The following is a 56446-nucleotide window of genomic DNA, read 5'->3' as shown; positions in this document are numbered from 1 at the left end:
CTCGAAGTTGAACAAGTAGACCGCCTCGGCGGGATCGTTGGCGGCAATGCCGACCAGCGACTGGTCGGCGGCGCGTTTGAGGAAGTCGTCGCCGAAGCGTCCTATCTGCGAGGGCGGGTAGCGCCAGCCGTTGACGTGGCGGGCCCAGTCACCGCTAAGGATCTGCCGCCTGAGCAGGGGCACGCCGATGGCAGCGGCCCGGATCAGGCTCTGTTTGACCGAGTCGGGCTGTGCTTCGACGTCGAGGTCGGGGCCTATGCCGATCTGGGCAAACTGCTGGAGCAGGACGTCGTGGTGGGCCGGCGGAGGATTCTCGGCGAGCATCGCGTTCAGGGTCTTCCACGGGCCCAGGGGATCCTTCGTTGCCGGGATCGGGGTCAGCACGTCCCGGCTTTCGGGAACCGCCGCGTCCGGTTCGCCGAACAGGCTGAGCGGGGTGAGGCGGAACTGTTCCTGGCATTCCCGTACCCGCGGCACGTCGTGCGGGCCGTTGACGAGGGTGCGGCCCAGGACGAGGATCCAGGGGCTGGGAGCCGGCTTCAGCCGCCGTACCCCGGAGGGAAGCTCTCCCTGCCAGCGCGGGCCGACGAGTGCGAAGCTGCCCCCGCCGGAGCCGGTGGTGCGTTGACCGACGTAGTCGAAGTTGTCGGACGTGATTCCGACCAGCTCGAAGGTGAAGTACCGATCGCCCATGTCCGGATGGGAGAGGATGACCGGCTCCTCGCCCAGGTTCACCCAGGCCGCCGAGTACAAGGTGTCGTTGCTGGGGCAGCCCCCGTCGCGGTAGGTCGCGTCGATGAGTTGCTCGGCGTGCCAGAAATGGTTGACAGGCGCATAGGGGATCGTCGACGGGTTCCGTGGTTGTGTCACCCAGTCGTGGCGCAGCTGGGCGTTGTAGATGTACGGGAAGCCGTAGACGAACGCCTGCTCACCGAGCGTGTAGGCGTACTCGCCGCGCCAGTCGTCCACGCGCCCGGTCAGGATCGGCTTCACCGCCTGACCGAGCAGGGGCACTGCTTCGGGCAGATGGCGTGCGCGATCGATCGTCGACCGTGGGTGCAGTGCCGCACGCCCGGTCGCCCGCGCCACCGTGACGGCTGCGCCGCCCACGTCCTTGGAGATCCGGCGCCAGGCAGGACCCCGCGATGATTCGGCCATATCGACACCACTCCGCTCGACATGGAGGCTTTCGACTGGTCCGATGACGCGTCCGCGTGAGACCGTCCTCGCGACCATCCTCCCTCCTCGTCCCTGTCGACGCAGCCGGAAAGGGCGGGGCCGCCAGGATCAGCACTTCCCCCGCCCAAGGGGAACTCTTCCGGCGACGCTGCCGCACGATCTACTGCTTCGATGCCAGCAGCGACCGGCGCACCTTCGCAGCATCGCTGGCGGACTCGGTGGCCCTGGCATACGAGGAACTGGGCGTGGTCATCGACCTTGACAAGCTGCTCGTCATCGGGCGCACGACCCTGGACCCGCGAACTCCCTGGTGGATCAAGCGTTATGCAGCCGAGCACGAGCTGTTTCCGTACGACGCCACCGGCGATCAGTTCTTCGACGGGGACAAGTTCAAAGCCTGCACCGCGCTCGGCTACCACGTGGGGGAAGCGGTGGTGGAGGCCAAGCAGAGTAAGGAGCGCCTGGACGCCGCCACCGCCCTCGCCGCCGGGAAAGTCTGATCACGGTGGAGCCCAGCCAGGTTCCGTCCGGGCGATCACGTGCGGAGCCAGATGGCGAGGGCGGCTGCGGTGACGGTACCGAGGTAGAGGTATCCGCGTTTGTCGTACCGGGTGGCGACGGCTCTGGCGTGCTTGAGCTTGTTGATGGCCCGTTCGACGGTGTTGCGTTTCTTGTGCCGCTCCTCGGCGAAGCCCGGTGGCCGTCCTCCGCGTGAGCCCTTGCGCAGGCGGGGCGCCCGGCTGTCGGTCTGGCTGACGGAGTTCAGCAAGGCCCCGGTGAAGCCGCCGAGCCCGCGGCTGCCCACCACCGGAAGCGTCATGTCGTCCTCGGCGGCAGCCTTCAGCAGGGCCCGGGCCGCGGTGCCCTCCTCCCCACGAGTGGTGATCTCACCGGGCGGCTCGGAACCCACGGCCTTCTCGATGCTCCCGTTCGACCCGCAGGAGCCTCGACGGCTTCGGCACACGAGGCCTCCCTCCGGCCGAGTACGCCGAGGATGCCGTCCGTGCCGTCATCTCGGCGGTGTCCCTGCACCTTCCCCCGGGGCAGCTGGAGCACGTCTTCGACCCGCTCCGGCACGATCTGCGGGCGCTCGTCACGCCCGAGGCACGGGAGCCCGGCAGTGGAGCGGGGAGCGGCGGGCGCCCGCGCCACGGGCCGATCGTGCTCTGGCCGGCGGCATCGGCCGGCCCCACGTCACCACCGACGACGCCGCCGTCCAACGCGCCCTCGAACTGGAGGCCGATGCCCTGCTGCTCGCCAAGCAACAGAGTGCACGCCGTCTACGACCACGACCAGCGCACCCACCCGACGCCGTCCGCTGCACCAGCCTCGGCCCCCGGGAGGCCCTGCCTCGGGGCGTCTGGATGATGGATGCCACCGCCCGGGTCCTCGCTGCCGAACACCACCTGGCCATGCACGTCTTCGACGCCGCCGCGACCGGCGCGAGGCGCGCGATCTGCCAGGGCTGCGACATCGGCACCCGCACCTCCTGCGGCGATGCGGCCGGGCACCTCCCGCCAGCATGAAGCGGCGGTCTTGGGGGCCCGGTAGCCCCGGCGGCAGGCCCGGGCCGGACGGTCCGGATCAGCGGCCGGTCCCGGCTACCGCCGCCCGCCCGTCGGAGGAGCCCCACACGAATGTCCGGCGCGCCGCTCGTCGTGTCACTCGGGCGCGCGTCAGGTCGCACTCCGGCCGGACCCGTTCGGACGCGGATCCGGCACGTCTGCTCGCACTCGTCGATCCCGTCGGCTTCAGTGATCTCGTCATTCCGGCCGTCACGGTCGTTCCCGGCGGGCCGGGCGGCCCGTGCCGGACGCCGAGTTCCCCTGGGAGGTTCAGTGAGATCGTCAAGGTGGTGTGTCGGCTTCGCGGCTGCGGTCGGCCTGGCCGGTTCCGTGGTCATGGGCCCATCCGTGTCGTCGGCCGCGCCCGCGGTCGAGGAAGGCGCTCGTCGAGCGGGCGCCTTCGGGCAGGTCGGGGCGGGCATGCCGGCGCCCGGCCCGGTGGGGGTGCCCGCACAGCGGGGGGACGAGGACGGCGATCACGGTCGGCCGCGTGCGTGCAAGGGACTGGTGCCGTACCCCATCCCCGAGGAATTCCGCCCGTACTACTTCTGCGGCGACTGGCGGCTGGGCCCCAAGCGGCTGCCGACCCGTGGGCTGCTGGGCAACATCCTTGAGGGCTACGACCGGCTCGGCGGCCTCACCGCCGTGGAGTTCCTGAACACGTGGTGGGACCCCTCCCTGGACTCGGGCGAGGGTGACTGGAAGTACCCGAACGACGACGGCTTCGAGCACGACGCCATGGGCCGCGTGCTCGCAGCGCCGTTGCTGCTCCAGGCGGGCCAGAACCTGATGGTCGACCGGTTCGGCAACGAATCGGGCCGGTTCTTCTCCCCGGCGGGCACGAAGTACGGCCAGCGGGCGATCCCGCCGTCGAGCCTCAACACCATCGACCCCCGCTATCCGTACGACTACAACCTGTACCGGGTGGCGAAGGACGTCACCGTGTGCGCGGGGCCGGCCGCCCCGGCATTCGAGCAGCCGGGCGGGGCCGTCCAGTACGTGGCGTCGAGCAAGTTCTGCCCGAGCATCCCCTTCGCCACCGTCGCCACGCTGGTGAACAACGGCACCCTGGTGAGGGTGAAGACCACGCCGGTGGACGAGGACGAGGCACAGATGGAGCAGAAGTCCGCGCCGATGGCGGGGAAACCCACCTCGCGATGACGTCGTGACGCCGGGGTCCGGCCCTCGGTCGGGGGCCGGGCCCCGGTGTTTTGCCGGCGGGAGGGAGACTGGCTTCATGGACCGGTTCCAACTGCGCAGGGCCCTTCGAGCGGCCGGGGTCCCGCAGCCGTACTACGAGATCCCCGGCTGTCCCGGCGGCCCTCAGCGGGCCGACCGCTACTTCCTCGAAGAACGCGCCGGAGTCTGGGTCGTGGGAGTCCATGAGCGCGGCGAGCGAGAGGTGCTTGCGCGGTTCACGGACGAGGACCGGGCGTGCCGATGGCTCTACGACCGCCTGACCGACGGGGGACCGGACCCCGTCCCGGCCACGCCGGAGGAGATGGACGCGCTCCTGCACGACAGCGACGGAATCCAGCGGCGGGCCCGCGAGCAGTTCGAGCGGGCCCTTGCCGAGGCCCGCCGCCGGACCCTCCAGGAGCCGGCCGCCGCCGACGATCCCGCCGAGCCGCCGCCCTTGCCGTGACCGCGGAGGACGCCTGACCGGCCACACCCGGACCGCGCGCCGGTGGTGCGCCCGCGGCGGCTGCGCGGACGGACCCGGGGAGGCCCAGGGCGGACGGGCAGGGGCCGTCATGCCCAGGCCCCTGCCGCCGCGATGGGCTCAACAGTTGATGTAGCGCATGCCGAGGCTGGTGAAGTGGGTGTTCGAGGGGGCGAGGAGGGTGATGGAGCGGGACTTGCCCTTTCCGCCGGCCCAGTCGCTGTCGACGTGGCCGCCGTTGGAGAGGTCGCCGCGCACGTAGGGGCAGCGGCCGTCCGCCATGGTGTCGTGCACCGTGCCGATGACCTTGGTGTCGTAGTTGCACCACTTCCCGTTCGCGTAGCCCTCGGCGGAGCTGATGCTCCAGTTGTTGGTGCACGAGTCGGCGCGCGGTGCGGCGTGGGCACCGGCGGCCGGGAGGAACAGGGCGGCGAGGGCCAGAGCGGCGACGGCGGCTGCGGGGACGGCGAGACGGCGCTTGGACATGGTGGTACCTCCAGGAGGGTGCACGGTGGACATCCGGCCGGGGCGTCGGGACGGCGCTCGGCGACGCGGAAGACGGGCCGCCCGGGCGGTCCACCGAGCGTCACGTACTCGAACTACTTCCGTCAACACCCTCGCCGAGCCAGGGCATTGACGCGCTTCCCCGGGACACCGGGACGGCGCGGGCGCCCCACCGGCACGTCCAGCACCACGGACGCGGGTCCGGGCGGTCGCTCTGGTGCACGCAGTGGGGTCCGGAGTTCGAGCAGTCGGAGCACCGCCCCCTGCCCCGTTCCCGGCGGGGCGGGGCAGGGACGGGACGACGCCCCGGCCGGTACCGGCGCGGGGTCGGCCGCGGCCCAACCGGAGCGCGCACACCTGGTCCTTCTCCGGCTCCTCGCCCCAACCCGGCAGGCGGCTTCCAGGAGGTCGCTCATCGACGTGCCCCGGTCCGGTCGGTGGCCTCCATGCTGACTCCGCCGGGCCTCCCCGTGCATCGGGACGCGGACCGTGGTGGTGGGCCACGGCCCGGGTTCCGGAAGGAGTTCCGGGACGGGGCCGGGTTCGGTGCGGCACCGCCTTCGTCGGCGGTCCCGGCCCCGTGCAGGTGAACCTGGGACCACGCCACCTGCGGATGGGAGTGCCCTGCCGACGATGCTCTGGAAAGCTGGGCCGGAAGCCTCCGCAGCAGTTGCGGGGCCGAAACGGGCGTCGGCCGGCGGATGGTTCCGGATCACATCGACACGAGTCCTCCGGGACCGCACGCGTCGGTCGTGGCGGGCCGTGCCGGAAGGTCCGCCGGTGAGAGGTCGGCGCCCGCCGACGTACGGGAGGTTTTGCTGTGTCGGCTGCGGAGACGCGATCCCCCCTAGCGACCCTCCCGATCATCCTCGGGCTCTCCATCTCCTTCACGATCACGACCGTCGACCCCCTGGTCCTCAGCCTGAACATGTCGCAGATCAGCCGGGCGCTCCACGTACCGCCCGACGTCGTCGGGTTCCTGGGAGGCGCGGCGACGCTGGTCGTGGCCGCCGCCGTCCTCGCCGTGGGCAGTCTCGGGGACGCCTTCGGGCTCAAGCGGCTGCTGATGCTGGGACTGGCCGGCAGCGTCGTCGTCAACCTGCTCTCCGCGCTCTCCCCCGACTACGGGTTCCTCCTGGTGATGCGCCTGCTCGACGGCCTGGCGCTGGCCGCGATGCTGGGGGTGTCACTGGCCCTGCTCAAGGTCGCCGTGCCACCGGAGCGGCGGCCGGCGGCCATCGGCATCTTCATGGCCGTCGAAATGGTGCTGTGCGGGGTGACACCCGCGGCGGTGGGCTGGGTGGTGGGGGCCGTGGGCTGGCGGTGGCTGTTCCTGCTCGTCCCGCTGCTGGCGCTCATCGCGCTCGGGCTGACGGCCCGCTACGTCACCGAGTCCGCCGTCCCCCGGCGCCGTGGGGTCGACGTGGTCGGCGTCAGCCTGGTCGGCGTCAGCCTGCTGACCCTCGTCCACGGCATCGCCGAGGCGGAGAACGGCATCACCCGGCTCCAGGCGTGGCTGCCCCTGGTGATCAGTGCGATCGCCGGCGTGCTGTTCGTACTCCACGAGCGACGCGCCGCCGAGCCGGTTCTGGAGCCGTCGCTGTTCCGCAGCGGCGCGTTCACCGTGGCCGCGCTGGCCAGCCTGACGCTGAACTTCATCGCCGCGGGGTTCAGCTTCGCCCTGGGACAGTTCGGCAGTGTGGTCCTCACGCTGTCCCCACGCACGATCGGCCTGCTGTATCTGCCCGGCACGCTGCTGGTGGCGGGCGCCGTCGTCCTCGCCGGGCGCCTGATCGGGAGGTACACCCCCCGGCCGGTCCTCATCACCGGCATGCTGGTGCTGGTCGCGGGCGGGCTGCTGATGGCGGTCACCGCCGGGCCCACGATGGCGCTGTGGGTCCTGGTCCTGGCCACCTGGCTCACCAACCTGGGCTCACTGGTGGCTTCGGCATCGGTGGCCGAGACCATCCTCTCCCACGCCCCGCCCGGTCGGTCGGGTGCCGTCGCCTCCGTCCAGCCGGCGTTCGGAATGACCGGCTACGCCCTCGGCCCCGCCGTCTACCTCCTGCTGTTCAACCTCTTCTTCCGACGGCAGTGGCTCAACGACGCCGATGCGCGCGGCCTGTCGGAGATCCAGGCCGCCCAGGCCGTGGACGCGACCCGAAGCGCGATGGCGCAGAGTCCGGCCGCCGTCGGGTACGACCCGAACCTGCTCCGGCAGGCCGGGCTGGACCTCGGGCTGGACTTCACCGACGGCCTGCGGCTCACCATGCTGGTCACGAGCCTCCTGCCGCTCGCCCTGGCCGTGGCCGCGTACTTCCTGATGCCCCGCAGGGTCCGGCCCGCGCCGTAGCGGCCCGATGGTCTTCCACACTTCGCTCATACGGCGCCCCGGAGCCGTGCCGTCGACGAGGTCGTCTGGGCTGCTTGTGCGGTCACCCGTCGGCTGTGTCCCCGTCTGCAGGGCCGAGGGTGCGGTGCGCCTTGCGGATGGTGTCGGCCACCCGGCGGGTCAGTTCGGGCAGTGCGGTCCGGACCGCGGGGCTCAGCCCGACCCCCAGGGTGAAGTCGGCTCCCTCGACCGCGTGCACCACCAGGGCGCGGGGCATCCGGTCGAGAGCGGCGGCGAGGGCGAAGGTCTCGCCGAGGCCGAGCGCGTGGGTGCTGGCCGAGCCGACCGTGGCCCGCTCGGCCTGATCGGCGCGCAAGGTGAGCAGTCGACCAGGCTGCCCGGGGTGCGCATGCACCGCCTCGACCACCACGACTTCGTCGTGACGGTGCCACAGGTCGAGTATCCGGACGGGCTCGCCGTCGCTGACGGTCAGCACCGTGCCTGCGGGCACCTGGGTGCGCACTGCCTCGATGACGGCCGGGCCGACGCCGTCGTCCCGGCGGAACGGGTTGCCCACGCCGATCACCACCACCCGGCCGGTCATGCCCGCTCCACGGTGAGGTCGAGGAAGTGGGCGGAGCAGGAGATGCACGGGTCGTGGTTGCGGATGGCCCGCTCGCACAGCGCGGTCAGCTCCTCGTCGGTCGCCGCCGCGCCCGGGCGGTCCAGCCGGGTCTGCACCACGCGGCGCAGGTCCTCCTCGATGGCTGCCTGGTTCTGGGCGGTGGGCGGCACGATCCGGGCCTGGGTGAGCGCGCCGTCCGCGTCCATCGCGTAGCGGTGGTAGAGCAGCCCGCGCGGTGCCTCGGTGGCGGCGCAGCCGGCCGCCGGGCGTGGCGGCAGCTCGACGTACGAGCGAGGCGGCGGCTCGTAGTCATCGATGATCCGCAGCGCCTCGGCCACCGCGTGTGCCACCTCGACGGCGCGGACGACGATGCTGCGGAACGGGTTGCGGACGACCGCACCGGCGGCCGGGTCGCCCAGTCCCGCCGCTCGGGCGGCCTCGGCGGCCAGAGGGTGCAGCCAGCGCCCGCTGATCGCGTACCGGGCCAGCGACCCGGTGAGGTAGCGGCGGCCGTCCAGTTCGGACTGCAGGGCGGTCGAGTGCGGGACCTGGCGTTCCACCACGTGCTGCTCGAACTCGTCGACCGCGAAGCGCCGTACCGGTCCGGCTCGGTCCGAACCCGGGGAGTCGGGTGCGGCCATCGCGGCCGGGGTGCCGGAGTCGATGGCGTACCGGCCCGGGTCCTGCATCGCCAGCAGGTCGTAGTCGCACGATGCTTCGGGGAAGTCGAAGCCGGCCACCCAGCGCACGGTCTCCACGGCGTCCTCCTGGATCCGGCGCAGCCGCTCGGCCAGCGGGGCGAGCTCGGCTCTGGCCGGCACCCGGTGGAAGCCGCCGATGCGGACGTTGACCGGATGGATGGCCCGGCCGCCGAGCTGCTCCATGACGGCGTTGCCGGCCTGCTTGATCCGCAGGCCGCGCTCCACGGCTTCCCGCTGCTCGCGGGCGAGTTCGACCGCGCTGGGGCATCCGAAGAAGTCGGGGGCGTGCAGGAGGTGGATGTGCAGGGACTGGCTCTCGATCCACTCGCCGTAGTAGAGCAGGCGGCGCAGCTCGGCCAGTTGGTCGTCGATGGTGATCCCGCAGGCCCGTTCGATCGCTTGGCAGGCGGTCATCTGGTAGGCGACCGGGCAGATTCCGCAGATCCGGGCGGTGATGTCCGGGGGTTCGTCGTGCCCGCGGCCGACCAGGAACGCTTCGAAGAAGCGCGGTGGCTCGTAGATCCTCAGCCGTGCCTCGGCGACCGTACCGTCGTTCACGGTCAGGCGCAGCGCGCCTTCACCCTCCACCCTGGCGAGCGCGTCCAGTCGCAGGACGCGCGGTCCGCGATGGCTCATGCGCCCTCCTCGCCGCGCTCGCCGGTGCCTTCGCCGAACGCGCACCTTCTGGTGGTTCGCTCGTTCACTGAGGTGTCTCCGGGGTGTTCCGGGTCTTCTGGCTCCTGGGTGGCGAGTTCGGCTACCGGCGCGTACTCGGGGGAGGCCGCGTTGAAGGTGCGGAAGATCCTCACGATGTCCCGGCCGGTCATGCCGTCCTGTCGCAGCTGGCGCACCATCGCCACCAGGTTGGGGTTGGTGACCGGGCCGAAGCAGCCGTAGCAGCCCCGGCCGTACGTCGGACAGAGGGCACCGCATCCGGCATGGGTGACCGGCCCGAGGCAGGGGGTCCCGTGGGCGACGGTGACGCAGGTGTTGCCGCGCCGCTTGCACTCGAAGCACACGCTGTGGTTCGGGATGTTCGGCTTTCGTCCGACCAGGAACGCGGTGATCACCTCAAGTAGTTGGCGCCGGTCGATCGGGCAGCCGCGCAGCTCGAAGTCGACCGGCACATGGGCCGAGATCGGGGTGGAGGTGGCCAGGGTGGCGATGTACTGCGGGCTGGCGTAGACGGTGGCCCGGAACTGCTCGACGTCCGCGAAGTTGCGCAGCGCCTGGACGCCGCCGGCGGTCGCGCAGGCGCCGATGGTCACCAGGCGGCGGGAGATCCGCCGGATGTGGTGGATCCGACGCACGTCCTCCTCGGTGGTGACCGACCCCTCCACCAGGGAGAGGTCGTACGGCCCGATCCCGTCCAGGGTGGCCGGCTCACGCCCGTCCTCCGCACCGGACATTTCCAGGAAGTGCGAGATCCGCACCTGGTCGGCCAGGCCCAGCAGTTCGTCCTCGCAGTCCAGCAGGGTCAGCTGGCAGCCATCGCACGAGGCGAACTTCCACACCGCCAGGGTGGGCCGGGTGTCGGCGTCCATGTCACAACTCCCTGACGGCGAGCAGGGGCTCGGCGCGGTCGTAGCCGATCACCGGGCCGTCCAGGCAGAGCAGCAGCGGCCCGAGCTGGCAGTGGCCGCAGTGGCCGGTGCCGCAGCGCATGTTCCGCTCCAGCGATGTCTGGAGGCGGTGCGCCGGCAGACCTCGGGCGAGCAGTGCTCGCGCGGTGTGACGGATCATCGCCTCGGGGCCGCAGACCAACGCGCGGGTCCGGTCGAGGCGCAGGTCGATGCGGTCCAGCAGCGCGGTGACGACGCCGACCGTACCCCGCCAGGTCGGGTCGGGCCGGTCGACGGTCACCTCGACCTGGGCGGAGGTCCGCCACTGCGGCAGTTCCGCGCGGTACAGCAGCTCGTCCGGGCTGCGGGCGCCGACCAGCACGGCCAGTGAGCCGAAGCGGCCGGGGCGGTCGAGCGCCTGGTGCACGACCGGCCGCAGCGGGGCGAGGCCGAGGCCGCCGGCCACCACCAGCAGGTCGGAGCCGGCCGCCGCGTCCAGGTCCCAGCCGGTGCCGTACGGGCCGCGCAGGCCCACGGCGTCACCGGGCCGGAGCCGGCACAGCGCGCCGGTGACCGCGCCGACCGCGCGGACGGTGAACACCGGACGGCCCCGGAGGGCACTGACCGAGATCGGAACCTCGCCGATGCCGAAGGCGTACACCATGGCGAACCGGCCGGGCGAGAAGGCCGGCAAGGCCCGCTCGATCGGCTCCAGTTCGAGCGAGACGGTGTCCGCGGTCTCCGGCGTGGCGGCGGTGACCCGGTACGGCACGGGCACGGTGGTGGTCATGGCGGGCCGCCTCCGACCGGCGCGTAGAGGTCGAGCAGCCGGATCCTGGTGGCCTGCAGGCGGTCGGCGATCACCTCGACGCAGTGTCGCATCAGCGTGTACCCGAGCTCCGGGTCATCCGCGCACAGTTGGCGCACCTCTGCGGCGGGGAGCTCCCAGGCCCGCACCGGCCCGACGGCCCGGGCCCCCAGGTGCCAGCGGTACGGCGGGAAGATCCACGACCAGCCGAGCTGCTGCCCCGCTCCCAGGGTCTCCACCACCGGCGCGGGACGGCCCGGGACGTAGACGTCGAGGGCGACCTCGCCGGAGCGGACCAGCCAGAAGCGGTCGGCCGGGCCACCCTCATCGAAGAGCCTGCTGCCGTCGGGGAAGTCCCGGTCGTGGGCGAGCGCGAGCAGCCGGTCCCGGTGGTCCTCCGGGAGGGCGTCGAGCAGGGGTGGCAGGGTGGTCATGGTTCGCCGTCCGGACGGTTGGCCCAGTCGTGCAGAGCGGCGGCCTCCTCGGTGATGTCGATGGCGACCGGTCACCACACGATGCAGCGGCCGCAGCCGACGCACCCGGAGGAGCCGAACTGGTCGTACCAGGTGCCGAGTTTGTGGGTGAGCCACTGCCGGTAGCGGCTGCGCGCCGAAGGGCGGACCGGTCCACCGTGCAGCTGGGAGAAGTCCAGGTCGAAGCAGACGTCCCAGACCCGCCAGCGCTCGGCGTGGTCCCCGGTCAGGTCGGTGACGTCCTCGGTGGTGGTGCAGTAGCAGGTGGGGCACACCATGGTGCAGTTGCCGCAGGTCAGGCAGCGGGAGGCGACGTCGTCCCAGCGGGGTGCGTCCAGCGTCCCGGCCATCAGCCGGCGCAGGTCGGTGTCGGGCATGGTGCGGCCCATCCGGTCCGCGGCGGAGGCGACAGCCCGGCGCGCGGTCTCGCAGACGGCTTCGGAGGCCGCGCCGCTGGGAAGTTCGGCGAGGATGTCGGCGCCCTCCGGGCTGCCGCTGCGGATCCAGAACCGGTGACCGTCGGCGTCGACCAGCTCGGTCAGTGCCAGGTCGTACCCGGGGCCGGCCGCCGGCCCGGTACCCATCGAGGCGCAGAAGCAGGTGGCGCCGGGTTCGGTGCACTCGACCGCCACCAGGAACGCCCCGGACCGGCGCCCCTGGTACACCGGGTCACGGTGCCGCCCGCCGGTCAGCACCCGGTCCTGAACGGCGATGGCCCGCAGATCGCACGGGCGGACCCCGAGGAAAGCGAAGCGCGGCGGCGGGGTGTCGTCCTCCTCGATCACCAGCTGTCCGTCGCTGCGCTCGGCCCGCCACTGGCGTACCCGGGCGGGGTGCAGGAACGTCTTCCACGACTGCGGACCGGCCGCATGGGCGAAGGCCGCGCCGTCCTCCCGCTCGCGCAGCCGATAGTGCCCGGCTTCGAGCTCGACGCCCCACCCGTAGGGCAGCTGGTCGGCGGACTCCAACTCGGCCAGCACGATCGCGCCGTCCCGTACGGTCGGGCCGACCACCGTGAACCCGCGCGCCCGCAGCAGACCGACCAGGGTGGCCAGGCCGTCCTTGCCGATCACGGCGCCTTCGGCCGCGGGAGTCGTCGCCGTACTCACAGCACCACACCTCCGTCACCGATCAGGGACGGACGGCCCACGTTGCCGGAGCGGGTGTCGACCCACACCATCCTGCCGCACCTCCTCGCCCGACCGGACACGTCCGGCACTCCGCCCACACCGCAGGCCCATCTGTCACCCACGTCCCATAAGAGCAGGATTTCCGCCCCGACACGGCGCCGACAGGGCCGGTCGGGGCATCGGTGGCGGGTCTTTCGACCACCTTCACCGTCAGCCGCGCTCACCACGCACGAGGACCACCGGACGGGGCGCGTGCCGGACGCAGCGCCGGCGGTCCACCGTGTACGGCCTTGCCGGAGCCGGTGCTCGCGATGCGTTCCCTCCTCGGTTCGGCGGCTCGTGGGACGGGGCTGCGGAGGGCGACGGCGGCCATGTCTGTCGTGGCCGTCGCCGGGATGGTGGTCGGCCGCGTCCGCACGAACTCGTCGAGCGGAAGGTCGGCGTGGTCGGAGGCGAGCCGGGCGAGGGCCTGGAGACCGGTGTCGACGGAATGGTGCGGGTCTGCTCGGCCACAGTCACGTTCTGTTTCACGGCGGCGAAGCTCGTCGCCGACGGGATCGCACTCCGGATCGCGCGATCCCGGCTCGCACACCAGTATGGACAGCATGTCCGGCCCGAGCACCACACCCCCGGTCCTCACCCTCACGATGAACCCTACGGTCGACGTCTGCTGCGATGTCGACCACCTGGTGGACATCGGCAAGACCCGCGCGCGGGTCAGGTACGTGGCCGCCGGCGGCGGAGGGATCAACGTCGCCCGCGGCGTGGCGCGGTTCGGGGGACGGGCGACCGCCGTCCACACCGCCGGCCAGGAGATCGGCCAACGCCTGAACCGGCTGCTGGACGAGGAGGGCATCGACCACGTCCCCCTTGAGATCGCGGGTGAAACCCGCGAAGCGTTCGTACTGTTCGAAACCGAGTCGCACCGCAGCTATCACATCGTGCCGCGCGGCCCGCGACTCGACGACGACGAGGGGCGGCGCTGTCTGGACCTGATCGAGCAAGCAGCCGGTGCTCACCCGTACGTCGTGGCCAGCGGCAGCCTGCCCGAGGGTCTGCTCGACGATTTCTACACAGCCGTCGCCCCCCGGATCAGGGGAACCGGGTCCAGGCTGCTGCTGGACACCTCAGGACCGGCTCTGCCCGAATCACTGCACGAGGCCGTGTACCTGCGCAGATGCAACCGCAGCGAAGCCGGCTACCTCGTCGGCCGGGCCGTGCAGAGCTTCGACGACGCTCGCGCCGTCAACGAGCAGCTGCTCGCCGCCGGAGCAACCGAGGTCGCCATCACCACCCTCGGGGAACTCGGCGCGCTGTGCTCGACCGGTCAGGGGCACATGGAACTGCATGCGCCGCCACTACCCGGAGAGCCCCTCAGCGACGCCGGCGCCGGGGACGGCATGATCGCCGCAATCGTCACCCGGCTGGCCGCAGGCGACGACCCGGTCGACGCCTGCGCGCTCGGGGTGGCCGCAGCTGCCGCATCGATGCTCACCCCCGGCACCGAACCGTTCGATCGGGAGGTAGCCGAGTCCCTCTGTACCGCCGTTCGGATCAACCGGCTCGCACGCTGAAGACCCCCTGCCTGCCAGGACCCGTTCCGAGCAGGGCGAGGTGGTCGAGGCTCGACCGGCGGTCGGTCAGCGGACGGAGCTGACCCTGGAGGAGCTGGCCCGCGTAGTGGGCGCCGTCCGACCCGGGCGCCCACCACAACCGGGAGACGAACCGACCAGCGGCCAGCGCCGGTTCGCCACGTGCTGGGCCGCAGAGGCGGCGGCCGGTGGGGCTGGCTGGTTTGCGGGCAACCCCAGGGGGCGGGGTGCCTGCGAGGTGTGGGCGGTGGCGGCCGGACTCGCTCGGCGAGGCTGCGGGCGATACCTGCCCGGCCACTTCATCGCGAGCCAGCCCCGCAAGGTCGCCGGGTCATCGGCGCCACATCAGGCCGCTCGGCCGGTGAGACCAGGGCCGTTGGGCCCTCGCCGGACACCCCCGGCGCGGCGGACCATCGAATCACCGGCGCTCCCCGCCGGCAGCAGGGAGTGAACCCGCCATGACCACTCAAACCGCCCTCACCGCTGCCGAGCTGCGTCTGCTCGCCGAAGCCGGCGGCCTGGCCCCGTCGCTGCACAACAGCCAGCCCTGGCACTTCCGCCCCACCCCCGACCGCAGCGGCCTGGAAGTCCACGCCGACCCGGCCCGGGCTGTCCCGGTCACCGACCCGGACGGCAGGGCGATGCACATCTCGATCGGTGCCGCCGTTTTCAACCTGCGGGTGGCCGCCGCCCGCCTGGGCCGCGAGGCCTCCCTCAGGTTGCTGCCCGAGGGCGAGGGCGCGCAACCGTGCGCCGTGCTCGATCTCTCCGCGCGGGCCCGCTCATCGCGGCCCTTCGGCGCCGACCTCTACCCGGCCATCGCGGGGCGCCACTCCAGCCGCCACCCGTTCGCCAATCGGGACGTCCCCGAAGCGCTCGTCGCCGACCTCATCACAGCCGCCCGGGACGAAGGCGTCACCCTCACCATGCTGGAGGAGCACGGCGTACGCCGGGTGCTCGCCCTCACCTCCGAGGCCGAGGCCCGGATCGCCGCCGACGCCACCCGCGAGGCCGAGACTCACTCCTGGCTGCGCCTCGAACCCTCCTTCGACGGCATCCCGCTCGCCGCCCTCGGCTCGCACGACCGCGACGCCCGTCTCCCGATGCGCGGCTTCACCGGCCATCCGCCGCGCCACGCAACCCCAGCCGCACGCTTCGAGGCCCTGCCCCAACTCGCCGTCCTCAGCACTGACTTCGACAAGCAGGCGGACTGGCTGCGCACCGGTCAGGCGTTGGAACGGGCCTGGCTGCTCGCCACCGTCCACGGCCTGCGCGCCTCCGTGCTGCACCAGGCCATCGAGATCCCCGACACCCGCTGGCGCCTGCGCGACCCGGCCGAGGGCCCCGCCCACGTCCAGCTGGTGCTGCGCCTCGGCTACGGCCCGCCCGGCGTCGCCAGCCCGCGCTGGCCGTTGACGGAGGTCCTGGACCTGCCGGAGGGGTAGCGCAGAAACGACCCCTCGCGACCACCGGGGTCGCCGAAGCCCGATCGCCGCAGTCGCCCCCGAGCCGAGCAGACTTCCCGGCACACCGCGGTCATCTCGGCTTCTTTGCGGGGTGGGTGGGCACGGGTGTGAGCCGGGGCGGGCGGAGTCGACGCAGGTCAGCTCGCCAGCACGCGCGACATGCCCTTGAGGGCGAGCTCCATGGCCTGCCAGGGACGGCCGCCGTGGAACGGGCGGCCCGCTCGGAACTGGACAGGGAGGTAGACGCCCAGAGCCTTCTTGCCGAGGCGCCACAGCGGGGACGTGCCGACCCGGTAGGCGCCGTCGGCGTCGGCCGCGACGCGTACGGGTGGAGCCGGAATGCCGGTTTCCTCCAGCGGCACCTGGGCGAAGGTCGCCTTGTCGAGCATCTCCGTCACGCACATGCTGATCGGCTCGAACGGCCGCGGGCGCTCCAGGAGTCCGGGCTCGATGACGGTGCAGAGGTGCTGGGCGACGGCGTCCGCCTGGAGGAAGGCGAGGAAGGCCTGCTTCATCGGGAAGTCGCCCGCGTCGCCCGGGGCGTAGATCTGCGGGTGCCCGCGCACCTGCCGGGTGTCCGGGTGGGTGTGCAGGAACCCTCGATCGTCGTGCGGCAGTTCGCGGTAGTCGACGGCGGAGGCGTACGGCGGGAAGGTGACGAGCAGATCGAAGGGGCGGACGGCGCCGTCGGCGTAGCGGACTTCCTCGTGGAAGACCTTCTTCACCACGGCCGAGGTGTGCCCCTCGATGCCCCGGGCCGCGAACTCCCGCTCCACCACCTGGTGCAGCCTCGGCCCGAAGGCCTGGATGTAGCCGGCCTCAAAGGTGGTCCATGTCAGGTGGACGAGCGGGCGGAGATTCGCCCGGCGCAGCCAGGTGTCCAGCATGAACGCGATCTCGTACAGCGGCCCGGCGCACTCGTTGTTCGGCGGGACGAGGAACAGCACACGCTGGTGCCGGCCGGTCCGGGCTGCGTCTTTGAGCTCCTGGAAGCAACGCCCGAGCGAGCGCATCTGCCGGGGCGTCCAGATCGTCTGGGCGTGTTCGGCGAGGCCGGGCACTTCCTGAGGGCGCATCGCGGCGCCGGTGGCGAGGACCAGGAAGTCGCCGCGCAGCCGGGTGCCGTCGACGAGTTCGACCGCGAGTGCGTCGGGTTCGACCTCGGTCACCGTGCTCTGGTGGAAGGAGATGTGGCGGCGGAACAGCGGGTTGGGAAGCGGGATGTGGAGGGGGGCTTCGGCGCCGCCGAACGGCAGGTAGATCGTGTTGGGCTTGAACAGGAAGTCCTCCCGGTCGGCGGCGAGCGAGAGCTGGACGCGGTCGCCGAGCAGGTAGCGTAGGCCGAAGGCCGTCTCCAGGCCGGCGAAGCCGCCGCCGACCACGATGACGTGCGGTTTCGCGTTCATCGCAGTGGTTCCTCTCCCACTGCGGAGTCGATGATCGGGGGACCCTCGGGGTGGATGGTCCGGCCGCTGATCCCGGTGGGCCGGATGCGCATCCAGGTGTCCCGGGTACCGCCCGCCCAGGGGCCGGGGTCGGCGTGTTCGCGGAGCCAGCGCACCGCGTCCTCGTCGGAGACGACCGAGACGGTGCCGTTCACCAGCACGCTCCAGCCGGTGGCGAACACCTCGTCCAACCGGTCCACCTCGAAGGCGACTTCGCTGTCCGCGGCGCGGGCGAGGGTGCCGTCGGCGTCGGTGCGGTAGAGGATGGTGGCGTCCAGCACCCGGTAGTTGACGGGCAGCGCCACCAGCCCGCGGGGTGCCGTCAGGATCACCCGGCCGACACCTCCGGGGTTGAGCTTGGCCCAGCAGGCCGTCGGGTCCAACTCCTCGGTCCGCACCTGGACGTTGGCGCAGGCCCGGCCGGGAGGTACGTCGCGTCCGGCGCCGAGCAGGTCGGTGATTGTGGTGTCGAGTGCGTCGGCGAGTCGGGTGAGGATGGTGATGTCGACCGGGACGGGGTGCGTCTCCAGGTACGTGACGAATCCCGGGTCCAGGCCGCCGCGTTCCGCCACCATCTCGCGGGTGAGCCCGAGTTGGGTGCGGCGGTGGGCGACCCGGCGGCCGAGGTCGCCGGGGCCGGCCGGGCGGGGGGCCGCCCGGCGTTCGTTCGTGGTCTTCACGTCGACCTCCGCGGGTCAGGCCTGGTTGCCGTTCGGGACGATCACCAGCGGGACGCTGCAGCGGTGCACCAGGGCGCGCCCGGTGGAGCCGAACAGCAGGCCACGGAAGCCACCGAGGCCCCTGCTGCCGATGACCAGGCACCGGGCGCGGGTCGCGACGGCGGCCAGCATGGGGGCGGGGGAGCCGGTGAGCACCTCGCGCCGGACGCGGATGTCCGGGTACTTCTCCTGCCAGCCGGCCAGGGACTCGGACAGGTCCACCAGGGATTCCTCCACCAGGTCCGGCTGGGTGACCTCGGCGGGGCGCCGGACCTCCACGGCCAGCACGTCGGCTCCGACGAGCGAGGCATCCTCGAAGGCGAAGCCGATCGCGGTCCGCGAGGCATCGGAGCCGTCCACCCCGACCACGACCGGTCCAGAGCCGGAAATGTCGTCGGGCGGCTCGGGGACGAGGGCGATCGGGCAGCTCAGGTGGCCGACCAGGGACGCGCCCTTGGAGCCGATCGGCAGCGCGGAGTGGGGCTCGGTGAGCCTGCGGATGCCGAGGACGAGCTGTGCGGCCTCGTCGGCCGCCTCGCGCAGCACCCGGACCGGCCGGCCCTCAACCAGCCTGGGCGTGATCTCCAGATCGGGGTGCCGCTCGGTGGCCAGCAGTCGTGCCGTGTCGAGCAGCGCGTCGCCGGCGGCCCGGAGACCGATCACGAAGCGGTGGTCCGTTTCGGCTTCCGGTCCGCCGGTGGGCCACTCCTGCGCGTGCAGCAGGCGCAGCGGGAGGCCGCGCCCGGCGGCCTCGTCCGACGCCCAGCGCACGGCCCAGTGGCTCGCCTCGGAACGGTCGACGCCCACGATCACGGGGCGGCGGGTTTCGAAGCTGTTCATCGCAGACTCCTTCCTCGGCCCCGGCCGGCGCCGTCACCGGCTCTGTGCGGAGCCCTGACCACCCTCATCGTCGGCCGCGGTCGTGTGGCACGAGCAGGGCCGGACGGGCCGAGGCCACGGGCCAGTAGGCCCCAGGGCCCGTCTTCGAATCCCCGCCTGTGAGGCGGCAGCACGCCACCGGGGCTGCTGCGGAGGGAAGCCCCGGGCGGCGTCGCGTGCTCAGCGCGGCCAGTCGTGATCACGGGCGAACGGCAGAGCCGCCCAGCGGCGGCCGAGGCCCCTGGTGTCCCGGCAGTGAAGACGGCCAGCACGATCAGCAGCAGCGCGAAGATCACGTGGTAGTGGACGACCGGGTTTCGGCGGCTGCGGGTGGGAAAGCACCGCTTGGCGAAACCTTTCGCCGTCATGGCCACCGACCTCGCCGTCGTCCACCGCCTGGCCCGCCCGACGCCGGCCGAGGAGGACCTGCTGACCACCACCGCCCGGCCGATCGTCCTGCTCGCCTCCCGCCACGGGAACGGGCTGGCGGCCGGCGTTCAGATGGTCCGGCCGGTGATGGTGGTGGGTGCGATCCCGATCCACACGTCGCGTTCGCCTCCGGCCCACGGGTCCGGGTCTCCCTGGCGCATCAGCTGTTCGACGGCCGCCTGGTCGTCGACGCGGACCGCCAGGCCCGAGACCATGACGCTCCAACCGCTGCGCTGCGCCTCGTCGATGTGGTCCACTTCGAAGGCGACCCGATGGCCGGCGGCGCTCGCGGGGATGCTCCCGACGCCGGTGCGGTAGACCACGGCGCCGTCGTGGATACGGTAGTTGACCGGGAGTATGACGGGGCCGGTGTCGGTGGACAGGGCCACCCGGCCGATCCCGCCGGGTGTGAGTCTGGACCAGCATTCCTCTTCCGGGAGCTCCTCCAGGGCGGGATGGGCCGCCGTGAGGGCCCGGCCGGGTGGTGTGTGCCGTCCGCCGCCGAGCAGTTCCTGGGCGGATGTGCCGAGTGCGGCGGCCAGCCGGGTGAGGGTGACGGTGTCGAAGGCTTCGGCCGATGACTCGACGTATTCCACGTAGCCCGGGGCCATGCCGGCCCGGTCGGCCACGTCCTGGCGGCTGAGGCCGAGCAGTTGTCTGCGCCGGGCCACGCGGCGGCCGATGTCTTCGGGGCAGGTCGGTCGGGGCTGGGCGGTCTCTGCACCCGCGTACTTCATAAACACGATGTCCTCCGCGAGGTCGGGCGTCGCTGTGGTGAGCGAACGGACCGCTGTCGATGGGCCGGCGTCCTAGCGGTCAGCTGTACAGCGGCGGTTCGTTGGCGGCGGCGTCGGTCCTGCCGGCGCGGAGCAGCTGGTTGCCGATGTCGATCAGGGCGCGCGCGGCGGCGTACTCGTCGCCGATCTCCGGTGCCGGGGGGTCGTTTGGATTGCGGTGGGCGATGGTACGGCTCTCCAGGCGGTTGTCGCCTGTGCCGAGGACGGCGTGCACCTTGGTGACGTCGCCCTCCTCGAAGAGGTCCACACGCAGAATCCACTGCTTGGTGCGGAGCTGCTGGGCTGTCGTGTTCGCCTTCATGTCCAGACCCGTCCTTTCAGGGGGTTGACCTGGATCTCTGATGCTGTTGGGCCTGCTCGTCGTCCAAGCCCTCCGCGTCGCCATCGAGGTTCTCCGCCTCGACATGCTCGGGAACAGCTGCCCGGTGATGCCGTCCTTGGCCCACTCCAGGTCCATCGGGCAGCCGTAGCGCTCCTCGACGGCCACCGCCCATCGGGCGAGGGCGCGGATGTTGCCCCGGCCGAGCACCGGGCGGACCCGTTCGGTCTCGTCGGTGTCCACGGTCGTGGTCGAGCCGTCCTCGCCGTACCCGGCCCACGGCGTCCACCTCCTTGAAGCGTCGGCACCTCCAGCCTGGGGCGTCGGCGATGCCCGCGGGTGGGCCGGTCGGCCCTGACCGGCCGAGGCGAACGGGCACCGATCAGCGGATCCCGGTCCGCTATCGGTCGTCACCGCCGTGTGTCGCGCGCCAGGCCTGGTAGGCCTCCAGGGCGGTGGGCAGGGTGGGGAAGATCCGCTCCCGGCCGATGGACCTGGTGAGGCCGTAGGCGTCCAGGTCGTCGAGCAGGTCCTGCTTGACGCGCGCCAGGCCGAAGACGATGCCGCGTGCGGTCAGTTCGCGGCGCAGGGCCTCCACGGCGTCCAGCGCGGTGATGTCGACCTCCACATTGGCTTCGGTGTTGAGGACGAACCACCGGACCGGCGTCCGCTCGTCGGCGACGGCGGCCAGGGCCCGCGTGCGGAAGTCCTCCGCGTTGGCGAAGAACAGCGGGGAGTCGTAGCGGTACACCACCAGCCCGGGGATGGTGCGGGCCTGGGGATAGTCCTCGATGTCGTGCATGCCGGCCAGGCCGGGGACGAGGCCCTCGACGGCGTCGTGTGGCCGGGCCACCCGGCTCAGCAGCTCGGCCACCGACAGGCCCACGGCCACCAGGACGCCGTACAGGATGTCCAGGGCGAGGACGCCGATCAGACAGCCGATCGCCAGCAGCAGCTCCCGGCGTCGGAATCCGGCCAGCCTGCGGAAGCCCGGCAGATCGATCAGCTGGACGGCGGCGTAGACGACCAGCGCACCGAGCACGGCCGAGGGCAGGTGTTTCAGCAACGGGCCGACGAAGAGGAGCACCGCGACGACGCACGCGCCAGCGACGAGGGCGTACGCCTGGGTGCATCCGCCCGTCAACCGGGCGAGTGCGGTGCGGCTGGCGCTGCTGCTCACCGGGAGGCCGGAGAAGAAGCCGGCACCGAGGTTCGCCGCGCCCAACGCGAGCAGTTCCTGTTCGGCGTCGAGCCGTCCGCCGCGCTCGCCGGCCGCTGCGAAGGCGCGTGCGGTGAGGATCAGGTCGGTGTAGCCGACCAGGAGGACTCCGACGGCGGGCAGCACCAGTCGGTCCAGCTCGTCCAGGTCAGGCCGGGAGAACCGGGGCAGCCCGCCGGGGATCGATCCGACCGTGTGGATGCCGTGCTGCTCCAGGCCGAACCCGGCCACCACCGCCGTGCCGAGCACCACGGTCAGCAGAGGGCCCGGCGCGCGAGGGAACAGACGGGCCGAGGAGAACAGGAAGACCAGAGCGGCACCGCCGAGGACGACGGTGGCGGCATTCGCCTCGGACAGGTGTTCCGCGAAGGACCGCAGCTGTGGAAAGAAGCGCGTGCCCGCCACCGGAACGCCGGTGAGCGTCGACAACTGATCCGCCAGCATGAGCAGGGCGACCCCGGCCAGATAGCCGATCAGGACGGGCTTCGACAGCAGGTCGGCGACGAAGCCGAACCGGGCCACCCAGGCCACCAGGCACAGCACCCCGACCACGGCGGCCAGCGTCGCGGCGAGGACGGCGTACCGACCGGCGTCCCCGTCCGCGAGCGGACCGACCACGGTGGCGGTCATCAGCGCGGTCGTCGTCTCGGGCCCGACCGACAGCAGCCGGGACGAGCCGAGAACGGCGTACACCGCGATCGCCGGCAGGATCGCCCACAGGCCCGCGACCGGCGGCAGGCCGGCGACGGTGGCGTACGCCATGACCTGTGGCACCAGGTAGGCGGCGACGGTTGAACCGGCGGTCAGGTCGCCGCGCAGCCAGTCACGTCGGTAACCCCTGAGCACGGCGAGCCCGGGCATGAAGCGATGGCGCTCGTGTCGCCCGAGGACCTCGGCGTGCCGCGCCATGGATCTCCTTCCACCGGGAGGCCTCAGCATGCCGTCCGTGGGTGCCCGGCCGTGCGATGCATGCCCGGCGTGTCCGGGCGGGCGCTCGGAGGTCCGGTAACGGGGCTGGTCATGCCGGCTCGATGCTGTGGCTCAGGCCTTGCCAGGAGACTTCGACCGAATCACCGCCACCGGGCACGACGCGTCCCGCAGCAGGGTGTGGCTGACGGATCCGACGGCAGTCCGTGGCAGCCGCCACTGCCCCGCGACCCGACCACCGCGAGGTCGGGCCGGATCCCGCAGGATCCGGCCCGGCCCTGCTGGTGACTTTCAGATGGTCTCGCGGTGGGCGAAGACCACGTCCGGGGTCATCACGCCGCGGACGGCGCGGTGCTGCACCCATCCGCGACGAGATCGACCACGACGTGCTCGGCCAGACCCTCTGGCTCACCCCCGGCGACGTCCTGGTCGGCGTTCACGAGGGCGTCGTCACGCTCAGGGGCCGCCTGCCGCGTCGCAGCCTGATCCCGATCACCGAGCAGCTCTGCCGCGCCGTGGACGGCGTGGTCGCGGTGCACGCCACCCTCGACTGGACCGAGGACGACACCGACCCGCACCTGGAACACCCCCGCGCCTACCGCGCCGCTTCCTAGGAGGCCGCCGTGACCGGCACACCGAGCACCGTCGCCGACGTCATGTTTCCGATCGGCGCGACCTTGGCACTCTGTCCAGAGGTCGGTCGAGGTCCAGGAGAACCACAAGGGTCTCGAACCGCTTCGGCGGGCGATGATCGCGGCCTCGCCGATCCTGCAGTCGGTCACCAGGTCCGACTTGAGGTTCCCGCGCAGCCAGGGTTGCTCCGGACACGTTGTGATGAGACCGGAGTGGGAGATTTGGGGACGTGCCGGGGACCACGCGTCGGTCACCATGGTCTCGGAGGCGTCTCTCAGTGAACGAACAGCGCGGGCTGTCCACCGTCTGACGTGCTGCAATGGGTATCCCCGGGCGACTGGGGGTCAAGGGGCGTGGGTCAGTGAAGTGCCTGGTTCGGTGTGGGCCTGTCCCAGGTGATTGCGGACAGGCCCGGTGGCGGAATGTGGCCGGGTCAGGCTCGGGTGGCGGTGACGAGGTGGTAGTCGAGGAGGCCGTGGCGCCAGGCGTGGAGGAAGTTGCGGGTCCAGTGGTCGGCGGGGACGGTGTCGGCGAGGTAGCGGTCCAGGCCTGGCCAGACGTCGGGGCCGATGGACTCGGTGGCGACCTCGGTGAAGCCGGTGCCGCCGAGAGCGGCGGTGAAGTCGTCGAGGTGGTGGGCGATGTCCAGGCCGTCGGCGAAGCTGGCGAGCAGGATCTTGAGGCGTTCGGTGATCTCGTCCCCGGGGGCGGCGAAGAAGGTGGCGACCACCAGCCTGCCGCCCGGGCGCAGGATGCGGGCCGACTCGCGGACGAAGCCGGTGAGTTCGCGGAAGTGCTGGGCGGCCTCGACCGAGTAGACGCCGTCCAGGGAGGCGTCGGCGAAGGGGAGTTCGTCCGCCGATCCGATGGTGTAGCCGAGCCGGTCCGGATAGGTGGCCATGGCACGCGCGTTGACGGCGCGGGCGCGCTCGACCTGGTCCGGATGGATGTCCACGCCGGTCACCGAGGCGAAGCGGAACTCCCGCAGCGCCAGGGCCGCGCCCAGCCCGCGCCCGCAGCCGACCTCGGCCAGCCGCAGCCGCTCACGCGGCTCCGGGAAGGCACGCAGCACCCGCCGGTACAGCTGTTCCTGGCTGCGCACCCGGTCCTCGGGGGTGGGAGCGGCGAGGTCGATGCCCTGCCAGTCACCGAAGTTGATGAACCCGCCCGCGAACGAGGGGGCGGTACTGAGGTCGTCGGCGCCGTACGTCCGGCGTACCGTCGGGGGGATGTGGTTGTGGTCCATGGGTCGTCGGGTCTCCTGCTCGGTGGGCGCCCGGCGGTCGGGCGCGCCGAGGTACGTACCCAAACCGGTGGCGGTCCGAACACGGTAAGTGACGGGGGCGCGTTCGGGGTTGACGGCCGGTGCGGGTCAGCCGCGCCGGGGCCCGGAAAGGCGCTGTCGGGCCGGGCCCGGCGTTCGCTACAGTCCGCCGGGAACTGCCGATCACGAGGAGGAACGACCCCATGAGCACCGACAGCCGACCCGTGCCGTCGCTGACCGGAGGCGAGCGCGAGATGCTGCGCGGCTTCCTGGACTTCCACCGGGCGACCCTCGCCATGAAGTGCGAGGGCCTGACCGACGAACAGCTGCGGGAACGCTCCAGCCCGCCGTCCACGCTGAGCCTGCTCGGGCTCGTCCGGCACATGGCCGAGGTGGAGCGCACCTGGTTCCGCCGGGTGATCGACGGGCAGGACATCCCGCTGGTCTGGTCCGAGGACGGCGACTACCAGGCGGCCTACGACCCGACCGGGGCCACCCGCGCCGAGGCCTTCGCCGCCTGGCAGACCGAGGTCGAGCACTCCCGCCGCATCGAACTCGCCGCCCCCTCGCTCGACGTCACCGGCTATCAGCCCCGCTGGGAGGCCGAGGTGTCGCTGCGGCTGGTGATGCTCCACCTGATCCACGAGTACGCCCGGCACAACGGCCACGCCGACTTCCTGCGCGAGGCCATCGACGGCGTCGTCGGGGCGTAGGCCGCGCCCGCCCGCGGGGGGTCACCAGCCGAGGAGGTGGGTGCGGGTGGTGAGGGCGGTGAGGATGGACTTGGTGGTGGTGTCGGGGGTGAGGGGGGTGGTGTCGAGTTCGTGGGGGGTGGTGGGGGCCTCGGTGGTGAGGACGACGTAGTGGAGGGCGGCGCCGGTGGTGCGGCTCTCGCGGCGGAAGGTGTCCAGGGAGACCGGGGTCTCGGGGCACTCGACGACGACCTGGTAGCCGCCGGTGGCGTAGGCGAAGGCGGCCTGGGCCGTGGCGGCCAGGGCGGTGGCGTTCTGGCGGGCGGCCTCGGGGAGGTGCGGCGGCAGCTGGCCGTTGCGGATGACCTGGAGGAAGTCGTCCGTCCGCAGGTGGACGCTCGGGCGCAGCTCCTGGGCGAGCAGCCCCGCGACCGGGCTGTTCCCGGCGCCGGAGGGGTCGACGAGGACCAGGACGCCCCCGGCCCCCCGGCCGCCCCCGAGCTCCGGCCCACCTACGGTCGTACGGTTCACAGCTGCTGATCCCTTCGCGGGCCGGGGACGGACGGGGTCGGTCGGTTCGGTCGGGTAGCCGGGGCGAGGCGGTGGGAGTGCGAAGGAGCCGGTCGGCCCGGATGCGGACAGCCGACCGCCTCGTCCCTACGACTGATGCGTTTCGGGAATCAACCTAGTCCAAACGGGTGCCCCGAGTCGTCCCCCCTCCCTGTCCGCGGCAGGTCCGCGGACGGGTCGCGGGCGGGTCGGGGGTGGCCTCAGCGGTCCTCGGTGCGCAGCACGATCGGGTTGGTGAGGGCCGCCATCGGGCCCCAGGGGAGTTCCCCACCCATCGAGTTGCCCCTGCCCGGCGTGCCGTCGGCCCTCGGGTGACGGACCTCGGCGCGGACGTACGCGGCGAGCGAGGCGGTGGTGCGCCACACCACGGTGCCGGTGCCGCCGGCGGGCAGCGACTCCTGGTGCATCTGCCCCTCGTCGGTGATCAGGCGGACGGTGCCGCCGGGCACCCCGGAGACGCTGAGCCGGACGTCCACCGGGGCGTCGGCCGGGACGGTCAGCTCCTCGCCGATGCCGGCCTGACGGCCGTGCCCGGTGGCGGTGAGGTCGAGCGCGACGGCGGCGGACTCGGCCAGCCAGCTGCGCCCGGCGCGCAGCCCGTCGAGGACCGCGTCCCGGGTGAGGTCCTCGGCCAGGACGACGTTGTGCGGCAGGCCGATGACCTGCGGGTCGCTGTGGGCGTCGCTGTTGCCCATGGCGGGCAGCCAGGAGCGGCCGCCGTTCCCACCACCGCCGTTCCCACCACCGCCGTTCCCGCCGCCACCGCGCAGGGCGACGGCGAGTCCGGCGTCCCAGGTGTCGACGGCCGACTCGTCGTCGTACGTCCAGGGCCCGTTCCACACCTCGACGGCGTCGGCCTGCTCGTAGCCGAACTTCCACTGGCAGGCGACGTACGGGCAGTACGGGTGCGCGGGCACGACCAGGCCGCCGTCACGGTGGACCTGGCGGACGAAGCGCGGGTACTCCTCGTCGCGGGAGCGGTAGCGCCAGTCGACGAACCGGCCGGGCTCCAGGCCCAGGGCCAGCCAGTGGCCGTTGCGGGTGGTGACCTCCTCGCCGGTGACGATCAGCAGGTCGGGGCCGGCCAGCGGGCCCCAGACGGCGTGCGAGGAGCTGGTGTTGTGGTCGGTCGAGACGATGAAGTCCAGGCCGGCCGCGCGGGCTCCGGCGGCCACCTCCTCGGGCAGGCGACGCCCGTCGGAGTGCACGGTGTGCAGGTGGCAGTCGCCCCGGTACCAGGCCCGGCCGCGGCCGCGGGCCCGCTCCGGCGGGTAGCGCGGGGTGAACTCCGGCCCCGGCTCGCCGAACCGGAGGGTGACCTGGACGTGGTAGTCCAGGCCCTGCGGGGCGATCTGGTAGGGGCCCAGCACGATGTGCCAGGTGCCGGGGTTGATGGGGCCGGGGAGGTAGCCGGGCGTGGCGGCGCCCCGGGAGAGGGCGAACTCGGTGCGGAAGCCGCCGGACCAGCCGCGGAAGCCGTCCCCGCCGAGGCCGGTGCCGCGCTCGTCGAAGATGCCGATGTCGCAGGAGTTTCCGGGGGTGCCGGCGGGGACCTGCGGTTTGTCGTAGCCGTAGGAGACGGCGATCTCGCGGACGCCGTCGGGGACCTCGACCGGGAGGAGGACGAAGTCGGGAGCGCCGGTGGGGAGGTGGCCGGTGAGGGTGAGGGTGCGGTCGCCGTGGGCCGGGGCGTGGGCGGGGGCTGCCGAGGCGGGGCCGGTGGCGGCGGCGAGGCCGAGGGCGGTGGCGGCGCCGGTGGCGAGGCCGGTACGGAGCAGGTCGCGGCGGGCGGGGTGCGGCGGGGCGGTGGGGCGGGCCGGGTCCGGGGAGCGGGCCGGGTCGGCTGGGTTTACCGGGTCTACCGGGTCGACCGGGGAGGTGGGCATCGGGGCCTCCGGGCTGGGGCGGGCGGGTCCGCCGGCTTGCCTACCCCGGGGGATGAACCGGGGGTGAGGCGGGCCCCACCGGGGTGGGGCGGCTCGGTGAAGGTGGCCGGGCGGGAGTGAGGGCAAGTTGCGGGGAGTGACGAATGGTCGGTTCATAGTCATGTAGTCGGGTCGTATGACAAATGGCGATGGGTCGGTCGGGAGGCTGGTGTGGCGCTGAGTCGGCGAACGCTGCTGGCGGCGGTGGTGGCCGGGGGCACGCTGGCGGGGTGTCGGGCGAGGCGGGGCGGGGACGGCGGTGGGGCGGCCTCGCCGCCGCTGTCCGCCGCGGGGGCGGCGCCCGCCTCGGGGCCGGGCACGCCCTCGGGCGGCGGGTCCGCCGGTCCGTCCGCCGGTCCGTCCGCGAGTGCGTCAGCCACTTCGTCGGTCAGTCCGTCGGCCGCTCCGTCGGCGACGGCCTCCGCCGCCGCGCCTTCGGCGGTGCGGGAGCCGAGCCGGGCCGAGACGGTCCAGCGCTACGGGGCGCTGGCGCCGAGCGAGTGGGGGCTGCGGGTCTCCGGGGTGATCACCGAGCTGCCGGAGGGCGAGAGTGCGATGGCGCTGACCTTCGACGCCTGCGGCGGCCCCGGCGGGAACGGCTACGACGCCGACCTGATCGACTTCCTGCGGGAGCGGAAGGTCCCGGCCACGCTGTTCCTGAACGCCCGTTGGATCGACGCCAACCCGGACGTCTTCGAGCAGCTCGCCGCCGACGGGCTGTTCGAGATCGGCAACCACGGCACCGTGCACCGCCCGCTCTCGGTGACCGGCCGTTCGGCGTACGGGATCGCCGGCACCGGCGGGGTCGGCGAGGTGTACGACGAGGTGGTGGGCAACGCCCACAAGCTCACCGGGCTGCTCGGGCACCCGCCGCGGTTCTTCCGTTCCGGAACCGCGCACTACGACGACGTCGCCGCCCGGGTGGTCGCCGACCTGGGCGAACGCGTGGTGGGGTTCACCGTGAACGGGGACGGCGGGGCGACGCTGCCCGCCTCGGAGGTGCGGCAGGAGGTGGCGTCGGCACCGCCCGGCGCGGTCGTGATCGGGCACATGAACCACCCGGGCGGGGGCACCGCCCCCGGGATGGCGGCGGCGGTGCCGGAGCTGCTGGCGGCGGGGCGGCGGTTCGTCCGGCTGTCGGACGTGATGTGAGCCGCCGAGGTGTCAGGCCGGCCGGTGGCCGCCGGGGCGTCAGGCCAGCCGGAGACCGCCCGGGTGGCGCTCCTCGATGACGTCGACCAGCCAGTCGAAGACCGTCGGGCCCTTGCCGGCCCGGGCATCGGCCAGCTCGGCCGCGACCTGCCCGCGGTTGGTGGGGTGGACCCTGGCCAGCCGGCGCTCCAGCTGCCGGACCGTCTCCGGGTAGCCGAGCCGGCGGCGGGACAGCTCGTGGTCGCGCCACTCGATGAGGTAGTCGCCGTCGTCGGGCGTGCCGTAGCCGCCGCCCAGGCAGTCGGCGAACGCGTCCAGGTTGCGGCCGAAGTAGCCGTCCACGCCCATCGTCCGCCCGACCACGTCCCAGAAGTCCTCCAGGGTGTCGATCTCGTCGCCGTCGATCACATAGGTCACCGTCACGCGGTCGAGGATATGCCCGGTCGGCGAACGGCCGGGTGATGGAGGGTCACGGTTGCGGCCACGCCTCCCGGTGAGCGGCTACGGCTCCCCGACTCACGGCCGCGGCGACGGGGCCCCGACCAACGGCCGCGGCTACGGCTCGACGGCGATCGCGGTGGCGAGCAGCCCGTCGCGCACCGCCCAGCGGCCGTCGAAGCCGTCGAGCCGACGCCCGCCGACCACCGGGCCGGGGACCAGCAGACGGGCGGAGAAGGTGCCGTCGGGGGAGAAGTCGAGTTCGGCCTCGTGGAAGTCCAGCCACAGCTCGGTCAGCGGGAACCAGGCCTTGTAGACCGACTCCTTGGCGCTGAACAGGATGCGGTCCCACGGCGTGCCCGGGTCCGCGGTGGCGAGCGTGGCCAGCCGCTGCTGCTCGACGGGCAGCGCGACGGCGTCCAGGACGCCGTCCGGGAGCGGCAGCGCGGGTTCGGCGTCGATGCCGACCGAGGCCAGGGGGGCGCCGGTGCGGGCGACGGCGGCCGCGCGGAAACCGTCGCAGTGGGTGAGGCTGCCGATCACGCCCTCCGGCCAGCTCGGCGCCCCGCGCAGGCCGGGGACGAGCGGGCGGTACGGGACGCCGAGGCGGGCCAGGGCGGTGCGGGCGCAGTGCCGGACGGTGGTGAACTCGCGGCGGCGCTTGTCCACGGCGCGGGCGATCACCTCCTCCTCGGCGGGCTCCAGCCGCGCCTCGGGCGGGTCGTCGTAGGCCACTTCGGTCACCACGACGTCCGGCAGCAGGTCCCCGATCACGCGTTCCCCCTCGGTCGGCAGCGCGGGCGGCGCGCCGCGCGGGTCGAGCGTAACCCGGGTGGGCGGTGGCGGTCCGTGATCTTCGGGAATCGGCGGGACCGGCCGCTGTGCGGGCGTGGCCGCGGGGTCGGTCGGTGGACGGTCGGTCGGTGGACGGTCGGTCGGTGGACGGTCCGTCGGTGGTCGGCCGGGCCGGGCGGCGCTACTGGCCGAGCAGGCGGGCGAAGTCCATGCCGAGGCCGCCGAGGACCGGGAGCGCGCCGAGGTCGGTGATGCCGCCGACCGGGATGCTGTAGCCCTGGTTCACCACGCGCGGGGCCGCCGCTGCCGCCGGGTGCGCGGCGGCCGGGGAGGCGGTGAGGACCGGGGCCAGGGCGGTGCCGAGGAGCAGGGCGGCGGCGAGTGCGGTGCGCATGCGCATGGGTGGGCCTCCGGGGCGAGGGGCTGGTGACGACCCCTCAACACTCCGCGTGGCGGTGCGGTCACGCATCTTCGCCCCTTCGGCCGCATTGGTAAAGATCCTTGCCTTGTGTTCATGGCGACACCATGGAGGTCTGGACCATGCCGAGGTTGAGCGCATACGTTCCCATCACCGGGCGGGCATCGGGCATCTGGCCGCCGAACTGCTGGGCAGAAGCGGCCAGTTAGGCCTGTCATGCTCATGACTTCGACCCGGGACCGTCGAACCGGAGGGAACGAACCATGCGCGCCATCGGCAAGAACCTCAGGATCCTCGCAGGCGCCCCGCTCGCGGCCGCCGCCCTCGTCGCCCTGGCCGCCGGCTCCGCCGGCGCCGCGATACCGGTCAACAAGCCCATGGCCGGGAAGGCCACCTACTACAACGACGCCGGGTACGGCGCCTGTGGGACCCGGATCAACGCCTCCAGCCAGATGCTGGTCGCCGTCTCGCACACCTGGTGGACCTCCGCCAACCCCAACAACGACCCGCTCTGCCAGGGCATTTCGGTCAAGGTCACGTACCAGGGCAAGACCGTCACCGTACCGGTGCAGGACCAGTGCCCGTCCTGCGACTCCACCCACATCGACCTCAGCCAGCCCGCCTTCGCCAAGCTGGCCCCGCTGGGCACGGGTGTGATCAACGGCCTCACCTGGCAGTTCGTCAGGAGCGGGGCGAACGGCAGGACCGTCGCGCTGTCCGAGCCGGTCACCGGCTCGACCATCGGCTGACGCTCCCGGCAGCCACCGTGCCCGCCCCCGGTCGTCCGTGGGGGCGGGCACCGTGGCGTTCGCGGTGCGGCCGGGGTGACGGCTCGACGCGCGGGGGCGGTCGGCACACTGGGTGGACGGGCGGGTGTTCTGCCCGGTGGTGAGAGGGGTGTTCGGGAGATGGCCGAGGCGGGGAAGCCGGTGCTGTACGTCGTGGTGTGTGCGGCGGGGGTCGCCGGCGGGGTGGGGGAGTTGATCTCGGCGGCGCAGGGGCGGGGCTGGGAGGTGGGGGTGGTGGCGACGCCGCTCGCCACCGGGTTCATCGACGTCGCGGCGGTCGAGGAGCAGACGGGGTACCCGATCCGCTCGGCCTGGCGGAAGCCCGGGGAACCCCGGCCGTTGCCGGATCCGGACGCGCTCGTGGTGGCTCCGGCGACGTTCAACACGATCAACAAGTGGGCCGCCGGGATCTCGGACACCCTCGCGCTCGGGATCCTCTGCGAGTCGTACGGGTGGGGGATTCCGGTGGCGGTCCAGCCGTGCCTCAGCGCGGCCCAGGCCGCGCACCCGGCGTACGGGGAGAGCCTGACCAGGCTGCGGGGCATGGGCGTGCGGGTCGCGGAGTCCGTGCCGGGGGCGTACAGCTGGACGCGGGTGCTGGAGCTGCTCGGGGACTGACAGGGTGGCTGCTCCGGGGGCCGGATCCTGCCAGGGTGGGGGTGGTTCGCCGTGATCGGCCCGGGATAGCGTCCGGGCAGGTCGGCGATGGCGTGGGAGGTTCCGGTGGCGGCGGTCAACGGTGGGGTGTCGTTCTGGTACACGGTGGGAGGGGTGCCGCGGCCGGGGCCCGCGTTGCCGGGGGACGCCGATGTGGACGTGTGCGTCGTCGGGGGCGGATACACCGGACTCTGGACCGCCTACTACCTGAAGAAGGCCGAACCCTCCCTGCGGGTGGCCCTGTTGGAGCGCCGCTTCTGCGGGTACGGCGCCTCGGGGCGCAACGGCGGGTGGCTGTACAACGGCTTCGCGGGGCGGGGCGCCTTCGCGCGGAAGTACGGGCGCGGACGCGCCGCCGCGATGCAGCGGGTGATGGACGGGGCCGTCGGGGAGGTGGTCGACACGGCGGCCGCCGAGGGGATCGAGGCGGACGTCGTCCGCGGCGGCGTGCTCGAAGTCGCCCGCAGCAGGCCTCAGTTGGAACGGCTCAAGGCGTACGTGGCGGCCGAGCGCGGCTACGGCGACGGGCGGGTGGAGGAACTCGGGGCGCAGGAGACCGCGGAGCGGATCGCGGTCGCCGGCGCGGTGGGCGGGGCCTGGTCCCCGCACGGTGCCAGGATCCAGCCGGCGAAGCTCGTCCGGGGGCTGGCCCGGGTGGTGCGGGGCCTGGGGGTCGAGGTGTACGAGGGCACGCCCGTCGGCGCGATCCTCCCCGGTGACGCCCATCGCCGCCCCCGGGCCGTCACCCCGTACGGGACCGTCACCGCCGACCGTGTCCTGCGCGCCACCGAGGGGTTCACCGCCGGGCTGCCCGGCGAGCGCCGCACCTGGCTGCCGATGAACTCCGCGATGGTCGCCACCGAGCCGCTGCCCGCCGAGTTCTGGGCGGGGGCCGGCTGGCAGGGCCGGGAGGGGCTCGGGGACTTCGCGCACGCCTACATGTACGCCCAGCGCACGGCCGACGACCGGATCGCGCTCGGCGGGCGGGGCGTGCCGTACCGCTTCGGCTCGCGCACCGACTCGGACGGGAGCACCCAGGTGGAGACCGTGCTCCAGCTGCGGCGGATCCTCGACAGGTTCTTCCCCGCGGCCGCGCACGCCCGGATCGACCACGCCTGGGCCGGGGTGCTGGGCGTGCCCCGGGACTGGTGCGCGACGGTCGAGCTGGACCGGGTGAGCGGGCTCGGTTGGGCGGGCGGGTACGTCGGCAGCGGGGTGACCACCGCGAACCTGGCCGGCCGTACCCTGCGCGACCTGGTGCTCGGGCGGGACACCGAGCTGACCGCGCTGCCCTGGGTGGGGCACACGGTGCGGCGCTGGGAGCCGGAGCCGCTGCGCTGGCTGGGGGTGCGGGCGATGTACGCCGCGTACCACGCCGCCGACCGGCAGGAGGCGGCCGGGCGGGCCGGGACCTCGCCGATCGCCCGGGTGGCGGACCTGGTCTCCGGGCGGCACTGATCCGGCGGCACCCGGCGGTACCGGTCCGGCGGCGCCGGGCGACGGCGCCGGGCGGCGGACCGGCCCCGCCGTTCCGGGCGCCGTTCGGCCGAGCCGTGCTGCGGGGCGGTCGGGAAGCGGAGAGCGTGGGGTCGTGCTGAGGAGAACGCTGTCCGCGCTGGGCCTGGCCCTGCTGCTCTGCGCGCCCGCCGGCCGGACGGAGGCCGGGGTGCCGGCGTGGCGGGTCGTGGTCGCGGACCAGGCCTCCCGCCGGGTGCTGGTGCTGCTGGGCGCCCAGGATCTGACGGACAGTCAGTCAGTGGACCGGCTTCCGGTGGTGTGGTCCTGGACCGCGGACCTGGCGCCGGACGTCGCCGACCTCTCGCCGGCCCGCAGTTGGTCGAATCCGGCCGAGGCGAAGAGCCGGATCCTGCGGGGCCGGCGCTACCTGCTCACCGCGGCGGCCGGCGGTCTCGTCGCCGTGGTCGACACCGCCACCGGTCGCACCCGCTGGGCGGCGGACGTCGGCCCGAGCGACAACGCGCACAGCATCGAGCTGCTCCCGGACGGCAACGTGGCCGTGGTGGCGAGCCGCGGCTGGGTGCGGCTGTACGCGGCCTCGCAGGGACCGCGTGCCACGGCCTACAGCGAGTTCGGGCTGCCCGGTGCGCACGGGGTGGCCCGGGACGACCGGTCCGGTCTGCTCTGGGCGCTCGGGGCCGGCGCGCTGGTCGCGCTGCGGGTGGGCGGCACCCCGGCCGCACCGACGCTGACCGCCGTGCGCACCGTGCCGCTGCCGGACCCGGGCGGGCACGACCTCGCGCCGGTGCGGTCCGCGCCCGGCCGGTTCTGGCTGAGCACCCTGCGCGGCCTGTGGCAGTACGACCCGGCCGCCGACCGCTTCACGCCCGTCCACCTGGCCGATCCCGCGGCGGAGCGGGACGTCAAGAGCGTCGGCGACGAGCCCGGTACCGGCCGGCTGCTCACGGTGGCACCGATCACACGGCGCCGTGCGACTGGTGCACCTCGGTGATCCGGCTGCACCGGCCCGAGGGCGTGTGGACGCTGCGCGGCATCCACCTGTACAAGGCGCGGTGGTGGGAGGCCGTTAGCAGATTTGCGACGGACCGTAGTTGATCTTGCTCGGCGAGTCGGCGATGCCACCCGTTCTGCTTACCGCGTTCGGCTGACGGAGCATATTGTGTACCCCCGCAAACTACTCCGATGGAAGTCAGTTTCCCGTCACCGTCCGAAAACCTTCTGCGGACCCGCGTCGACTGGGATAGCGTCGATGGCGTCGGGGGGCCGACACCGGATGACGGTGTATTCGAACGTCAGTTACCGGGCCGTAATGGCCCGAATTGGTCCTGGAGAAAAGAATGCGGAATTCACCGAAGGAGAGCCGGTCGGACGCCATCGACGATCTGCAGCTCGCAGTCGAATCGCTGGCGGCCTTTCCGGCCCGTAACGCGGCCGGTGCGGCCGATGTCACCGAACGCCTCGCCGCGGTCGCCGACCTCTGCCGGTCGGTCGACGTGGTGCTGGACAGCCTGGTCGTCCAGGCGGCCGCGGAGGCCGCCGAGGAGGGCTGGACCGCCGCCCGGATGGCGGCCGAACACTCCGGTTACTACGCCCGGTTGCAGCGCGCGCTGCTCCCCACCGGCGCCGGCGCGGGGCTGACGCAGCAGTGAGCGGGCTGTTCCCGGGTGTGCACGTGCTGTCCTGTCCCACCCGGTGGAGCGACGTCGACGAGAACGGGCACATCAACAACGCCAGGCTGGTCGGCTACATCCAGGAGGGGATTTACGACCTGTTCTGCCACCACGCGACCGCCGTGCGGGAATCGCTGTTCCCGTCCGGATTCATTATCGCCCGGCACGAGATCGATTATCTGGAGCAGTTGCACCACCGCCCCGAGCCATTGTCGGTGCGGTTGACCGTGCAACACATCGGGCGGAGCTCCGCCCATGTCGAGGTGAATGTCTGCCGCGATCCGCGCACCTTTATGCGGGCGCGGACCGTGGTCGTCGCGCGGGACCGGGCATCCGGTCGCTCGCGCAAACTCAGCCAGAACGAGCGGCGCTTTCTGTCGGCCTTTATGTCGGACTCGGTCGCGGACCGGGTCCCGGACACGGCGCGCGGCGACACCGTGGTCGCCGTCGGGAAGCCGATGGCGCCGGCCCAGCGGACGGCGGTGCGCTCCGGTGCGGGCGTGGGGACGTCGCGCGGCTCGCGCAGAAGGGTGCGCGCCTCGGCGGGCTGATCCGGGCGTTCCCGTGCCGGTGGCGGCGCGGGCCGGTGGCGTGATCGACAACGGCGTCGATCCGCCAGGCCGGTCCCGGCCACGGCTCAGGTCGCACCCCCGGCCACGGTTCCGGTTGGGGCTCCGGCCTCAGGGTTCCGTTCGGCCTCCGCTCTCCCGCCGGATCGACGGCCCCCGCCCCGGCCCGCTCGCAGTACCCTGAGCAGCACGGGAACCGGTACGTCTCCCGGCGGTCACGGGCCGCGATGAGGCAGGCCCCCGGCCCTCGGCCGCCGCTCACCCGGCCGGTCCCGCGGACCGGAAGGAGGACGCGATGACCATCTCCTGGGAGGACTTCCTCGCCCGCGTCGTGGAGCGCGGTGAGTACCGGGGCGAGGCCGAGGCGGACCATGCCACCCGGGTCGTGCTCGCCCTGCTGGGCGAGCACCTGGTGGGCGCGGAGCGGCTGGACCTCGCCGCCGCGCTGCCCGGGACGTACGCCTCGCTGCTCCGGGACGCCCAGCCGGCCGCCGAGCCGCTGACCGCCGAGCGCTTCGTGGAGGCCGTGGTCGGCTGGATCGACGGGGCGACGACGGCAACGGCGCAGTGGGACATCGGGGCGGTGCTCAGCACCGTGGCCGACCTCGTCCCCGGGGAAGTGATCGACCGGGTGATCGAGCAACTGCCGGACGGCTACGACCTGTTGTTCGGACATCCGCTCCCGGCCTGAGCCGGGCGGAGGCGGGCGCCGCCGCCGACGCGGGCGCTGACGCCGCCGCCGACGCGGGCGCTGACGCCGCAGCCGACACGGAGGCCCGGAGACGGCCCGCGACCTGCCCGCCGCCGCGGACCGGCCGGCCGCCGCGGGGCGAGGCCAACTCGTCGCAGGGTCCTGCCGGTTGGCCCGCCTCCGGGGCGCCGCCCCGCAGCACCCGGTAGCCCGGCCCGTCGCAGGGAGGACCGGACGGCAGGGAGGACCGGACGGCAAGGCGCCGGGGCGGCTCAGCGGCAGAGCGCGGCCGCGCCGATCAGCCCGGCGTCGGTGCCGAGTTCGGCCCGGCGCACGTCCAGCCCGCGGACGTACGAGAGGGCGGCGTAGCGGTCCAGGTGGCGGGCGAGCGGGGTGAACAGCACCTCCCCGGCGGTGGCGACGCCGCCGCCGACCACCACCCGGTGGAGGTCGACCAGGGCGGCCGTGGCGGCGATCCCGGCGGCCAGTGCCTGGGCGGCCCGGTCGAAGGAGGCCAGCGCGACCGGGTCGCCCGCGGCGGCCGCCACGGCCACCGCGCGGGCGGTGCGGTCCTCGCCCGGCGGCCGCCAGCCGTCGGCGAGTGCCCGGCGGGCGATCGCGGTGCCGCTGGCCAGGCCCTCCAGGCAGCCGCGGGAGCCGCACGGGCAGGGTTCGCCGTCCAGCTCGACGGTGATGTGGCCGAGGTGCCCGGCGTTGCCGCTGGGGCCGGGCCGCACGGCGCCGTCCAGCACCAGCCCGGCGCCGACGCCGGTGGACACCACCAGGCAGAGCGCGTTGTCGGCGCCCCGGGCCGCGCCCTGCCAGTGCTCGGCGGCGGCCATCGCCACGCCGTCCCCGGCGAGGCGGACGGGCAGGCTCCGGGCGGCCACCGCCGGGTGGGCGGCGACCTCGGCGACCAGCGGGAAGCCGCGCCAGCCGGGGATGTTGACCGGGCTGACGGTGCCGTCGGCCAGGTCGACCGGGCCGGCGCTGCCGATGCCGACGGCCGTCACGGCGGCCCAGTCGGCCGTACCGGCGAGCTGGTCCAGCACCTTGTGCACGACGGCGAGCACGGCCGGGCCGGGTCCGTCGGCCGGAGTGGGCAGTTGGAGCCGCTGCCGCAGCCGTCCGCCGCCGTCGACCAGCGCCCCGGCGATCTTGGTGCCGCCGATGTCGACGGCGGCGAACAGGGGGGTGAGCGGCATGGCGGGCTCCAGGAGGGTCGCAGGGGCGGCGCCCCGGCTGCGCGGGGCCGGGGCGCCTTTACGGTACGTCGGTCAGCCGGCCGCGCTGAGCCGCAGGGTGACCAGCTCGAACGGTCGCAGCGCCAGCCGCACCGCGCCGTCCTCCACCGTCACCTCGCCGCGGGTGCCGTCCCAGGGCCGTTCCAGCAGGTCGCAGGGCACGGCGCGGGCCAGCGGGAAGGAGGTGGTGAGCCGCCCGCGTGCCCGGCCGCCGCCCGCCTCGTAGACCCGGACGACCAGGTCGCCGCTGCGGTCGTCGGCGAGTTTGACCGCGCTGACCACCAACGCGTCGTCGTCCAGCTCGACCAGCGGCGCGACCCGCTCGGCGCTGCCGGTGACCCGCCGCTCGGGCAGGCCGATCCGGTAGCCCTCGCGGACGGCGTCGGCGATCGCCGCGCCCGGGACGAGCGCGTGCCGGAAGCGGTGCACTCCCTGGTCGGTCCTCGGGTCGGGGAAGCGCGGGGCGCGCAGCAGGGAGAAGCGGACGGTCGTGGTGGTGCCGCCGTCGGTCGCGCGCACGGTGCGGGTGACGTCGTGGCCGTAGGTGGAGGCGGTCACCAGGGCCACGCCCCAGCCGGGCTCCTCCAGGTGGACGAAGCGGTGGTTGCAGGCCTCGAACTTGGCGGCGTCCCAGCTGGTGTTGGTGTGGGTGGGCCGGTAGAGGTGGCCGAACTGGGTCTCGGCGGCGTAGCGCTCGGTGTGGACGTCCAGCGGGAAGGCCGCCTTGAGGAACTTCTCGGTCTCGTGCCAGTCGACCTCGGTGTCGATGTCTAGGCGCTGCTCGCCGGCCCGCAGGGTGAGGACCTGGACGACGGTGGAGGAGCCGAAGGAGCGGGCGATGCGAACGGCGGCCCGGTCGGCGGAGGCGGTGGCGGTGAGCGAGTCCACGCCGGTCAGGTCGGTGACGGTGTTGCGGTAGAACCGGTCCACGTCCCAGGCGTCCCACATGTTGGGGAAGTCCGGGTGCAGCTGCAGCAGGTTGGCCCTGCTGCCGGGGGCGACGGTCTCGCGGCCGCTGGACAGTTCGACCACCGAGCCGATCAGGCCGTCCGCGTCGACGGTGACCTCCAGCAGGCCGTTGCGCAGGGTGAACCCGCCCTCGGGCCGCTCGTCGGCCCTGCAGCCCTCCCCCCTCGGGGCCGCCACGGCCGCCCCGCCCGCCGGGACGGCCGAGCGGGCGTGCGGCGCGGCGTTGAACACCAGCTCGCGCCCGCCCTCGGCCTCCCCGGCCAGCGCCTGCTGGGCGGCGCCGATCAGCCCCTCCAGCTCCTCCGCCAGGGCCGCGTACGTCGCCTCCGCCTCGCGGTGCACCCAGGCGATCGAGGAACCGGGCAGGATGTCGTGGAACTGGTGCAGCAGCACGGTCTTCCAGATCCGGTCCAGCTGCTCGTACGGGTACGCCGCACCGGTGCGCAACGAGGCGGTAGCGCACCAGAGTTCGGCCTCGCGCAGCAGGTTCTCGCTGCGCCGGTTGCCCTGCTTGGTCCTCGCCTGGCTGGTCAGGGTGGCCCGGTGGAGTTCGAGGTAGAGCTCGCCGACCCAGACCGGCGGGTCCGGGTACTCGGCCTCGGCCTTGGCGAAGAACTCGGCGGGCTTCTCCCAGCGAACGGTGGCCGAGCCCTCCAGGTCGCGCAGCCGGGCGGCCTTGGCGACCATCTCGCGGGTCGTCCCGCCGCCGCCGTCGCCCCAGCCGGTCGGCGCGATCGAGTGCCGGGCCACTCCCTTGTCCTTGAAGTTCCGTGCCGCGTGGGCGATCTCGCTGCCCTTCATGGAGCAGTTGTAGGTGTCCACGGGCGGGAAGTGGGTGAAGACGCGGGTCCCGTCGATGCCCTCCCAGAGGAAGGTGTGGTGCGGGAACCTGTTGACCTGGCTCCACGAGATCTTCTGGGTGAGCAGCCACTTGGAGCCCGCGTTGCGGATGATCTGCGGCAGGCCGCCGGTGAAGCCGAAGGTGTCCGGCAGCCAGGCCTCGTGGTTCTCGATCCCGAACTCCTCCAGGAAGAACCGCTTCCCGTGGACGAACTGACGGGCCATCGCCTCCGAGCTCGGCATGTTGGTGTCGGACTCGACCCACATGCCGCCGGCCGGCACGAACCGGCCCTCGGCCACCGCCTTGCGGACCCGGGCGTACACCTCGGGGCGGTGCTCCTTGATCCACGCGTACTGCTGCGCCTGGGGCATGGTGTAGAGGAAGTCCGGCTCGTCCTCCAGCAGCGCGGTCATGTTGGCGGTGGTGCGGGCCACCTTGCGCACCGTCTCGCGCAGCGGCCACAGCCAGGCCGAGTCGATGTGGGCGTGGCCGATCGCGCTGATCCGGTGCGCGGACGGGACCGCGGGTGCGGCCAGTACGGCGGTGAGCTCCGAACGGGCGGCCGCGGCCGTGCCGTTGACGTCCTGGAGGTCGATCGCGTCCAGGGCCCGCTCGACCGCGCGCAGCACCTCCCAGCGGCGGGCGCCGTCCACCGGGAGTTCGGCCATCAGCTCGCCGAGCACCTCCAGGTCGATGGAGAGCTGCCAGACCGTGTCGTCGAAGACCGCGAGGTCCATCCGGGCCAGCTTGTACTGCGGCTGGTCGCCGGCCGTCTCCCGGTCGCCCAGCTCGGTGGGCAGGAAGGGGTGGTAGTCCAGGATGACCGGGTTGGCGGCGGCCTCGACGTGCAGCAGCACCTGCTCGCCGCCGGCCGCCGGGGCGGCGATCCGTACCCACTGGTTGCGCGGGTTGAGGCCCTTCACCGGGCTGCCGTCCGGGCGGTGGACCAGGCCCTCGCACTGGAAGCCGGGCATGTTGGCGTCGAAGCCGAGGTCGATCAGCGCCTCGACCGTCCGGCCGGCCCAGGCCTGGGGCACGGTGCCGGAGACGGTCAGCCAGCTGGTGCCCCAGGGCGCGCCCCAGGCGTCGCCGACCGCGATCGGGGTGCGCGGCGCGGCCAGGCCCTCGGCGACCGGGACGGGCTCGCCGGGGGCGGTCCAGATGCCGACCTCCAGCGGGACGGACTCCGGGTAGACCGCCGGGAGGATGCGCTCCTCCAGGACGCGCTTGAGGCGGGACTCGACGAGGGTGCGGTCATCGTGCATGTCGGCAGGCTCCGTTGCGTGGCGAGGGACAGCGCTGACTAGAGAGAACGTACGTCGGAGGGGTGGACCACCTCGGTGATGCCGCGGGCGGCCAGGTGCGCCCGGTCCCCGGCGCGTTCGGCGAGCACGGTGGTCGGGCGGACGCCGGCCTCGGCGAGGCGCATGAAGGCCTCGTACACCGCCCCGCCGGGGCCGCAGACCGAGCGGTGCGGCGAGGTGACCTCGTCCCCGGTGGCGACCACCACGGCGGTGCTGCGCGGCTTGGGCGGCTGCCAGTGGCGGCGGGCCTCGGCGGCGGCCCCGGCGAGCCGGGCGCCGGCCGGTTTGACGGCCCGGTCGGTGGTCAACAGGCCGAGGCCGTACTCCAGTTCGGGGAAGTCGGCGAGCGAGCGGTCCACGTCGTGGGAGCACCACCAGGTGACGCCCCAGAGGTCCGGGCAGTCCAGTACGGCCCCGACGGTGGCGCCGGTGAACCGGGCCGCGTCCTCGGCGCCGATGTGCGGGGCGGGCGCGCCGACCTCCTGGAGCCAGACCGGGCGGGCCGGGTCGTCGGCCCAGGCCTTGGAGAGCTCGACCAGGTAGGCAGCGTGCTGGGCGGTGGCGGTGGAGCGGGCGCCGTAGCGCTGGGCCGTGCCGTTGAACACCCAGGAGTGCACGGCGGTGGCGGCGCCCAGGCGGGCCGAGTGCCAGGGCGTGAACGGGTGCCCGTCCAGGTACCAGGCCGCGTCGTACGAGGCGTGCAGGTGCAGCCGTCCGGGGGCGCCGCGCTCGCAGGCGGCGAGCATCCGGCGCAGCCAGGCCTCGGCCTCGGCGGGGGTGACCTCGTCCGGGTCGGGGTGCGGGCCGCCGGAGAACTGGTTGATCTCGTTGCCGAGCGTCATGCCGAGGAAGTTCGGCCGCTCGCGCAGTGCCCCGGCGAGGGTGTGCAGGTAGGCGGCCTGGCCGTCGATGACCTCGGGGTCGGTGAAGATGTTGCGGCGGTGCCAGGTCCGGGTCCAGGACGGCAGGAAGTCGAAGCTGGACAGGTGGCCCTGGAGGCCGTCCACGGCGACGTCCAGGCCGCGTTCGCCGGCCGCGTCCACCAGGGCCGTCAGCTGTTCGACGGCGCGAGGGCGGATCAGGGTGCGGTTGGGCTGGAACAGCGGCCAGAGCGGGAAGACCCGGACGTGGTCCAGGCCGAGGGCGGCGACGGAGTCGAGGTCGGCGCGCACGGCGTCGAGGTCGAAGTCGAGCCAGTGGTGGAACCAGCCGGCGGTCGGGGTGTAGTTGACGCCGAAGCGCGGAGCCTGCGGGAAGGTGGTCACGGGGGCATCCTCAACTGAGCTGGGGCCTGCGGGAGATGGGCTCATCCCTTGACGGCACCCTCCTCGACGCCCTTGAAGAAGAAGCGCTGGCAGACGGCGAACACCAGGACGATCGGCAGGAAGGCGATCATGGTGCCGGCCGCGATCAGCCGGGGATTGGCGGAGAAGGTGCCGTTGAGGTACTGGAGCCCGACGGTGAGGGTGTACTTCTGCGGGTCGTTGAGCACGATCAGCGGCCAGAGGAAGTCGTCCCAGGCGCCGATGAAGGTGAAGATGACGATCACGCTGAGCATGCCGCGCACGTTCGGCAGGCCGATGTGCCACAGCCGCTGCCGGACGTTGGCGCCGTCGACCAGCGCGGCCTGGTCCAGCTCGGCGGGTACGGCGGCGAAGGCGGTGCGCATCAGGAGCACGTTGAGCATCGCGATCGCCCCGGGCAGCGCGACGCCGAGCAGGCTGTCGGCCAGGCCTAGGCCGCGCACCAGCACGTACTGGGAGACGATGGTGACCTCGCCGGGCAGCACCAGGGTGGCCAGGAACAGGCCGAGGAGCAGCTTGGCGCCGCGGAAGCGCAGCCGGGCCAGCGCGAACCCGGCCAGGGTGCAGCCGACCACGTTGCCGGTGATGCAGACGGCGGCGACGATCACCGAGTTGAGGGCGTAGGTCCACACCGGGATGGTGTCGGCGACCTGCCCGTAGTTGCCGATGGTGGGATGGTCGGGCAGGAAGCCCGGGGTGCGGGAGTAGACGTCCTCGCCGACGCCCTTGAGGGAGGTGGACAGCTGCCACAGGAAGGGGCCGATCACCAGGAGCAGGACGAGCAGGAGCAACAGGTAGCGGGCCGCGGTCCGCGCGGGGGAGGGGGTGTTGAAGCCGCGCGCCGCCCTGGTGCGGACGGGCGCGGTGCGGACGGTGGTTCCGGGTTCGCGGACGGTGGTCACGGGTCAGGCAGCCTTCCGGTTCAGCCGCATCAGGAACAGCATCGGGCCGAGGGTGATGACGAACAGCAGCAGGCTGAGCGCGGAGGCGTAGCCGAGGTGGCCGTTGAAGCCGCGGCTGTACATCTGGATCAGCATCACCACCGACATGTCGCGACCGCCGGGGCCGCCCAGGCCGTTGGAGAGCACGTAGAGCTCGGAGAAGACGCGCAGCGAACTCACCGAGATGAGGGCGGAGATCAGCACCATGGTCGGGCGCACCCCCGGGAGGGTGACGTGCCGGAAGCGGCTCAGCGGGCCCGCGCCGTCCACGGCCGCCGCCTCGTGCAGTTCGCGCGGGACGTTGGCGAGGGCGGACAGGTAGATGACCATGTAGTAGCCCAGACCCTTCCAGACGGTCAGGGCGATCGCGCTGAACAGCAGCAGCCAGCGGTCGGTGAGGAAGGGGACCGGGGAGCGGCTGAGGCCGCTCTGCCCGAGCAGGCCGTTGACCAGCCCCCGGTCGTCCAGCACCCAGCCCCAGATCAGCGCCACCACGACGGCGGAGGCGATCACCGGGGTGTAGAAGGCGGTGCGGAAGAAGGTGATGCCGGGGATGCGGCGCTGGACGAGCAGGGCGAGCAGCAGGGGGAGGACGGTGAGGAGGGGGAGGCAGACCAGCATGAAGACGATGCTGTTGAGCAGGGCGTCGGCGAGCTGGGCGTCGTCGAACAGGCGGCCGTAGTTCTCCAGGCCGGTGAACCGGCCGCCGCCGATGGGCTTGGCGTTGGTGAAGGAGAGGATCACCGTGTTGACGGCCGGCCAGAGGTTGAAGACGGCCAGCCAGAGTATCGCGGGCCCGGCGAGCAGCCAGGGGGTGAACCAACGCCGGTGGGTCATCGGATACCTCCGGATGCCCCCGGCTTCAGCCGGGGGAGGAAACGGATCTTCTGCTGAGCAGGACAAGGGGCTGCGTTTCGCCGCCAGGCGGACCGCAACTGGCCTACCTTTCCGAGGTGTCGTCCGTGCCGTTGCAGCAGGCCCTGCGGCACTTGCAGGGGGCGTTCGCCAACTTCTGGCAGAAGAAGGCGAAGTACCCGACGTTCGGGGGCGGGGCCTTCCGTTGGCCGGGAGGTGCGGACCGCGTGGGGGCCTCGGGCGGTACGGGCCGGGAACGGTACGGGCTCGGGATCCGGGGTTCGGGTCGTTCCCGGGAGCGGAGGGTGCGGGGAGCCCCGCCGCTTCGCCGGCAGGGGCTCCGGGAGTGGTGGGGTCAGCCCTTGAGGAGCTTGTCGCACTGCTCGACGGCGGTGTCCAGGGCCTGCTTGGAGCTGGTCTGTCCGCTGATGGCGAGCGCGAACTGCTGCTTGACGACGGTGCCCATCGCGTCGTCCACCTCGACCGGCTGGATCAGCTTGGCCTTGGCGAGCGAGTCGAAGGCGATCACCTTGGCGTCGCCCGCGTTGGTGCCGTCGCTCCTGCTGAAGAACGGGTCGTTCGCGGAGGCCTTGGTGGAGGGGAAGACACTGGTGAGGTGGGCGAAGGCGGCCTGGTTCTCGGGGCTGGTGACCCAGCGGGCGAGGGCGACCGCGGCGGCCGGGTTCTTGGTGCTCCTGGGAATGGACAGGCCCTGGACGTACAGCGGCGGGGTGCCCATCGCGGGGGAGGCGACGACCTTCGGCGCGAGGGTGGGGTTGTCGGTGGCGAGGCTGGTGATGTAGTTGCCGCCGCCGGTGGTCCAGGCCACGGTGCCGGCGCTGAAGAGCTTGGAGTTGCCGGCGTAGGTGTCGGTGAGCACCCCGTTCGGCATCAGCCCTTCCTTGAAGGCGTCGCGGTACTTGTCGAGCAGCGCGGCGGCCTCGGGGGTGTTGAAGGTGAAGGACTTGCCGTCGTCGGCCATGATCTTCACGCCGATGTCGTAGAGGTCGCCGAGGCCCGGTTTGCGGCTCATCAGGTAGTCCTGGCCGCCGGACTTCTGCTTCATCACCCGGGCCTGGGCGATGAGTTCGTCCAGGGTGCTCGGGGGCTTCTTCGGATCCAGGCCGTCCTTTTGGAGGAGTTCCGAACTCCAGTAGTTCACATCGGTGTTGAGGTACCAGGGATAGCCGAAGGTGCCCTGGTAGCCGTGGTAGCGGTAGGCCTCCACGCCGCCGGCCACGTACTCGTCGGCGAGCTTCGGGTCGGCCTTGGCCACGTCCAGCAGGACGTCCTTCCTGGCGAGCGGGAAGGCGAAGTCCGGCGGGAGGTTGACCACGTCGGGCAGGGTGCCGGCGGCGGCCTGGCTGAGCACCTTGTCGGAGTAACCCTCGCCGGGCTGGTCGAGCCAGTCGACCTCGACGCCGGGGTACTTCTTCTTGAAGCCGTCGATCACGCCCTGCATGTAGTCGGTGAACTTCGGCTTGAGCGCCCAGGTCTGGATGGAGACCCTGCCCTTGACCTCGCCGGTGGCGGCCGCACTCGCCACGCTGTCGCTGTTCTTGCTGTCGCCGGAACCGAGTCCGCAGCCGGTGAGGGCCGCGGCGGTGAGGGCCGTCGTCGTCAGTGCCGCCCAGATTCTTCGCATGAGGGTCTCCCGGTCCTGGGGGTGGGTGGGGGATCGCGCCGAGCTCGGGGGTGGGTGGGTTCTTCGGTCGGGTCGTGTTCCGGAAAACGGGCTACTAAACCGGTCTAGCTCTGGCAGGGACTATGCTCCGGCCTAAACTTGGCTGTCAAGAGAAGGAGTCGGGTTCCGTGGGCAGACCGACGATCGCCGACATCGCGCGCCGGGCCGGCGTCTCCAAGGGCGCGGTCTCCTTTGCGCTCAACGGCCGGCCTGGCGTCAGCGAGGCGACCAGGGACCGGATCCTGCGGGTCGCCGAGGAGATGAACTGGCGGCCCCACCACGCCGCGCGCGCCCTCGGCGGGGCCCGGTGCGACGCCGTCGGCCTGGTGATCGCCCGCCCCGCCCGCACCATCGGCGTCGAACCGTTCTTCAGCCACCTGCTCTCCGGCCTCCAGGCGGTGCTCTCGGCCAGCTCGGTGGCGCTGCACCTGATGGTCGTGGAGGACACCGCCGCCGAGATCGAGGTCTACCGGCGCTGGGCCTCCGAGCACCGGGTCGACGGCTTCGTGGTGGTGGACCTCCAGGTCAGGGACCCGCGGCTGCCGGTGCTGGACGAACTCGGGCTGCCCGCCGTCGTCCTCGGCGGGCCGGGCAAGGGCGGCCGCCAGCTGCGGATCTGGGCCGACGACCGGGAGGCGATGCTCTCCATCGTCGACTACCTGGCCGCCATCGGGCACCGCCGGATCGCCCACCTCGCCGGGTTGCCGCACTTCCAGCACACCCAGCGGCGGATCCGCGCGCTGCGCGACGCCTCGCGCCGGCTCGGGCTGGAGGAGGCGGTGTCGGTGCCCACCGACTTCAGCGACGCCGAGGGCGCGGCGGCCACCCGCACGCTGCTCTCCCGGCCCGGGCGGCCCACCGCGATCGTCTACGACAGCGACGTGATGGCCGTCGCCGGGCTCGGCGTGGCGGGGGAGATGGGCGTCGCGGTGCCCGGGGAGCTGTCCATCGTCTCCTTCGACGACTCGGTGCTCGCCCGGATCGTCCACCCGCCGCTGACCGCGCTCAGCCGGGACACCTTCGCGCTCGGCGAGCAGGTCGCGCGCAGCCTGCTGGAGGCGGTGGACGGCACCGGGCCCGGGCGGGACCTGCAGATGCCCACGCCCCGGCTCACCGTGCGGGAGTCCACCTCGCCGCCGTCACCGGTGGGTGCGGTTGCTGCGCGATTCGTTGACACGGGTTCTGAACCGGTTTAGCCTCGCTGCGCCGAGGAGGTCCGGCCTGCGCACCGCTTGCTGTCATGTCCGCCGCATTCCCTCGATGAGCACCGCCGCGCCCGCATGCACCCGGGCCTGCCGCTGCCGGTGGGCCCGGCCCCACCCACTCCGCTCGATCGGAGCCACCGCATGTCCAGACGTCTCCCCCTGCTGCTCAGTGCCGCGCTCGCGACGGCCGCGCTGGGTGTCGTACCGGCAGCCCAGGCCGCCCCCGCCGCCCCCGCCGCCACCGTTCCGGCCCCGCCGGCCGCGGCCGCCGGGAACCAGCCCTACGCCTCGTACTGGTACCCCGGCACCATCCTCGACTGGGACCCGGCCACCGACCCGGACGCCCGGTTCAACCGCTCCCGCGTCCCGCTCCAGCCGCGCACCAGCGACCCGTCCCTGGCCGCGAACCCCAACGCCCGTGCGGGCGAGGGGAAGATCGCCTCGCTGGTGTCCTTCGCCCCCACCTCGAACAACCCCTCCCAGGGCTCCGCCGACCCCAACTACTACGCCTTCGGCTACTGGCAGTACGTCGACAAGCTGGTGTTCTGGGGCGGCTCCGCCGGTGAGGGCCTGATCCTCGCGCCGAACCCGACCGTGATCGACGCCGCCCACCGCAACGGCGTCAAGGTCTACGGCACCGTCTTCTTCCCGCCCGCCGCGTACGGCGGCCGGCTGCAGTGGGTGCGCGACTTCGTCCAGAAGTCCGGCGACCACTACCCCGTGGCCGACAAGCTGGTGCAGGCCGCCCAGTACTACGGCTTCGACGGCTGGTTCATCAACCAGGAGACGGGCGGCGGCGATTCGGGCCTCGCGTCCGAGGTCCGCAACCTGATGCAGTACACCGAGGCGAAGCGCGGCACCGAGTTCATGTGGTACGACGCGATGACCACCTCGGGCGCCGTCGACTGGCAGAACGCCCTCACCTCGGCCAACTCGCCCTTCCTGCAAGCCGGTCCGAAGCGCACCTCGGACTCGATGTTCCTCAACTTCGGCTGGACGGCCCCCGGCCTGGACTCCTCCCGGACCCTGGCCCACCAGCTCGGCCGCAGCGAGTACGACCTGTACTCCGGCATCGACACCGAGGCGAACGGCTACAACACCTCCGTCGACTGGGACACCCTCTTCCCGGCCGGCCGGCCGCACACCACCTCGCTCGGCCTCTACCGCCCCGAGTGGACCTGGAAGGCCGCCACCGACCGGGCCGACTTCTACGCCAAGGACGCCCGCTACTGGGTCGGTGCCAACGGCGACCCGTCGAACACCGACCTCTCCGGCAGCTGGCCGGGCCTGGCGGGTTACGTCGCCGAGTCCTCGCCGATCACCGCCAAGCCCTTCGTCACCAACTTCGACACCGGCCAGGGCGACTTCTACAACGCGGCCGGCACCCGGGTCGCCACCGGCGGCTGGAACAACCTCTCGCTGCAGGACGTCCCGCCGACCTACCGCTGGGTGGTCGACTCCGGTGGCAGCAAGCTCAGTCCGTCGATCGACTTCACCGACTCCTACCAGGGAGGCTCCTCGCTGCGGCTGAGCGGCACCCTGGACTCCACCAACACCGTGCGGCTCTACCAGACCAGCCTGCCGGTCGCCGCCGACACCGGGCTCGACCTGGTGGTGAAGACCCCGGCCGCCGGTCCGACCAGGCTCAAGGCGGCGGTTTCCTTCACCGACACCCCGGGCAGCTTCACCACCGTGGACGTCGGGGCCAACGCCGGGACGGGCTGGGAGCGGCACACCCTCGACCTCTCCCCCTACGCGGGCCGGACCATCTCCCAACTCGCACTCCAGGTGGACGGCTCCTCCGGCCCGGACCCGGCGTACGACCTGCGCGTCGGCCAAGTCGCTGTCCACGACGGTTCGGTGGAGAAGCCGGCGGCACCGGGCGGGCTGACCGTGCTCGGCGCGAGCGAGGTGACCGCGGGCGCCGTCCAGTCGCTGCGGCTCTCCTGGACGGCCGCGCCCGGCGGAAACGTCCACCACTACGAGGTGTACCGGCGCAACGCGGACGGCAGCCGCACCTTCCTGGGGGCCACCCCCAACGACGCCTACTTCGTCGGGCGGCTCGACCGGGCCGGTGGTGAGGCCGGCACCACGCTGGACGTCGAGGCGGTGTCCACCACCTACGGGCACTCCGACGTCGCCTCCACGGTGGTGGGTTGGAACGGAACGCCGCCTTCGGGCTCGACCAACCTGGCCCTGAACCGCCCGGCCACCGCCTCCGGCCAGTGCAACGCCAACGAGGGCCCGGCCAAGGCCGTCAACGGCAGCGTCGGCGGCGGGACCGGTGACAAGTGGTGCACCCTCACCACCGCCAAGTGGCTGGAGGTGGACCTCGGTTCGGCGAGGAAGCTGGACAGGTTCGTGGTCGAGCACGCCCAGGCGGGCGGTGAGAGCGCCTCCTACAACACCCGGGACTTCTCCATCCAGGTCCGCTCGAAGACCACCGACCCGTGGACGACGGTCGCCACCGTGACCGGCAACACCGCGGGCACCACCAGCCATCCGGTGAACACCACCGCCCGCTACGTGCGGCTGGTCGTCACCAAGCCGACCCAAACCGCCGATCCGGCCGCCCGCATCTACGAGTTCGAGGCCTGGGGGCAGTAGGACCCTCGGACCTCCGTCAGGAAGGGACCAACGCCCGTGCCGGTCACCACCATCGCCGCCGTCGAGAGCACCGACCTCTTCACCGGCCCCGAGGACAGCCCGCGCCAACTGCTGCGGGTGACCATCGAGGGACCGGCCGCCCGGATCACCGTCAGCGGTACGGGCGTTCGCGGCGAGGCGACCGGCACGGGTCCGGTCGAAGTCCCCCTGGAGATCACCGGGGCCTCGCCGGGCGACCGGCTCCCCGTGACGGTGCGGGCGTCGTCCAGCGAACTGCCGGGCGTCGTCGAGGTCGCGGAGCCCGGCTGGACGATGTTCCTGGTCTCCCACTTCCACTACGACCCGGTGTGGTGGAACACCCAGGCCGCCTACACCTCCCCCTGGGAACTGCTCTCCGCCGACGCCACCACCCGGCCGCTCTGGGAACGCAACGGCTTCGCCCTGGTGGACGCCCACCTGGACCTCGCCCTGCGGGACCCGGTGTACAGGTTCGTGCTCGCCGAGGTCGACTACCTGAAGCCCTACTTCGACCAGCACCCGGAACGCCGCGAGACCCTGCGCCTGCTGCTGGAGCGCGGGCAGGTCGAACTCGTCGGCGGTACCTACAACGAGCCCAACACCAACCTCACGGGCGCCGAGACGACCATCCGCAACATCGTCCACGGCATCGGCTACCAGCGCGACATCCTCGGCGGTGACCCGCGAACCGCCTGGCAGCTCGACGTGTTCGGGCACGACCCGCAGTTCCCCGGCCACCTGGCCGCGGCCGGTCTCACCGGCAGCGCCTGGGCCCGCGGGCCGTTCCACCAGTGGGGTCCGATCCAGAAGAACTTCCGCGAGGGCAAGGACGACGCCCGGGTGATGCAGTTCCCGAGCGAGTTCGAGTGGATCGCGCCCGGCGGCGAGGGCGTGCTCACCCACTACATGCCCCACCACTACTCGGCCGGCTGGTGGATGGACTCCTCCCCGGACTCGCCACCGCCGAGCAGGCCGTGTACGAGCTGTACCGCAAGCTCAAGCCGGTCGGGGCGACCAGGAACCTGCTGCTGCCGGTGGGCACGGACTACACCCCGCCGAACAAGTGGGTCACCGAGATCCACCGCTCCTGGGCCGCCAGGTACCTGTGGCCGCGCTTCGTCTGCGCCACCCCGCGCGACTTCCTGGACGCCGTCCGGGCCGAACTCGACGCCACCGGACGCCGGCCCGGCCCGCAGACCCGCGACATGAACCCGGTGTACACCGGCAAGGACGTCTCGTACATCGACACCAAGCAGGCCCAACGGGCGGGTGAGACCGCGGCGGTGGACGCGGAGAAGCTCGCCACGCTCGCCGTCGTGAACGGGCTGGGGCGGTACCCGGCGGCGGCGCTGGACAAGGTGTGGCGCCAACTCGCCTACGGGGCCCACCACGACGCGATCACCGGCTCGGAGTCGGACCAGGTGTACCTGGACCTGCTCGGCGGCTGGCGGGAGGCGTACGACCTGGCCTCGGCCGTCCGCGACACGGCGCTGGACGCGCTGACGGCGCGGATCTCGACGGTGGGGCCGGGGTCGGCAGTGGGGCCGGGGTCGGCGGTGGGGCCGGGGTCGGCGGTGGGGCTCGGGTCGGCAGTGGTGGTGACCAACACGTTGTCCTTCGACCGGACCGACCTGGCGGCCGTCGAACTCCCGGACGGCGAACGGTCGGTGCGCGTGCTGGACGACACGGGCGCGCCCGTGCCGAGCGCCGTCGACCGGGGCACGCTGCGCTTCCTCGCCGAGGGCGTACCCGCGCTCGGGTGGCGCACCTGGCGACTGGTGGAGGGCCCCGCCGAACCGGCGTGGACGGCCGCCGAAGGGTCGGTGATCGCCAACGACCGGTACCGGGTGGCCGCCGACCCGGCCCGCGGCGGCGGTCTCGTCTCGGTGTACGACCTGCTGCACGAGCGGGAGTTGATCCAGGACGGCCGTCTCGGCAACGAGCTTCGCGTGTACCGGGAGTACCCGCAGCACCCCGACTTCGGCGAGGGCCCCTGGCACCTGGTGCCGAGCGGCCCGGTGCTCGGTTCGGGCTCGACGCGGGCGGACGTGCGCCGGGAGACCGGGCCGCTCGGCGAGCGGCTGGTGATCGGGGGGAGGGTCGACGGCATCGGCTACGAGCAGACGGTCACGCTGTGGCGCGGCCTGGACCGGGTGGACTGCCGGACCCGGGTCGTCGATCACTCCGGCGCCGACCGGCTGCTGCGGCTGCGCTTCCCGGTCGAGGTGCCCGGTGGGCTACCGGTCAGCGAGGTCGCCGGAGCGGTCATCGGGCGCGGCTTCGCGATGCCGGACGTCGACTCGGCGGAGGCGCCCTGGACCCTGGACAACCCGGCCAACACCTGGTTCGGCCTGGGGGCCACCGCCCGGGCCGTCCTCACCGACGCCGCGGGCCGGGTGACCGGCTGCCGCGCGCTGGGCGTGGCCGAGGTCGTGGTGCCCTCCCTGGACGATGCGGCCGACGCCCGCCCGCTGGTGGTCGCCCTCGCCCGCGTCGGGGTCACCGCCACCACCTCGGGAGCGGACTGGGCGCGGTACGGCTGGCTCGACCTGGACTCCAACCTGCCGGACTTCCGGATCGTGGTCGGCGGTCCGGAAGTCAACGACGTGGCAAGCGATTTGATCGACCGGGCGGGGGAGGAGTACGCGGCCGCGCTGAAGGCGCACGGCGCCGTGTGGGTGCCGGCCCTCACGCCGCTCGCCGAGGTGTGGCGGCCGGGCGCCGACCTGCGTGACCTGCGGGCCCTGCCGGCGCTGGTCGTCTCCGATCTCCAGGCCCTGGTCGAGGACCTCGCGGACGCCCGGATCACCGCCGTCTGCCCCTCCCCGGTCCGGGACGAACTCGCCGACCACACCGTGGCGTTGCTCAGCTTCGGCCTGCCCGGCTTCGCGGTGGACGCCACCGGCGCGCTGCACCTGTCGCTGATGCGCTCCTGCACCGGCTGGCCGTCCGGCGTGTGGATCGACCCGCCCCGGCGCACCCTGCCGGACGGAGCCTCCTTCCAACTCCAGCACTGGACGCACGAGTTCAGCTACGCACTGGTGGGCGGTGACGGTGACTGGCGGGCGCAGACCCTGCCCGCCCGAGGGCAGGAGTTCAACCACCCGCTGTACGCACGGGTGGTGGAGGCCCAGGAGGGGCCGCTGCCGCCCACCCTGTCCTGGCTGCGGGTCGAACCGCAGCGCGAGGTGCTGCTGGGCGCGCTCAAACCGGCCGGGAACCCGATCGCCCAGGGCTCGGCGGCGGCCGTGGGCCGCGATCTCACCGTCCGACTCGTCGAGTCCACGGGCCTCGGGCGGACGGCCGAGCTCGGCGGCGCGCTCGGGCTGGACCGGATTCGGCCCGCCGACCTGCTGGAACGACCGCTCGGGGAGCCGGTCGGGGCCGTGGAACTCGCGGGTTCGCAGATCGCCACCCTGCTCGCGGCTCCGGGGGCCCCGGCGCCGACCGCCTCCACCGACGGACCCGTGCTCGGCCCGGTCGCCGAGCCCGCCCAGCCCGTCCACGCCCGCTACTGGCTGCACAACCGGGGCCCGGCCCCGCTCGGCTACCTGCCGGTGTCGGTCGGCGCCTCGCCGGGCCTGCTGCGGACGGCGGGGGAGACGGTGACCTTCTCGGTCGCCCTCTCCTCCCAGCTCCGCGATGCCGCCGTCGAGGGCACGGCCGTCGTCCTGCCCCCCGAGGGCTGGACGGCCGGCCCCGGCAGCCGCCCGTACCGCCTGGAGCCCGGGGGCCACCTGCGCTTCCCCGTCACCCTCACCCCGCCGGCGGACACCGAACCCGGGCTGCACTTCGCCGCCGTCCGGATCGAGCACGACGGCCAGCGGTTCGAGGACGTGGTCACCATCGCGGTCGGCGACCTGCCCGGGCTGCTGCCCGTCCCCGGGGACGCCCCGGAGGACTGGACGGCGGCCCAGGGAACCAAGGGCGTGACCGCCCGGGACACCGGCCTGTCCGTGGACGTCTCCTCCGAGTCCCTGCACCTGGCCCCCGGCGGCCGCACCGGCCTCGGCCTCACCCTCACCAACCGGACGCGCGGCGAGATCCGGGGTGAGCTCCAACTGGTCTCCCCGTGGGGCACCTGGGAGGCGATCGCGGACCCGGTGCGCGGCTTCACCGTCCCGGCCGGCTCCTCGGTGACCGTCGACTTCGCCGTCACCGCTCCCGAGTCCACCGACCCGGGCAGCTACTGGGCGCTGGCCAAGGTCATGTGGTTCGGCCGCTGCCAGTACGCCCCGACCGTCGCCCTGGTGGTGGAGGCGTGACTCTCGGACTGCTCGACGGGCGCCCCCTTCCCCGCACCGCCCTCGACCAGCGCCTCGCGGCGCTCCGCAGCGGCCCGCGCGCCACCGCCCTGCCGCAGCCGGGCAGTTCGGAGGACCGGCAGCTCACCCGCTGGGTCGCCCAGGTCCTGCTCACCGAGGCGCTCTGCGAGGCGGTCGCCGCCGAACGCGGGCTGCCCGTCACGGCGTCCGGGCCCGCCCGGCTCGACCAGCGGGCCGCCGTCGAACTCGGCTCGATCACCGCGGCCGCGTACGAGGGCAGCGCGGCCGTCCGCGCCGTCTACCGGGCGGTGACGGCGGGGGTCGAGCCCTCACCCGCCGACATCGCCCACTACCGCAGCCTGACCACCCGCCCACCGGCCACCCGCTGGCGCCTCGCCCTGCCCGACGGCGGCTTCGAGGCCGACCCCGCCACCCTCCCGACCGCCCTCGCCGAAGCCCTCCGCACCGCCCCGCCCGGCCAGTGGGTCACCGTCTGCCCCTGGACGGCCGTGCTCCTCGCCACCCTCACCGCCCCCCGGAGCGCCGACCCCGCGCCGGCCCTCCGCGAAGCCGCCCGCCGCGCCGCCTTCGTCCGCTGGCTCGACGGCGCGCGGGCCCAACGCCTCACCCTGGTCGAGGGACTGGAACACCCGGGAGACCCCGCGCAGCCCGACAACCACCACCGGCACTGAGCGGGGCCGGCGCCGCCCGCCCCCACGAATTCCGTTTCGCCACGAACCCCGGGGGTGGGAAGCTGCGGTCTGCTCGACCACTGGACGGCTACGCGGCGACCGGTGCCGCGCCACGGCAGCAGGGAGGCCCGGATGGCTGACTACTTCCCGTACCGCATCGTGACCAGGAGAGGGGACTTCACCCTGGTATGGCGTCCCGGGGAGGGCGAGGACCCCGATGCGCTCATGGTCGACGAAGGCGGGAGGCTCCTCGCGTTCGAGGAGCTCGCACCGTTGCGGGAACACTGCGAGCGCAACGGCTGGGAGGTCACCTGGGAGGGCGAGGGCACCCTCGATCTGCGCCCGGTGCGGCGGTGGGTCGAGCACCCCGAACTCGGCCCGGTCGCGGAGGGCCGGCTGCTGGACGCGTGGAACTTCTTCGAGGACCTCGCCCACAGCGTGCGGTCCGGACCGCGCCCGCCCGCCCAGGGGACGATCCACGACAGCGCCTACGAAAAGGCCTTCGGCGGTGAGCCCCTCGACCCGGCCGCCGGCGGGGAGGCCTGGACGGACGAGGAGACCGCCGCCGTGCGCCACCTCCTCCGCGCGGGACTGGCCCTCTGGGCGCACGCCGTCCACGGCGCCGGAACCAGCAGTGGTACCGGCAGCGGTACCGGTGGGAGCACGGTGGTGCATGCCGCTCCGGGTTCGACGGCCGGTCAGGTTCCCGAGAGTGCTGGTCCGCCGCCGCGCTGGCGCGGTTCCGCCCCGGGTCGGGACCCGGGGACAGCGGTGCCGGCGCGCGACACGGGTGGGCCGGGGTGGCGTTGCCACTTCGGAGAGTGACTCTGGGACGAACGGCGCTGGGACGGAGGGCCGTTGGGAGGTTCGCGGGGCGGAAGAAAAATGGCTGGCGGGGTCGGTGATCGAGCTGATAGCTTCTCGGTCGACCGTGACACCGCCCGAGGAGGTGAGACCCGTGAACGCTGTACCGATATGGGTGCTCCCCCTTGCCGTCACGAGTGGCGATTGACGTAGGTCTCGCCGGGAGCGCCTCCTTGCAAGGCACTCTCGAAGGGCAACTGCCATGAACGCTTTCCTCTTCACCGCTGAATCCGTCACCGACGGCATCGTCGAACGCGAGTTCACCGTCAACGGCGTACCCGGTGTCCTCTGGTCTCCCGTGTCCGGTGCGGACGGTGCGCCGCTGGTGCTCCAGGCCCACGGGGGCGGCAACCACAAGAAGCACCCGGCGATGTCCGGCCGGGCCGAGCACCTGGTGCGCGGCTGCGGGTACCACGTGGCCGTCCTCGATGCGCCCGGTCATGGCGACCGCCCGCGCAGCGAGCACGACGAGCGGGAGATATCCGCGCTGTTCGCGGCGAGGGCGGCCGGCGAGCCGGAGGGGCCGATCGTGGTCCGCTACAACGACCACCTGGCCAAGCTCGCCGTGCCCGAGTACCGCGCGCTGCTCGACGCCCTCCAGCAGCTGCCGGAGATCGGGACCGGGGGGCCGGTCGGCTTCTGGGGCATCAACATGGGCACCGCGATCGGCGTTCCGTTCGTCGCCGACGAGCCCCGGATCACCGCCGCGGTGTTCGGCCAGCACTGGCCCCAGGTGCTGGCCGAGTACGCCAAGCGGATCACCGTCCCGGTCGAGTTCGACCTCCAGTGGGACGACGAGCACATATCCCGCGAGGAGGGCCTCGCGCTCTTCGACGCCTTCGCCTCGGCGGAGAAGTCACTGCACGTGAACTCGGGCAAGCACAAGGAACTGCCGCGCTTCGAGGTCGACAGCGCGGTCCGGTTCTTCGCCCGGCACCTCGGCCGGGCGGTGAACGCGGCGGCCTGAGGCCTGAATCGGCTGTCCGGTGGGCGGTGCGCGCCACTATGGTGAGCCGATGGCGACGATCAGACAGTTCCAGGTCACCTTCGACTGTGCGGAGCCCGAGCGGGTCGGCCGCTTCTGGTGCGAGCTGCTGGGGTACGTCCCGCCGAAACCACCGAACGGGTTCGCCACCTGGGAGGAGTACGAGAACTCCCGCTCTCCCGAGGAGCGGGGTTCGTGGTTCGCCTGCAGCGATCCGACCGGAGCCGGTCCGCGGCTGTACTTCCAGCGCGTTCCCGAGGGGAAGGTCGTCAAGAACCGGGTGCACCTCGACGTGCGGGTCGGTACCGGGCTCGTGGGCGAGGAGCGCCTGGCCGTGCTTGAGGCCGAGAGCGAGCGGGTGCTCGCGCTGGGCGCGGTGCGGGTGCAACTGCTGTACGACGGCCACGACTCCTGCATCTCGATGCAGGACATCGAGGGCAACGAGTTCTGCCTGGACTGAGGTTGTGCAGGGCGGGGGGGGGGGGGGCCCCCCCCCCCGGGGGCCCCCCGGGCGGGGGGGCGGCCCGGGGGGGCGCGCGCGGGGCGCGCCGCCGGCCCCCCCCCCCCCCCGGGCGGGCGCCGGGGGGGGCCCG

Annotated in this window: 50 protein-coding genes and 3 pseudogenes (1 of these 53 only partly in view); 25 read left to right on the top strand and 28 right to left on the bottom strand. The window is 73.0% G+C overall.

The window, feature by feature from the left end; translation table 11 throughout:
* A protein-coding gene (locus ACIRVF_RS20690) for a DUF1254 domain-containing protein (RefSeq protein ID WP_402819535.1) crosses the window boundary here: on the bottom strand, positions 1-1236 show its 5' portion. Its footprint begins 357 nt before the window's first position; 1236 of the gene's 1593 nt are visible here — the first part of the coding sequence; its start codon is at positions 1234-1236; its stop codon lies off the left edge, out of view.
* Positions 1237-1424: 188 nt separating this feature from the next.
* Here ACIRVF_RS20690 and ACIRVF_RS20685 point away from each other — a divergent pair, with 188 nt between their 5' ends.
* Complete coding sequence (locus ACIRVF_RS20685) at positions 1425-1679, top strand: hypothetical protein (protein ID WP_402819532.1); 255 nt, start codon at positions 1425-1427, stop codon at positions 1677-1679.
* Positions 1680-1714: 35 nt separating this feature from the next.
* Here the strand turns inward: ACIRVF_RS20685 and ACIRVF_RS20680 are convergent.
* Together ACIRVF_RS20680 and ACIRVF_RS20675 are read right to left on the bottom strand one after the other, a co-directional pair.
* A pseudogene (locus tag ACIRVF_RS20680) lies at positions 1715-1924 on the bottom strand (IS5/IS1182 family transposase); the annotation flags it as partial.
* A 15-nt stretch (positions 1925-1939) separates the two neighbouring features.
* Positions 1940-2089, bottom strand: a pseudogene (locus tag ACIRVF_RS20675) (universal stress protein); the annotation flags it as partial.
* A 454-nt stretch (positions 2090-2543) separates the two neighbouring features.
* Between ACIRVF_RS20675 and ACIRVF_RS20670 the strand changes: the two are divergent.
* From ACIRVF_RS20670 to ACIRVF_RS20660, 3 genes are all read left to right on the top strand, one after another.
* Positions 2544-2705: a hypothetical protein gene (locus tag ACIRVF_RS20670; RefSeq protein WP_402819529.1), complete on the top strand. Its 162-nt coding sequence runs from the start codon at positions 2544-2546 to the stop codon at positions 2703-2705.
* A gap of 546 nt (positions 2706-3251) precedes the next feature.
* Positions 3252-3905: a TNT domain-containing protein gene (locus ACIRVF_RS20665; protein ID WP_402819526.1), complete on the top strand. Its 654-nt coding sequence runs from the start codon at positions 3252-3254 to the stop codon at positions 3903-3905.
* A gap of 76 nt (positions 3906-3981) precedes the next feature.
* The gene (locus tag ACIRVF_RS20660; RefSeq protein ID WP_402819524.1) at positions 3982-4389 is read left to right on the top strand and encodes a hypothetical protein; all 408 of its coding nucleotides are present in this window, start codon (positions 3982-3984) and stop codon (positions 4387-4389) included.
* A 138-nt stretch (positions 4390-4527) separates the two neighbouring features.
* On the opposite strand, the gene ACIRVF_RS20655 is transcribed toward ACIRVF_RS20660, so the two are convergent.
* Positions 4528-4893, bottom strand: a complete 366-nt coding sequence (locus ACIRVF_RS20655; protein ID WP_402819521.1) for a hypothetical protein — start codon at positions 4891-4893, stop codon at positions 4528-4530.
* Positions 4894-5731: 838 nt separating this feature from the next.
* On the opposite strand from ACIRVF_RS20655, the gene ACIRVF_RS20650 reads away from it, so the two are divergent.
* Positions 5732-7264 carry an MFS transporter gene (locus tag ACIRVF_RS20650; RefSeq protein ID WP_402819518.1) on the top strand — a complete coding sequence of 511 codons (1533 nt, stop codon included), beginning with the start codon at positions 5732-5734 and terminating at the stop codon, positions 7262-7264.
* An 82-nt stretch (positions 7265-7346) separates the two neighbouring features.
* Here the strand turns inward: ACIRVF_RS20650 and ACIRVF_RS20645 are convergent, their stop codons facing one another.
* The 6 genes and pseudogenes from ACIRVF_RS20645 to ACIRVF_RS20620 form a co-directional block, all read right to left on the bottom strand.
* Positions 7347-7847 (bottom strand): hydrogenase maturation protease, encoded by a 501-nt coding sequence (locus ACIRVF_RS20645; RefSeq protein WP_402819515.1) that lies wholly within the window; start codon positions 7845-7847, stop codon positions 7347-7349.
* Positions 7844-9205, bottom strand: coding sequence for a Ni/Fe hydrogenase subunit alpha (locus ACIRVF_RS20640; protein WP_402819512.1), 1362 nt, complete (start codon positions 9203-9205; stop codon positions 7844-7846). The genes ACIRVF_RS20645 and ACIRVF_RS20640 overlap by 4 nt, the downstream gene beginning before the upstream one ends.
* A complete protein-coding gene (locus tag ACIRVF_RS20635; protein ID WP_402819509.1) occupies positions 9202-10113 on the bottom strand; it encodes an oxidoreductase in 912 nt (303 codons plus the stop codon). Before ACIRVF_RS20635 ends, ACIRVF_RS20640 begins: the two co-directional genes overlap by 4 nt.
* A 1-nt stretch (position 10114) precedes the next feature.
* A complete protein-coding gene (locus ACIRVF_RS20630) occupies positions 10115-10921 on the bottom strand; it encodes an FAD/NAD(P)-binding protein (RefSeq protein ID WP_402819506.1) in 807 nt (268 codons plus the stop codon).
* Positions 10918-11373: a Crp/Fnr family transcriptional regulator gene (locus tag ACIRVF_RS20625; RefSeq protein WP_402819503.1), complete on the bottom strand. Its 456-nt coding sequence runs from the start codon at positions 11371-11373 to the stop codon at positions 10918-10920. Before ACIRVF_RS20625 ends, ACIRVF_RS20630 begins: the two co-directional genes overlap by 4 nt.
* A gap of 74 nt (positions 11374-11447) precedes the next feature.
* Positions 11448-12521 (bottom strand): annotated as a pseudogene (locus ACIRVF_RS20620) (4Fe-4S dicluster domain-containing protein); the annotation flags it as partial.
* Positions 12522-13231: 710 nt separating this feature from the next.
* Between ACIRVF_RS20620 and ACIRVF_RS20615 the strand changes: the two are divergent.
* Both ACIRVF_RS20615 and ACIRVF_RS20610 read left to right on the top strand, forming a co-directional pair.
* A complete protein-coding gene (locus tag ACIRVF_RS20615) occupies positions 13232-14116 on the top strand; it encodes a 1-phosphofructokinase family hexose kinase (RefSeq protein ID WP_402819501.1) in 885 nt (294 codons plus the stop codon).
* A gap of 476 nt (positions 14117-14592) precedes the next feature.
* Positions 14593-15579, top strand: a complete 987-nt coding sequence (locus ACIRVF_RS20610; protein ID WP_402819498.1) for an Acg family FMN-binding oxidoreductase — start codon at positions 14593-14595, stop codon at positions 15577-15579.
* Positions 15580-15737: 158 nt separating this feature from the next.
* On the opposite strand, the gene ACIRVF_RS20605 is transcribed toward ACIRVF_RS20610, so the two are convergent.
* The 6 genes from ACIRVF_RS20605 to ACIRVF_RS20580 form a co-directional block, all read right to left on the bottom strand.
* Positions 15738-17006 carry an NAD(P)/FAD-dependent oxidoreductase gene (locus ACIRVF_RS20605; RefSeq protein WP_402819495.1) on the bottom strand — a complete coding sequence of 423 codons (1269 nt, stop codon included), beginning with the start codon at positions 17004-17006 and terminating at the stop codon, positions 15738-15740.
* On the bottom strand, positions 17003-17725 hold the full coding sequence (locus ACIRVF_RS20600; protein WP_402819492.1) for a helix-turn-helix domain-containing protein: 723 nt from the start codon (positions 17723-17725) through the stop codon (positions 17003-17005). The genes ACIRVF_RS20605 and ACIRVF_RS20600 overlap by 4 nt, the downstream gene beginning before the upstream one ends.
* Positions 17726-17740: 15 nt before the next feature.
* Positions 17741-18604 carry a universal stress protein gene (locus ACIRVF_RS20595; RefSeq protein WP_402819489.1) on the bottom strand — a complete coding sequence of 288 codons (864 nt, stop codon included), beginning with the start codon at positions 18602-18604 and terminating at the stop codon, positions 17741-17743.
* Between the two features lie 536 nt (positions 18605-19140).
* Entirely contained in the window at positions 19141-19809 is a 669-nt protein-coding gene (locus tag ACIRVF_RS20590; RefSeq protein ID WP_402819487.1) for a helix-turn-helix domain-containing protein, read from the bottom strand.
* 79 nt (positions 19810-19888) lie between these two features.
* The gene (locus ACIRVF_RS20585) at positions 19889-20602 is read right to left on the bottom strand and encodes a dsRBD fold-containing protein (RefSeq protein WP_402819484.1); all 714 of its coding nucleotides are present in this window, start codon (positions 20600-20602) and stop codon (positions 19889-19891) included.
* A complete protein-coding gene (locus ACIRVF_RS20580; RefSeq protein ID WP_402819481.1) occupies positions 20589-22316 on the bottom strand; it encodes a SulP family inorganic anion transporter in 1728 nt (575 codons plus the stop codon). Before ACIRVF_RS20580 ends, ACIRVF_RS20585 begins: the two co-directional genes overlap by 14 nt.
* 404 nt (positions 22317-22720) lie before the next feature.
* Between ACIRVF_RS20580 and ACIRVF_RS20575 the strand changes: the two genes are divergently transcribed.
* On the top strand, positions 22721-22948 hold the full coding sequence (locus ACIRVF_RS20575; RefSeq protein ID WP_402819478.1) for a BON domain-containing protein: 228 nt from the start codon (positions 22721-22723) through the stop codon (positions 22946-22948).
* Between the two features lie 452 nt (positions 22949-23400).
* Here ACIRVF_RS20575 and ACIRVF_RS20570 read toward each other — a convergent pair whose 3' ends face one another.
* Positions 23401-24213, bottom strand: coding sequence for a class I SAM-dependent methyltransferase (locus tag ACIRVF_RS20570; RefSeq protein WP_402819475.1), 813 nt, complete (start codon positions 24211-24213; stop codon positions 23401-23403).
* Between the two features lie 221 nt (positions 24214-24434).
* Here ACIRVF_RS20570 and ACIRVF_RS20565 point away from each other — a divergent pair, with 221 nt between their 5' ends.
* Positions 24435-24944, top strand: a complete 510-nt coding sequence (locus tag ACIRVF_RS20565) for a DinB family protein (protein ID WP_402819472.1) — start codon at positions 24435-24437, stop codon at positions 24942-24944.
* A gap of 21 nt (positions 24945-24965) precedes the next feature.
* On the opposite strand, the gene ACIRVF_RS20560 is transcribed toward ACIRVF_RS20565, so the two are convergent.
* Both ACIRVF_RS20560 and ACIRVF_RS20555 read right to left on the bottom strand, forming a co-directional pair.
* Positions 24966-25454, bottom strand: a complete 489-nt coding sequence (locus ACIRVF_RS20560) for a hypothetical protein (RefSeq protein ID WP_402819469.1) — start codon at positions 25452-25454, stop codon at positions 24966-24968.
* A gap of 239 nt (positions 25455-25693) precedes the next feature.
* Positions 25694-27379 (bottom strand): CehA/McbA family metallohydrolase, encoded by a 1686-nt coding sequence (locus tag ACIRVF_RS20555; protein ID WP_402819466.1) that lies wholly within the window; start codon positions 27377-27379, stop codon positions 25694-25696.
* Between the two features lie 480 nt (positions 27380-27859).
* Between ACIRVF_RS20555 and ACIRVF_RS20550 the strand changes: the two genes are divergently transcribed.
* Positions 27860-28570 carry a polysaccharide deacetylase family protein gene (locus ACIRVF_RS20550; RefSeq protein ID WP_402819463.1) on the top strand — a complete coding sequence of 237 codons (711 nt, stop codon included), beginning with the start codon at positions 27860-27862 and terminating at the stop codon, positions 28568-28570.
* 39 nt (positions 28571-28609) lie between these two features.
* Here ACIRVF_RS20550 and ACIRVF_RS20545 read toward each other — a convergent pair whose 3' ends face one another.
* The 3 genes from ACIRVF_RS20545 to ACIRVF_RS20535 form a co-directional block, all read right to left on the bottom strand.
* A complete protein-coding gene (locus ACIRVF_RS20545) occupies positions 28610-28993 on the bottom strand; it encodes a barstar family protein (RefSeq protein ID WP_402819460.1) in 384 nt (127 codons plus the stop codon).
* A 132-nt stretch (positions 28994-29125) separates the two neighbouring features.
* On the bottom strand, positions 29126-29782 hold the full coding sequence (locus ACIRVF_RS20540) for a 4'-phosphopantetheinyl transferase (protein ID WP_402819457.1): 657 nt from the start codon (positions 29780-29782) through the stop codon (positions 29126-29128).
* 202 nt (positions 29783-29984) lie between these two features.
* Entirely contained in the window at positions 29985-30203 is a 219-nt protein-coding gene (locus ACIRVF_RS20535) for a hypothetical protein (RefSeq protein ID WP_402819454.1), read from the bottom strand.
* A gap of 281 nt (positions 30204-30484) precedes the next feature.
* Between ACIRVF_RS20535 and ACIRVF_RS20530 the strand changes: the two genes are divergently transcribed.
* The 7 genes from ACIRVF_RS20530 to ACIRVF_RS20500 all read left to right on the top strand — a co-directional run bounded on the left by ACIRVF_RS20530 (position 30485) and on the right by ACIRVF_RS20500 (position 36075).
* Entirely contained in the window at positions 30485-30970 is a 486-nt protein-coding gene (locus tag ACIRVF_RS20530; protein WP_402819451.1) for a cysteine/serine endopeptidase inhibitor, read from the top strand.
* A gap of 159 nt (positions 30971-31129) precedes the next feature.
* Positions 31130-31627, top strand: a complete 498-nt coding sequence (locus tag ACIRVF_RS20525) for a flavoprotein (RefSeq protein WP_402819448.1) — start codon at positions 31130-31132, stop codon at positions 31625-31627.
* An 87-nt stretch (positions 31628-31714) separates the two neighbouring features.
* Positions 31715-33124, top strand: coding sequence for an NAD(P)/FAD-dependent oxidoreductase (locus ACIRVF_RS20520; protein WP_402819445.1), 1410 nt, complete (start codon positions 31715-31717; stop codon positions 33122-33124).
* Positions 33125-33257: 133 nt separating this feature from the next.
* Positions 33258-34136: a DUF6528 family protein gene (locus tag ACIRVF_RS20515; RefSeq protein ID WP_402819443.1), complete on the top strand. Its 879-nt coding sequence runs from the start codon at positions 33258-33260 to the stop codon at positions 34134-34136.
* A 346-nt stretch (positions 34137-34482) separates the two neighbouring features.
* Positions 34483-34794 (top strand): hypothetical protein, encoded by a 312-nt coding sequence (locus ACIRVF_RS20510; protein WP_402819440.1) that lies wholly within the window; start codon positions 34483-34485, stop codon positions 34792-34794.
* Positions 34791-35366, top strand: a complete 576-nt coding sequence (locus ACIRVF_RS20505) for an acyl-CoA thioesterase (RefSeq protein WP_402819437.1) — start codon at positions 34791-34793, stop codon at positions 35364-35366. The genes ACIRVF_RS20510 and ACIRVF_RS20505 overlap by 4 nt, the downstream gene beginning before the upstream one ends.
* A gap of 313 nt (positions 35367-35679) precedes the next feature.
* On the top strand, positions 35680-36075 hold the full coding sequence (locus tag ACIRVF_RS20500) for a DUF2267 domain-containing protein (RefSeq protein WP_402819434.1): 396 nt from the start codon (positions 35680-35682) through the stop codon (positions 36073-36075).
* Between the two features lie 272 nt (positions 36076-36347).
* On the opposite strand, the gene ACIRVF_RS20495 is transcribed toward ACIRVF_RS20500, so the two are convergent.
* The 6 genes from ACIRVF_RS20495 to ACIRVF_RS20470 all read right to left on the bottom strand — a co-directional run bounded on the left by ACIRVF_RS20495 (position 36348) and on the right by ACIRVF_RS20470 (position 45178).
* Positions 36348-37280 carry an ROK family protein gene (locus tag ACIRVF_RS20495; protein ID WP_402819431.1) on the bottom strand — a complete coding sequence of 311 codons (933 nt, stop codon included), beginning with the start codon at positions 37278-37280 and terminating at the stop codon, positions 36348-36350.
* A gap of 72 nt (positions 37281-37352) precedes the next feature.
* Positions 37353-40394 (bottom strand): alpha-mannosidase, encoded by a 3042-nt coding sequence (locus tag ACIRVF_RS20490; RefSeq protein ID WP_402819428.1) that lies wholly within the window; start codon positions 40392-40394, stop codon positions 37353-37355.
* Between the two features lie 38 nt (positions 40395-40432).
* On the bottom strand, positions 40433-41743 hold the full coding sequence (locus ACIRVF_RS20485; RefSeq protein ID WP_402819425.1) for a glycosyl hydrolase: 1311 nt from the start codon (positions 41741-41743) through the stop codon (positions 40433-40435).
* On the bottom strand, positions 41740-42639 hold the full coding sequence (locus ACIRVF_RS20480; protein WP_402819422.1) for a carbohydrate ABC transporter permease: 900 nt from the start codon (positions 42637-42639) through the stop codon (positions 41740-41742). Before ACIRVF_RS20480 ends, ACIRVF_RS20485 begins: the two co-directional genes overlap by 4 nt.
* A gap of 3 nt (positions 42640-42642) precedes the next feature.
* Positions 42643-43515: a carbohydrate ABC transporter permease gene (locus ACIRVF_RS20475; protein ID WP_402819420.1), complete on the bottom strand. Its 873-nt coding sequence runs from the start codon at positions 43513-43515 to the stop codon at positions 42643-42645.
* Positions 43516-43888: 373 nt separating this feature from the next.
* Positions 43889-45178, bottom strand: coding sequence for an extracellular solute-binding protein (locus tag ACIRVF_RS20470; protein ID WP_402819417.1), 1290 nt, complete (start codon positions 45176-45178; stop codon positions 43889-43891).
* 167 nt (positions 45179-45345) lie between these two features.
* Between ACIRVF_RS20470 and ACIRVF_RS20465 the strand changes: the two genes are divergently transcribed.
* The 8 genes from ACIRVF_RS20465 (at position 45346) to ACIRVF_RS20430 (ending at position 56313) form a co-directional block, all read left to right on the top strand.
* The gene (locus ACIRVF_RS20465) at positions 45346-46413 is read left to right on the top strand and encodes a LacI family DNA-binding transcriptional regulator (RefSeq protein ID WP_402819414.1); all 1068 of its coding nucleotides are present in this window, start codon (positions 45346-45348) and stop codon (positions 46411-46413) included.
* A 150-nt stretch (positions 46414-46563) separates the two neighbouring features.
* A complete protein-coding gene (locus tag ACIRVF_RS20460; protein WP_402819411.1) occupies positions 46564-49029 on the top strand; it encodes a discoidin domain-containing protein in 2466 nt (821 codons plus the stop codon).
* A 36-nt stretch (positions 49030-49065) separates the two neighbouring features.
* On the top strand, positions 49066-50256 hold the full coding sequence (locus ACIRVF_RS20455; RefSeq protein WP_402819409.1) for a hypothetical protein: 1191 nt from the start codon (positions 49066-49068) through the stop codon (positions 50254-50256).
* Complete coding sequence (locus ACIRVF_RS20450) at positions 50253-53312, top strand: NEW3 domain-containing protein (RefSeq protein ID WP_402819661.1); 3060 nt, start codon at positions 50253-50255, stop codon at positions 53310-53312. The genes ACIRVF_RS20455 and ACIRVF_RS20450 overlap by 4 nt, the downstream gene beginning before the upstream one ends.
* Positions 53309-54004, top strand: a complete 696-nt coding sequence (locus ACIRVF_RS20445) for a hypothetical protein (RefSeq protein WP_402819406.1) — start codon at positions 53309-53311, stop codon at positions 54002-54004. Before ACIRVF_RS20450 ends, ACIRVF_RS20445 begins: the two co-directional genes overlap by 4 nt.
* A gap of 132 nt (positions 54005-54136) precedes the next feature.
* Positions 54137-54829: a hypothetical protein gene (locus ACIRVF_RS20440; RefSeq protein WP_402819403.1), complete on the top strand. Its 693-nt coding sequence runs from the start codon at positions 54137-54139 to the stop codon at positions 54827-54829.
* A gap of 241 nt (positions 54830-55070) precedes the next feature.
* Entirely contained in the window at positions 55071-55835 is a 765-nt protein-coding gene (locus tag ACIRVF_RS20435; protein WP_402819400.1) for an alpha/beta hydrolase, read from the top strand.
* 49 nt (positions 55836-55884) lie between these two features.
* The gene (locus ACIRVF_RS20430) at positions 55885-56313 is read left to right on the top strand and encodes a VOC family protein (RefSeq protein WP_402819397.1); all 429 of its coding nucleotides are present in this window, start codon (positions 55885-55887) and stop codon (positions 56311-56313) included.
* Positions 56314-56446: the final 133 nt, after the last annotated feature.

The organism is Kitasatospora sp. NPDC101157, assembly GCF_044768255.1.
Taxonomy (GTDB): domain Bacteria; phylum Actinomycetota; class Actinomycetes; order Streptomycetales; family Streptomycetaceae; genus Kitasatospora.
Note: the sequence above shows the minus strand (reverse complement) of the source record. Positions and strands in the feature narration are given on the sequence as shown.

Coding starts and splice junctions, on each gene's coding strand:
- ACIRVF_RS20580 (WP_402819481.1), bottom strand. CDS start 22,316: ATGGCGCGGCACGCCGAGGTCCTCGGGCGACACGAGCGCCATCGCTTC.
- ACIRVF_RS20610 (WP_402819498.1), top strand. CDS start 14,593: ATGACCACTCAAACCGCCCTCACCGCTGCCGAGCTGCGTCTGCTCGCC.
- ACIRVF_RS20520 (WP_402819445.1), top strand. CDS start 31,715: ATGGCGTGGGAGGTTCCGGTGGCGGCGGTCAACGGTGGGGTGTCGTTC.
- ACIRVF_RS20450 (WP_402819661.1), top strand. CDS start 50,253: ATGAACCCGGTGTACACCGGCAAGGACGTCTCGTACATCGACACCAAG.
- ACIRVF_RS20535 (WP_402819454.1), bottom strand. CDS start 30,203: ATGCGCATGCGCACCGCACTCGCCGCCGCCCTGCTCCTCGGCACCGCC.
- ACIRVF_RS20645 (WP_402819515.1), bottom strand. CDS start 7,847: ATGACCGGCCGGGTGGTGGTGATCGGCGTGGGCAACCCGTTCCGCCGG.
- ACIRVF_RS20460 (WP_402819411.1), top strand. CDS start 46,564: ATGTCCAGACGTCTCCCCCTGCTGCTCAGTGCCGCGCTCGCGACGGCC.
- ACIRVF_RS20670 (WP_402819529.1), top strand. CDS start 2,544: ATGATGGATGCCACCGCCCGGGTCCTCGCTGCCGAACACCACCTGGCC.
- ACIRVF_RS20640 (WP_402819512.1), bottom strand. CDS start 9,205: ATGAGCCATCGCGGACCGCGCGTCCTGCGACTGGACGCGCTCGCCAGG.
- ACIRVF_RS20555 (WP_402819466.1), bottom strand. CDS start 27,379: ATGCCCACCTCCCCGGTCGACCCGGTAGACCCGGTAAACCCAGCCGAC.
- ACIRVF_RS20570 (WP_402819475.1), bottom strand. CDS start 24,213: ATGGACCACAACCACATCCCCCCGACGGTACGCCGGACGTACGGCGCC.
- ACIRVF_RS20475 (WP_402819420.1), bottom strand. CDS start 43,515: ATGACCCACCGGCGTTGGTTCACCCCCTGGCTGCTCGCCGGGCCCGCG.
- ACIRVF_RS20495 (WP_402819431.1), bottom strand. CDS start 37,280: ATGCCGCTCACCCCCCTGTTCGCCGCCGTCGACATCGGCGGCACCAAG.
- ACIRVF_RS20595 (WP_402819489.1), bottom strand. CDS start 18,604: ATGAACAGCTTCGAAACCCGCCGCCCCGTGATCGTGGGCGTCGACCGT.
- ACIRVF_RS20605 (WP_402819495.1), bottom strand. CDS start 17,006: ATGAACGCGAAACCGCACGTCATCGTGGTCGGCGGCGGCTTCGCCGGC.
- ACIRVF_RS20625 (WP_402819503.1), bottom strand. CDS start 11,373: ATGACCACCCTGCCACCCCTGCTCGACGCCCTCCCGGAGGACCACCGG.
- ACIRVF_RS20510 (WP_402819440.1), top strand. CDS start 34,483: ATGCGGAATTCACCGAAGGAGAGCCGGTCGGACGCCATCGACGATCTG.
- ACIRVF_RS20630 (WP_402819506.1), bottom strand. CDS start 10,921: ATGACCACCACCGTGCCCGTGCCGTACCGGGTCACCGCCGCCACGCCG.
- ACIRVF_RS20655 (WP_402819521.1), bottom strand. CDS start 4,893: ATGTCCAAGCGCCGTCTCGCCGTCCCCGCAGCCGCCGTCGCCGCTCTG.
- ACIRVF_RS20485 (WP_402819425.1), bottom strand. CDS start 41,743: ATGAGCCCATCTCCCGCAGGCCCCAGCTCAGTTGAGGATGCCCCCGTG.
- ACIRVF_RS20500 (WP_402819434.1), top strand. CDS start 35,680: ATGACCATCTCCTGGGAGGACTTCCTCGCCCGCGTCGTGGAGCGCGGT.
- ACIRVF_RS20440 (WP_402819403.1), top strand. CDS start 54,137: ATGGCTGACTACTTCCCGTACCGCATCGTGACCAGGAGAGGGGACTTC.
- ACIRVF_RS20490 (WP_402819428.1), bottom strand. CDS start 40,394: ATGCACGATGACCGCACCCTCGTCGAGTCCCGCCTCAAGCGCGTCCTG.
- ACIRVF_RS20635 (WP_402819509.1), bottom strand. CDS start 10,113: ATGGACGCCGACACCCGGCCCACCCTGGCGGTGTGGAAGTTCGCCTCG.
- ACIRVF_RS20530 (WP_402819451.1), top strand. CDS start 30,485: ATGCGCGCCATCGGCAAGAACCTCAGGATCCTCGCAGGCGCCCCGCTC.
- ACIRVF_RS20435 (WP_402819400.1), top strand. CDS start 55,071: ATGAACGCTTTCCTCTTCACCGCTGAATCCGTCACCGACGGCATCGTC.
- ACIRVF_RS20590 (WP_402819487.1), bottom strand. CDS start 19,809: ATGAAGTACGCGGGTGCAGAGACCGCCCAGCCCCGACCGACCTGCCCC.
- ACIRVF_RS20660 (WP_402819524.1), top strand. CDS start 3,982: ATGGACCGGTTCCAACTGCGCAGGGCCCTTCGAGCGGCCGGGGTCCCG.
- ACIRVF_RS20525 (WP_402819448.1), top strand. CDS start 31,130: ATGGCCGAGGCGGGGAAGCCGGTGCTGTACGTCGTGGTGTGTGCGGCG.
- ACIRVF_RS20565 (WP_402819472.1), top strand. CDS start 24,435: ATGAGCACCGACAGCCGACCCGTGCCGTCGCTGACCGGAGGCGAGCGC.
- ACIRVF_RS20430 (WP_402819397.1), top strand. CDS start 55,885: ATGGCGACGATCAGACAGTTCCAGGTCACCTTCGACTGTGCGGAGCCC.
- ACIRVF_RS20470 (WP_402819417.1), bottom strand. CDS start 45,178: ATGCGAAGAATCTGGGCGGCACTGACGACGACGGCCCTCACCGCCGCG.